The following is a 54,855-nucleotide window of genomic DNA, read 5'->3' as shown; positions in this document are numbered from 1 at the left end:
TCTAGGGCTTTTACAGTGTAAAATCAATAATATGCAAATGATGACCATGCCACAACGCCCGTCTTATAAGGGCAATCCGCACCTACGTGTACGACCGCACGTCGGGGTCATTGCGCTTGGCAATGCAATCGGGAATGCGATTGTTCAAGGTGCTATTCAATCTGATTATGAGAAGCGACTAAAACAACAAAATGAAATTAGTGCATCGTTGAATCAAGCCGGTCGAGAAATCAGTCAAAACATTCGTTTTGAGATTGATACACCAACGTTCGATTTTTCTAACCTAGTAGCACAAGGGTACAGTTACGATGGTGGTAGCGAATCTGTTCGTGACGTATCTGCACTAGTAGCTAATTCAACAGAACTATTTAACGATCTAGAATTTAAACAACTTAAACTTGATGCTAGAACGGCGAAAGTTAATTCGTTTGATTATAGCCGTTATAAGTTTGGTGGTGAAAATGGTGTTTTTGATCAATATGACTTGCCGGGAGTAGTTAACGAAGAGTTATTGAGTGCGGAGATTAATCGATACTTTGATGAACATATGGACTTTGGTTTAAGTGGTTTGAATACTCCTATGCCTGATTCAACCCATGAAAGTATGGACACTTACTATTCTAGTAAAGAGTTTCTAACTGATGCGTCTATGTTTGTTGGAGGCATGTCTTTGACTGCCAATGTATTGAGTGGCGTTGAATATCTTCCTGATAGTAGAGGGTTTAATATTGGCTTCAGAAGGCAAGCATTTGACCCATACTTCTCATTTGGTTCTCAATATATGGGAAGAACATTGGAGGTTGGCTCGCTAATGGATAAGAACTTTATTGCTTCTGCTAATGTTAGTACTGATACAATGAAACCTTTACTACTGGCTGGAGCAAAGTATCTAACCACAGGAGCTAATTTGCTTACGCCTGTCGTTGGTTTTGCGCAAGCTTATAATGAAGCTCAGATGAGTGGGTGGAATTCCGGAGAAACTTTGGCAACAGGTGGAAAGGCAATATTTGATACTTCACTAGGATTCCTTGCTTCAGCCAACCCAATTGCTGCATTTGCAGCTCCTGCATATATTTTAGGAGACATAGCTTTATCAGCCATGGGTACAGATTGGCGAGGTGCTGCGGAAATTCATTCTCAACAGACAGAACGGTTAATCAAAATGGGAATGAGGCCAGCAGAAGCTTTAAATCTTGGACCTAAATATTAAGGAGAGAATGAAAGTTGGTTAATCCATTTTTATATATATTTACGGGGATATATGACTATCAATTGAGGTGGGGGGAACCCCACTCAAGAGCTAGAAATATAGCTGCTATGACAACATGCTTGCCATTAAGCTTTCTTGTTGTATCAATGTATTTAGCTTTAGCTAAAGTACTTAAATTAAATTTTCTTGAGATTACTAAAAATATAGGTATGCATCTTAATATACCTTGGGAGGCTGTATGGGTTGCGTTTGTTATTCCGCCTTCTTTTTTAGTTGTTTATGTTGTATGCCTTAAAGGTAAACAATACTTGGATTATTATGAAAGTGATTTCAAAAGCAGTTATTTTCAAGTAAAGGGATTACTTATTACATTAGGGTGTTTGTTTTTTGGCTTTTTCTGCATGTATTTATTTGGTTAGTCTGAAAGGTTTTTAGCTAATATAAATTAACACAGACACCCATTGTTAATTGCTGAAATCTAAATTGCTGAAATCTACTGAAATCTAAGGGGTCAGAGTTAATTGATTTAATTGATTTTGCTCTGGCTCATTCTCTACTCTTTAAAACCGCCAAGCCAGTGTAGAAACCACATTAAGAGTCAGCGGCATTACAGCGGATAATATGGCGCATATTGAAGTGCCGCAAGCCGAGCTTACTTATGGTCAGCAGTATTATTTTGATACCACCACGCTGTTACCACAGTGGGGGCATTTCATTAACTTTGAAACCATGGTGATGGACACCAATGGTCATTATCAACCATTGGCCAACCATGCAGCGAACAGCTGGTTAAGTAATAATGACGGGGTATTAAGTGGCTCGCCGGGGCTAGATGATATTCCGCCAGTGCCATTAAGCCTGAGAGTGATTGCCGATGATGGCTTAGGCAATAAAGCCATTATTGAATTAAGCATCAAAATTGATGGTCCAGTGGCTATTCCTCAAAAGCCGATTGAAGCGGTCAGTGGTGAAACGCGGGTGATTCAATTAGCCAATATGTTCGGCGGTTTTGAAATATCCCGTTATGAATACCGTATTATTCCACTCGATGCCGACGGTAATGACTTACCAATAACGGCAGATACGGTATTACCTGAGGTGGTGAGCTTTAACGAACAAACTGGGCGTTTAGAGCTGCAGCTTGGTGACAAGATGGTGGGTAACTATCGTATTGATTCCACCGCCATTGGCGTGAGTGAGCCTGTGGCTACGCCATTTGCGATGGCCATGAGCTTTGGTGTTGAATCAGCGCCAATGACCTTTGGTATTGAGTCATTCTCAACCAATGAAACCATTACTCGTTCAAGTTCGGTGCTACTGAATTCAGGGCCACGAGCGACCGAAGAGCACTACGCATATCAATACGATGAAGCCGGGCGAGTCACCCGAGAGCGCCTTGACGGCATCAATTCATTTGGTGCCCCCGTTAGCGAAGATAGGGTGTATGTTTACGATGACTTAGGCCGTGTAATGCTATGTAATGTAATTGTTGGTGCTTTTTAGATATAAAGACCGTTAACCTTTTAGAAATGCTTCATGGGCAGTTGATTCCTTTATATCTGATTATAAAAGTTAATTATATTTCAACGGGCTAATAATTTAATTTAGCTATCATAAATAGTTATTCAATTTTCCTTCAAAAACTTAGTTTTATCTCAGTGCAGTTACAGTAGTGGGTAATAAACTAATAATAAATAGTAGTAAGTAGCAAATGAATTTAGTTGTATTGCATTTAAGTGACATCCATATAAAGTCTGAAACAGATCCTATTTTAAGAGAACATTCAAAAATTGCTCAAACCTTATACTCACACATTAATGATGATTCGCATGTCGTTATTTTAATTTCTGGTGATATCGCATTTTCTGGTTCGGCACCCCAATACCTTTTAGCAGAAACGTTTTTAAGAAACATAGAAAGTAATTTAAAGGAAGAAAGGGATGTTCCTGTTAAGTTTGTTTTATGTCCTGGAAATCATGACTGTGACTTCTCGAGCAATCCTATGCGAGAATTCACAATAAAAAGTTTGCAATCAGACAATATAGAAGCGGTTGATTTAGAAGTTTTATCAGGGTGTACATCTCATCAAAATGAATATTTCGAATTTTGTAGTAAATTTGAAAACTCTTACATTGAAAGAGATAGATTGTGGTCTACGCAAGAGTTAAATGTTGGTGATAAGAAGGTAGTTTTTGAAGCGGTAAACCTATCTTGGGCGTCTAACTTGAAGGAGCAGCAAGGTAACTTAATGTTTCCATTTGCAGTATATTCAGAAAAAGCTAAGTTAAGCGCTGATTTAAGGTTTTCGGTTTTGCACCATCCCTTAAATTGGCTGAACCAGTCATCATATAGAAGCTTTAGAACTAATTTACGTTCTATTTCTGACTATGTTATTACAGGCCATGAACATCTTAGTAATGCAATTAATCATGACGATGTAGAATCAGGCGAGACCATTATTATTGAGGGGGGAGTATTACAAGAAGGTAGTTCCATGCTTTCGTCGACACTTGGAATAATTACCGTTGATTTAAGAGAAAATATAAACAGTTATTTTACCTTTGAATACTGTTCTGACGATCAAATATATAAACCCATACATGAAAAGCAACTGTTACGCACTGCTAACAGTTGCCAAAATTCATTTAGATTTAATCAAAATTATAAAACAAAGCTTGAAGACTGTGGCGGTTATTTTAAACACAGTAATGTAGCTAATTTAAAATTATCTGATATTTTCATTTACCCGAATATAAAAAAAGAAACTAGGCAAAAAAATAAACCTGCTAGCATTTCATCTAAACGTCTACTCAACGTAAAAAAATTTCCAAAAGGCATTGTTTTAAGTAGCGAAGAAAAAATCGGTTCAACGAGTTTGCTTTATACATTGGTGTCAGAATATTCTGCGCAAGGATTGCTACCGGTATTAATTAGAGGAAGCAGTATTAAGCAAAAAACAGAACACAATATTAATTTACAAATAGAAAGAGCTCTCAATGCGCAGTTTGATAGTAGCGATATCATTAACAAGTTTAATCAAGAACCAACTCATAAAAAAGTTTTGCTAATTGATGATTTTCATGAAATTAAAATAAAGTCGGAAAAAGCTCGAGATGAGGTACTGGCTTACCTAATGAGTAAATTCCATAAAGTGATTATCACTGTCGATAGTATGTATGAAATTGGTGAGCTTGCTTCACAGGATGATACTTCTACATCAAAATTATTTGAACACTATAAAATTGAAAACTTTGGCTTTGTAAAACGAACAGAATTGATTCGAAAGTGGTACTCGATAGGCCAACAAGATAATGAATCTGAGGCTGAGATAATTGCAAAGTGCAATAAAGCTGAAAAATTAATGGATACGGTAATGGATAAAAGCTTAATTTCACCGCATCCTATTTATTTGCTGACATTTCTTCAAAGTATTGAAACGGGACAATCAGGTCAGCTGACAGATAGTGCTTTAGGACACTACTATAGTTATCTGTTAAATCAAGGCTTTTTAGATGTTGGTATTTCAGCAGATGCTATTGGTATTGAACTTGATTATGCCATGCATTTAGCAAGGCATTTTAACTTACAAAACACTTTTATAATAACTAAAGAAGACTTCAAAGAATTTAATCAAAACTATTCAGATACGTGGCATGAAAAAGAGTTTGCTAAACAAGAGCAAATTCTCGTTAAAGCTAAAGTGTTAATGAAGAATGGGGATGATTACGAATTTAGATATTTGTATAACTATTATTATTTGTTAGGGCGTTATTTAAGTCAGCATATACTTGAAACCCCAGTGCAAAAAGAAATAGCAAATTATATAGAGCACTTATACGTTAAGAAGTACGCAAATACTATTTTATTTTTAGCGCACCATACTGCTTCAGATAATATATTGGTATTGATGAAAGAAGCAGCAGATAAATTATTTGAAGATAACATAGCTGCGGATTTCAATGGTGGTTGTACTGTAGCAAACGATTTAATTCAACATGCTCCTAGCTTGGAGTTTAATAAGAAAACACCTCATGAAAACAGGCAAGAGCTTAGTAAAAAGAAAGAAATTGTTGAACAACGCAACCCAGATAACTTTTTAAAGGATGAGGAAGAAGATCCTTCAAATTTGAATTTGGCAACAAGACTTACCATGCTTTTTAAGACGGTTGATATATTAAGTCAAATAATTAAATCTAACCCGACTAAGTTTCAACGCCCGAAAAAAGTTGAAATATTAAAATCTATATTCTCAGCTCCCTTAAGAGCGTTACAAGATTTTTATAACTTTTTAGAAAAGCATCCTAATGCCTTAATAGAAACAATCAATTTTGATCTTGCGTCAAAGTCTAACAAGTTGTCACAAGAGGAAAGGGAAACTATTGCTAGGCAAGCTGTCTCTAGAGTTATTCAAGGAGTATCTGGTTCTTTTATAATCAAAACAGCCCAAATCGTAAATTCTGAGGTGTTACAGCCTGATGTACCAAAAGCGGTTCAGGACAATAATACTTTAGCATTTGAATTAATTGATCTAGCCATTTCACTAGATAACCATAAGCCAATTCAAAGAAGCAAAGTTAAATATCTATTTGATAAAACAGAAGAGAATATGGTTGCCAGAAAAGCGTTCGATGTGATCATCCTGAATCGCTTACATATGTTTAAACCTTACGAACAAGATATGGTATGGCTGGAAAGCGAGTTAAAGTATAACTTAGATCAACAGCATAAAATTGGTTATAGCAAGCAACATAAAGTTTCAAGGCTAACCCATAAGCGTTAAAAATTGAAATTAGATATTAACTTCCCACTTTTTTGTATTTATGTTGTGTCGCGGCCAATTAATATTGGCCGCTATTATATTCAAGACGAGATGCACATTTAAATTTGAATACTTATTTAGGTACTGTTCCATGGTATATCTAATATTCTGCTGGTGATATTTATAAGACTTCTCTTTGAATCAAATACGGTGCTAATTTCCGTAGATTTTAAGCTACAGGAAATAGCTTAACGATCTTATATCTAATACATCCAACAAGATTGTAGTGCCTACCTTATTTGATAGTTAGTTATATTTGGCTTAGCAGAATTATAGCTATTACAACAAACTAGCAACACATTTTTACGATCTCATAGGGTAATAATAACTGAACTTGTAATGTAGTGTAATGTAATTGCTTTTATAGCTTGTGATAAAAATGACTAGCTAATAAGTGCCTTTAGGTAACTTCACCTACAAACCATCTGTTTAAAAGCTGAAGTAAGACGCCTGCATTAGAGTGAGTTTTCTAACTGTAATTTAGCCATAGGTATTCATAGGTATTAATTCAACGTGTTGTTTTACAATGATTTAAATAACTTACTTGATTTTACTTAATGTGTACTCGTTAACGCCAATAAATCAGAAATGTGTGATTGATAGGAGTTGTTATGCCTGATAATAAATCAATAAAAGCGCCATTAGATGCTCAAAGAGTTAATTTAAGCCAGCCCTATGAGGTTCGAAACTGGTGTCATAAATTTAACTGTACTAAGGATGAACTTGAAAAAGCTGTAAGTGCCGTTGGTACATGGGCTGATGATGTAGAAGCTTACCTTAAGCAACAACGTTAACTCGTAAAGCCTGTTATGTAGACACTAATCCACGGTGTACATAACGGGGGAGCTTTTTAATTTAATGGTTTCCTAGCAGAGTTTTTATAGGGAAGCGACGTCTAACACTGTAATAAGAAGTGAGTATCAGTGTGGAAAATGTTTCTAAAGATCTTATTAATCCTTATCTTTCAATATTGCTTGTCAAGTGTGAAGAATCCCATGTTCATTATGATTATCATAAAGCGATACTTGCAACCTTACTTCCTAGCTTTGGAGAAATTGCACCTCAAGATATATCTGAAACAATTTCCGATGAAATTGGTGACGTGGGCACAGTGCAATATACTTGTTATAAAGAAGTTAAGGCACCCAGTTGGTTGGTAGGAGGAGAGTATTTAAATACTGAATACCATGCAATCATAACTTTTCAAGTAGATACTTATTTAGGTATCTATTTTTCTGATTCAACAAAGAAAGATGAAATACGAGCCGAGCTTGGATCGTCAAAGCTTGAACATTTACATCCGATAAATATAAAACAACTTAATTATAATTTTATAAATGAAGATGAAATAAGCATGCTTTGGCTTTCTGGTACACATGGACGAAATAATTATAAAGCCGATTCTAAAGTGTTAGGTGGAGAAAGTGTCGCGGATACTCTAGATCCTTTACTTGACCAATCATATATGATGTCAGCCGTGAGAACATATATAGCAGGGCAAGATACTACTTATGGTATTAATCCTTTCAAGTCTTCGATTTGGAGAGGGCCATGTAACTCGTGGCAAAAATTTGAAGATAGGGTTATAGAGATTTTAGATCAACTGAGAAATAACCCTCAAGAAGTTGAAAACCCTATTAGTATACTTTCTTATCCAATATCTCATGGGGAAGATTTAAAAGTTCCTTATGACTTTACGTTGCTTGATTATGAGTTTTTACAGGAAAAAGATGGTCAGTATAGGAAGGAGTTACTGAGAAAGCTAAAATATGATTATCGAGCCGAATTGAGGGATCCGTTTGCAGAATCCGGTGAGCTGTTGTTGGATGTATATTATTTAAATAACAAGGTTGGAGAGCTAACCGTAACGCCTGAAATAATTGATTATAAAGTTAAATTTACAATTAGTAATATCTTAGTCAAAAGTGGAGGAAAACGAGCTTTTGAACAATATATTAAAGTGTTTCAATACCCTGATTTAATCAAGTGTTGGTATGAGTCAGGACATGCAATTGTTAATGGCATGATATTTAAAACAGGTTATAAAGACGTAGATTACTCTAAGTTTATGTGGACCTATTTTGATAATCACGATATTACCAAGGAAAAGCCAGGAGTTACTAAAACTAATGTGGATTTAAGTAAAATTGGCTTAAATAATTCTCTTTTTTGCTGGGTAAAAAATAACTGGGATGGTTTATGGTTAGAGCAAAAGGACTTTCAAATCAATGATTCCCCGAAGGGTTGGTTGTATTGTGATGATGGTGCAGGAGAAAAGGCAGATTTCATCCATCTCGTTAACTATCAAGGCTTGGAACTAATATCACTTATACATGTAAAAGCGGCAAAGTCAGATAAAAATACTCGAGATTTATCTGTAGGTGTTCATGATATAGTTTTAAACCAAGCAATCAAAAATATTCGCTATTGCAGCCGGAAAGCTCTTCATGAAGCGCTAAATGAAAGGTTTAATAATTCTGAAAAGAAACTATGTTGGTATGATGGCACAGAAAAATCGCCAATAGAGTTTCTGGATTACTTAAAATCGATTAAAGATAATAACAATGTAAAAACCAGAGTTGTTGTTATTCAGCCTCATACACAAAGATCAAAGTATGACAATGCACAAACCAAAAATAGACGCAGACAGTTAGATGTGTTGTTAGTTAGTGCAGAAAATACAATTCAATCGACAGGGGCATCATTTCATATAATCGGAGTTCAAGATCAAGTTGAGTAGCAATTTGATAGCTTTATTCTGAAAGATTTTTGTAATGATGGGCTTTGAATCAAGTCAATACCTTGATTTTATATTTCATACCTTAAAGCAAGCCAATTCAATGACATTATTCCTAACAAGATTAGTTTCTCCTCTTATTTAAAATATTTTTATGAACGACTGCTATTTATTACGGGATATTTTAGTTAAGTAGCTGATTGCTTGTTATTTAGGTAATCATTTTAAGAAGTATGTATTTAGAGGGAAGCATGTTAAAAAATCCTAATTTTGAAATGATTGTAGGGCTGGTATCACCGATAGGTGTTGATTTAGATAAAGTTATCCAATATATCCAAGATGCAATTAGCGACTATAACTATGAAGTTCACGTTATTCAGGTAGCTGATTTGCCAAATGTGCTAATAGAAGAAAAAGAACCAATTAGTCGAGGCTTAATTGATCAACTTAGCTCCAGTATGCCAAAGCTTCGTGAAATTGCTGATAGCCAAATAGCTTCTGATGACGTTCAGGGGGATGATATATATGCTGCATTGATTGTTAATCAAATACAAAAGATTCGTGCTGCTGATCCTGATGTTACAAAACGTCTATATATTCTTGATAATTTGAAACACCCTCAAGATATTATCTCTCTTCAAAGAGTTTATAAGAAAGCTTTTTATTCTGTAGGTGTGACAGCAGATATTAAGCAGCGAATTTTATTTAAACACCCTAAAACGCTGGCGAAACTTTCGATAGAGGACATTTTGGCTGATGAACAAGGGCTCAATAAAGCCGCTACTGAAATTTATGATGATTTTTATTTTGTCGCTAATGATGACAATTTAAACAAATGGGCAAATTCAATTAGTGAAGCTTATCAACTATCTGATTATTTTATAAATTTAGGTGAGTTCCCGAAAGAGGTTGAACAAAAATTACCTTCTGTAATTCAGCGATTTGTTGATTTAATTTGCGGTGCGCCAATTATCACTCCAACAGCAAGAGAGCATAATATGTTTTTAGCGTATATGTACTCATTGCGTTCCGCAGATTTATCAAGACAAGTTGGTTCAACGATTATTAATGATTCTCAAGATATTCTGGCTTTAGGAGCTAATGAGGTACCTGTTTCTGGTGGTGGTCAATATTGGGCAAATGAACAATATTGTGCCCATACCAGCGAAAATGAACTTTTGCTTAAAGAGCAAAAAGATCAGCGAGATTTTGTTTTAGGTTATGATGCCAATGCCAAAATTAAAGAGTCTATATTTGCTGAAATTGTTAATACATTAAAAAATAACGCATTAATTACTAATGCGGACGATATTGATCAAGAAGTGATGAAAGCGCTAAAAGATACATCGCTAAATGATATTACTGAATTTGGTCGAGTAGTTCATGCTGAAATGTCCTCATTGATGGCGGCTGCAAGAAATGGTGTTTCTGTAAGAAATGCCCATATGTACTGTACTACTTACCCCTGTCACAACTGCGCAAAGCATATTATTGCATCTGGTATTCAAAGTGTTGAATACATTGAACCATACCCAAAAAGTAAAGCCACTATACTGCATAAAGACTCTATTTTTGATAGTGATGCCATTATTGATGAGACTGATTTAACAAGAGAGGAAGTGATTGAAAAGCTAGTTTTGCATATTGTTAACACTTATTTTGAAACGCCTAACAATGACTCAAAAGTTCAATTTAAACCTTATTCTGGGATTGGCCCGAAAAAGTATCTAGATCTTTTTTCAATGAAGTTAGGGGATGGCCGAGCACTAAAAAGAAAAGAAAAAGATAAGTCTAATGTTGTCTTTCTAAAGCGTTCAGCAGAGCTTATGCCCAGAGTACCTGTAATTGTATAGCAGCTTAAGTTTAACGAGTTACAGTTTTTAAATGTGATTGATGCTGTTAATGATGGTGCTCTTGAAAAAATAATATTGGAATATAAACAAGAGATTAGAGTATCAAACGCAGAAAGGTTTAATTCTTACATCAAATACTGGGAGCCAAAACACAAGTGGGGCTATATTAAGTCAAAACAACCTGGCAAAGACTATGGCTTTAATTTGTCAAACTTAAGCGAAAACAGTGATGAAGGGTTAATAGAGATAGATGCACACGTTAACTTTACGTTAAAGCAAGGAAGTGATGGTGTTTATTTTGCTGATGATATTAAATTTGTACAAGCGGAAGCTAGTGAGTTTATTCCAACTATTAAATCTTGGAATAGTGTTAAAGGCTCGGGGTTTATTAATTCAGCTGCTGGAAAAGATATAGTATTTTTTAAGGATAAAATAATTAGTGGTAATTTAGAATCAATTTCCCCCGGCGATAAAGTGGAATATAAGTTGAAGGTTAATCATAAAAAAGTACCTTATGCCGTTGATGTGAGTATTGATAACTAACTACTTATTTTTATTAATTTAACTATGTTTAAATGTATTACTTGTTAATTTACGTGATTATTAATCCGTATATTTGTAAGAATAAGGGGCTATTGCATTGTTTTAACAGCTTAGCCCTTTAAATACTACTGTTAATATTTTTTGCACATTGACCTAGTTAGTTAATTGAATTTTACCTCTAACAAAGTCTCTAGTTAAATCATACCGTTCACCCTGTTTGGGGCATTACTTTTATATCTAATTAAGTGAATTCATGGAATTTAAATCTCATAAAATTAAAGTTGATCAAAGCAATCCTTTTTATCACGATAAGTTAAACCGTAAACCACACGTCGATAACTTCTCTATCCTATTAGAGAACGTTAAAGCTCCTACTGTTTTCTCTGTCAATGCACCATGGGGGCAAGGCAAGACTACCTTTCTTGAAATGTTACACGCAAACCTTAGGAATAAAGGTAAACATTCTATTTTTTTTAGTGCTTGGGAGACTGACTTTGCTACAGATCCATTGCAAGCATTTATAGGAGAAATAAACAATCAAATAGAATTGCTTATTAATGGTGATAAAGAGAAAAACAAAGCGTGGGAGACTACCAAAAAGGCTGGTGCGCATATATTAAAAAAAGGTGTGCCGGCGTTTGTCAAAGTTGCTACCGCTGGAGTTCTAGATACTGAAAAATTAATTGAGGACGAGACGGCCAAATTATTGGAAGGCTTTACTAGTGACTTTTTAAAAGATTACACCACAAAAAAGGAAGCTATCAGTCAATTTAAAGCTGGCGTTGCCAAAGTGCTAAGTAATAAAGAAGGTGGTGCTACTCAACTATTTATTTTTATCGACGAATTGGACAGGTGTCGACCAACTTATGCAATTGAATTACTCGAGCGTGTTAAACATCTTCTTGATATTGAGGGGCTGGTTTTTGTGCTGGCGATGGATAAGCTGCAATTATCCCATAGTGTCAAAGGTGTTTACGGTAATGATTTTGAAGCGTTAGGTTACTTAAGGCGTTTTATTGATATTGAATACACATTACCTGAAGCTGATTTAGGGGCTTTTATCGAACATCAGTTTGTCAATTTCGGCTTTAATACTTTTTTTCAGGCACGCATGCAGTACAGTGAGTTTCAATACGATGGTCAAAATTTAAAGGATATATTCAAAATCTTAGCCAACGCAAAAAGGCTATCGCTGCGTGAAGTAGAGCAGCTTTTCTCGAAAGTCAATTTAGTAGTTCTAGCAACAGGTCAAGGAGTTCGCCTTTACCCTATTTTATTAGTATTTCTCCTTATCGTTAAGGAATATTATTTCGAGGACTACGATAATTATATGAACAAAGGGAATACACCAGAAAAGCTTATAGAGATATTATATTCATTAATACCAGAATCAGAATTAGTGGAATTGCACATAGGGGCACTTATAGAAGCGTTTCTAATTGCAGCGAAAAATTTGGACGACAATAGCAGACTTGGAATGTCATTATCTCGGCATCAAAATATGTTAAGCGCAGCTAACGGGTCTAAAGAACAAATACGTTACGCTAGAAAAATCATTGGCATTGTCGAAAGTATCGATAGATATAACAATACAATTAGCCTAACAAGTATTAAGCACCGTATCGACATGATCGAAGCGTTTGATTTTGCTGACTAAGTGACTAACAAGCCGTCTAGATTTTTTAATTAGTTTTGGAAGTGGCTTACAATAGGAAAGCTTTTAGTACATGAAATTTCGCGACCTTATTCACTCTGTCTATGGGAATAAAATTACGTTCAAACTGCCTATTAAGTCTGGCAACCACGTCTATATGTCCATCCAAAAGAAAGATTTTTGTAACGATAAGCGCTGTGTTGTGTTGGTTAACAGCGAAAATTTTCTTCAGCTGTGGCGAAATGAGCCTTGGAGTATTCACGATGAAGAGCGAATGGGCAATAAACATACATGGCCTAACGATAGAAAATACCCAAATGCAGTTAAAGTCTTTTCTCATGGCGAGGAAAGCCCTGTCCCTCTAGCAGAAGTAGGTGCAGACATACATGATGAGGTAAAAACAATCTACCAAAGAAAATGGCTCTTATTTAACGTTAAAATAGGGGTAGAGCGGCAGCGAACACCTTTCGTCAGTTTTAATGATGGTATCACGAGAACACTATGGTTAATGGTCAATGGCGCTGAATACTTCCTGGTTAAGTGTGATGTTCCTAGCGCTTTAGTTCTAGCGCAATATGCTGGCGTTGATACTGATGCCTATATTACTGTTGATGACTTATTTAATCGTGTGGCTCACCTTAATGTTCCTGCTCATGAAAGACCGTTAACAGATGTTGAGCTTATTGCATATGCGAACAATCCTTCGAACTTGGTAGAGTTTGGCCAATGCGATGCAAATGCATGTCGTTTTTATCGTAATTATCAGTGGCGAGGTGATATAAGCATTTATATAGGTAAGGCGCAGCGGTTTAAGGATGGTAGATTATGGGAGCCTGTCGATCATGTCTGGAACGTATTGTCTTATCGCACTGCTAACGGCGAGTTAGCAACTAAGGTCGTCGATATTATTAACTATAAAGCTGGTGTTGCTGGCGAGTACCAAAATCATCAAGGCGAAGAAATCAGTATTGAATCGTTAACAAAAAGAAAAGAATCTAAGCATTTAAACCATCTTTGATATTAAAGGTAATAAAGCAGTACATGAATGAGAACTACAATAAAAGGTTATGCCTTTTCCTCGATATTTTAGGGTTTTCAACACTCGTAAAATCAAATGAATGTAGTAAGGTGCATCAAGTCATCGGTGACATTAAGAGCACGCTAAAATCAAATAAAGAATTTATGGAAAAAATTGGAAGCGAGCCAATTGCAACCACGTTTAGCGATTGTATTGTGTTGTCTGTTGCAGCAAAAGCACCTGAAGTTGAAGAAGCTGCAAATATTTTGGCTACAGCCACGGTAAAAATGCTACAAGATACCTATCTTAACCAAAAGATTGCACTTCGTGGCGGTATGTCCTACGGAGAGTTATATCATGCAGAGGACGCAGTATTCGGTCCAGCTATGATTAAGTCTTATGAACTTGAGAGTCAGTTTGCTGATTGGCCCAGAGTTGTTTTTGATAAATCGGTTATTGATATGCTTTCTAATAAGGAAGCTTTACCTAGTGTCGGCATTAAGGATTACTCTGACGGGTTTTGCGGCGTAGATTGTTTATCGAGAATTGAAGATGTTTTACATAGCGAAGTGTCTACCTTATTTTCATCCGACGCTGGTAAAGAGGCTTTTGAACAACTTCATCAAGTAAGTAATATTACCCAGCAAAAATTGTCGGATAGTTATGGCAACCCCAAGGTGTATGCTAAGTACTTAAAGTTAAATTCTAGGGTTTATTCGGTAATGAAGACCTTTGGTCAAATACCTTGCATAGAGTAAAGGTATTTTTGCTATATAAAGAAGTAAAGAGTATTGCAACGTGAATACCAGTTTTAAGCAACAGAACCTGCAAGAAATTGAACAAAATGGGGACTGTAACGGTATGATTTAACACTGAGCTTTGAGTCGACTACTTATTGGGGAACGCGCCCACCAGGCGTCTCAAAGTCGTTTGAACGGGATAGATTTGGGGCAAAATTGGGGTGAAAAGGAAACCATAGGAGACTACCTTAAACCAAATGGAGATTTTGAAAACTCATATAAATAAATGTCTAGAGAGGTGTTTGGTGGTTTAAGTTAGATTATAGGAAGAGTTCGAATCTCTCCGTCACCGCCATTCTTTATCTAGCCCGTTAATTCTCTAGGGTTCTTTAATATCAAGGCGTGTAGCTAATCTAGTAATAAGTCGATTGGTACAAAAAGGTGGTACAAAATGCCTTTTATGACTAGTCCTTTCAAACATCTTAAAACAGGCGTTTATTTTTTCCGTCATTTTCTTCGATGCGCAGCCAAAGCAGAGTAAGCTCTGGCCGCTAGATAACAAGGAAAATAAAAGGATTATTTATAAATGCTATGCAAACTGCTATAAGTAACCTTTGTTTAAAGCGTTAGATGAACTAAGGAAGGTTTAGATGAAATTTCAAATACTTAAGTTAATGTCTATTTTTTCACTCGTATTTGCATCGTGTGCAGGTGCAAAAAACTATACTGACGTAAAGTTAACCCATATAAAACCTGAAAAAGCTAATGCTCAATGGATTAGAGCCAAACAGTTCACGCCTCGTTACCCTATGGAGCTGGCAATGAATGGTATTGCTGGTTGTGGTGTATTTAAAGTTACCGTAGATGAAAACGGTAAAACAGGTGATGTTGAATTGGTTAGCTCAATGCCAAAGAAAGTGATTTATAAACCAGCAAAAAAGGTTATAAAAAGTTGGGAGTGGAAAAATGTTTCCGGTGAGCCTAACTTGACTGAAGAAAAACTCATTCGTTTAGATTTTTGCATGGGTGGTAAAACTGAAGCGAAAGCTAAGGCAAGGTGTGCTGAACAAGCAAAATTGGAGTGTAATGCGTAAGTTTACCTAACAAGTCAATCATGGCAAGGGCGCAATCGCCTGACTTGCGCTCCTTCGTCGCTAAGTTTAACCAAGCATTATCTGCTTTTTATTGGGGCGTTAGGTGTAATCGAAAGTAAGGAGGCGCTTATGGCGGATAAATATCGAGGTTCATGCCTTTGTGGTAATGTGAAGTATGAGCTTTTAGGTGAGTTCCAGTCTTTCTTTTTATGTCATTGTACTCGTTGTCAAAAGGGTACAGGCTCAGCTCATGGTGCAAATTTGTTTGCTAAAGCTGGCACCTTAAATTGGTTAAACGGTGAAAGTGATGTCAGAACGTATAAGCATCAAAATTCATTTCATGCAAAAAGCTTTTGCTCAAAATGCGGGTCTGCACTCCCAACGTTTGCAGAAAGTATTAACAGCGTAGTAGTTCCGGCAGGCAGCCTCGATAGTCCAGTTCCAATTACGCCTACTGCTAAAATCTTTGTTGGTAGTAGCGCTAAATGGTCTATGAAATTGTGCGATGTACCTAGCTACGAAAAGCTTCCAGAATAAGCTAAGAGCTAAACACATAACAAACGATTCAAGCAAGCCCCTAACGCTTTCGGTTTGCGTTGAGTTTGGTGTTTACTACGTGATGCGGGAAGTGAGTCAGGGCGTTTCGGGCTACTTAATAGGGAGTTGCTTAGTTAGTCCGCAAAAATGTTAGAATATCGCCTTTAAAATCTTTATCTAAATAATCGGTATGTTCTGGTTTAGAAAACGTGGATACAAAACCAAGTCCAAGTAGTTTTTTCGCCAATTTGTTTTTTCTACCTCTGCCTGGATCTACGATTATCACTTCGCACTCAGGGTTTGAATGCTCCTGAATGAAACTCGTGAGTAATTCAACGTGCTCATCTTCATACAGCAGATCGCTGCCTATTATTAAGTCAAAGTGCCCTAGAGTATCATCGTTATCTGCCCAGCCGGTTCTTTCAAAAGTTATTGCGTTGTCCCCATTAAGCTTAGTGTTTCTGTTTAAAAAATGTTTTGTTTCGGGGTGATAATCAGTTGCTGTAATATCTACATTCTTTTTATTCAGCAATAAACTACTTAGAGCAGTTCCACAGCCAATTTCAAGAACTCGTTTTGTACCAATAGCATAGTTATTCATGTAATGCGCGAGTACTAAACTTGACGGCCAAATAATTCCAAAAATAGGCCAGGCTGCCGAAGAAATTCCTAGTTTATCGGCAATCCCGTCAGGGTCGTAAAACTCTTGCTTGCTACGTAGCGTGCATAGGTGAATATCTATATTTCCAAACTCAATAGTTTGGTAGCATACGCGTAGATTTGTCATTTGGCTGCCTCAAAAAGTGAGCGCTCAGCCAACTATCAAGGATAAATGACAAAACGAATGGCCTATTAGATTACAGTGATTGGCTGAGAGTGCAATGCATTTAACAAGAGATGCAACGGATCGCAAAAAACTCTCACTTGTTTTGCCAAATAAAAACGGCTAAACAACAGCAATTTTTTTGGCAGCTGAGCCGAACGTTAAGCTATTTAGAGAATTTTGTGGCTAGTTCAGAATGGTTCTATTTAACAATGACTTTCACCTCAAGTAACACTGGTTGTAATTTTGTTTGTCAAAAACTAATAAAAACAAATGGACGCATTGCTTGTGAGACTGCCTTCGTCCATCCCCTAATTCAATAACGTCTGTTGAGCCCATAACTCTGTCAAAGGCTGAATCAAGGTATTTGTTTAAAAGAAAGTGAAGTTTAGGCTCTATCTGCTTTATTCCAACTAGAAAGCTTTAATAATTACCGCCTTTGTTTCTACTGTTTCATCATGTTGTTTTTAATGTGCTGTAGCAAAGTTGTAGGTACATTGAGGTAAAACCACATATTTATATAATGTGACCTACGGTTATATCTATAGCTCTAACTTAAAATGAAACTTTTCATGGAGTTTGGTTAGCATATTAACAAAATGAGTTTTATTAATATCGTAATGGCCAAACTTTAGCGTGTATCGGCGCTCAAAATTATTTTTGCTTTTAACATCTAACCAGCAAGTATTTGCTTTTAAATCTACGTAAATGCAATCTATTTCTTTCCACAACACTACAGTAAACGCGTCGGGACGCCCAAACTTGATCGCAGTATCTGAGATAATTAATAAACGCTTCTGTACATGTTGGTCAATTAAATAAAATATAACTCCCAGCAGGGGGCCAAAAAATACAGTAAGGTAAACAACATCCGCTTTACTGGTAATGTTTTTAACTCCATTGACTTCAAATGCGTAAATCAATACTGCCGACATCAAAAACATGGGGAGTGCAATAAGGTACACCCCCCAAATAGCTCTGAAAATATTTTGGTATACTTCTTCTTTCATTGCTTAAGGCCAAATATTTCTATTCGGCTAACCTTTGGTAAGTAACTTCTCAGTCAGTGTTAATAGGTGGATATTCAACCTGTAGCTAATCAACTTACTAGATTAGTTAAAGTTACCATTGGCTAATTTGGTTATATAAGAAGTGTCGTTTAAATTGTTACCTTTTACTCGACATGAAGGGTATGGCATACACAATGGAATGATAATATCTTTTGCGGAAGCTGAAGTATTTATTACGTCTTTGCCAATTGATGCAGCTTGTGCAGAAGTCGACGTCATTGATGGTGCGTTAAATAAAACAACAGTAGTTAAGATAAGTGGTAATTTAGTATTAAATTTCATGGTTGTTAGGCCTTTTAGTTAAGTTAGTAAAACGACCTAAATAATTCAGCAAAACACGGTATCTCCGGTACCTGCTTTTACCTGCTTTTCCCTTAAATAACTGTTTTTATCGATTATTTTTGACTTTTTAAGACAACCTCAGCGATGTAAGTATCGTTCAATGCTTGTTTGCTGAAGTAAAGGTTGTTACCAGTGAAAGTTACATCATAAATCGTCTGAAAAGCTGTTATGTCTATTGGTTGATACTTTTCACCCTTATTAAGGTATAAATTACCTTCATATCGAAAAAAGACTTGGCCATGATAAATAGCCCATTCATCATTATGTATGAGGTTCACATTCTGCAATATATGCTTATCAGAAAACTCTTCATTTGAGCTTTCGACAAAAATTCCAGATTGATTTTCTTTTGTTAGGTACTTTTGGTTGGTTTGGCAGTCAAACTGTATACCAGAAACATTCTCGCGTTCTTTATTAATTACCTTGCTTTTAATGTCGAGTGATGAAAGCCCCCAGATATTATTCATTTTAGATGACAAATATAATTTATCTTGATTACACGACCAGGTTAAATTTCGGTATTTAACTGGCGTGTCTGAGGTATTCATAATGACTTTTGATTGTTCTAAGTCCACTTCTCTTATTTCAATTGCCCCATCTTTTAAGTAGGCGAGATAGTTTTCTGAAGGCGATAGTATTAGGTCTGAAATTTTTGTTTGTATCGTATAGTTACTAACTTGTATTTGTTTGCCATCATAGGCTATCCATATTTGATTTAGCCCACTTCTATTTGAAATAAAATAACTGGCTTTGTCATTTTTCATTATTGCCGGGCTGTAATCATCAAATGTAGAGTTGATAACAGTTTGGATCGAAAAGTCAGTTGGATCTAAGCGCTTAATGTCACTCTGATAGATGTTGCCATAACCAATATACATTTTACTGTCGTTTGTAGTGCTAATTGAATACGCAGCCTGTTCTAGTGTTGCTAGTTGATGCTTAGTCTTAGATTTAAACTTAAACTCTGCAATTGTATTTCGTCCGTCGATAAAAAATACTGAGTTCCCATCAGGAGCCCAACTAACGTTAAACATAAGGTGTTCATAATCAAAGTAGCGTTGTCTAGAGCCGTCTTGCAAATCCAAAATATCAAGGTGACTGATATAAGATGCATCTGTGTTTAATATCGCTAGCTTAGTAGCGTCGGGGCTAATATTAATACTGTAATCACCATAACCATCACTTTCACTTACTGTCATTGACTCGACATTACCAGTTCTTAGATGCATTCGTTTTACAATGCTTGGCGAACTGATATCACTTTTAAAGGTAAAATACAGCCAATCTTCATTGTTATCTATTTGCGGTTGACTCTCACTCGGCTCTACACCACAAGAAATAAGGTTTTCTGGAGGTAAAAATTGCTGTTCTTGAAAGAGTGCTCGGCTTATCCAACATTGCCCATTGTCAAATGATGAAAAATACAGTGCTGTGCCACGACTATTCCAATTGGGCGATGTTGAATAGTCGCTAGTGATTAAGTCTAAATATTCGTTGGTATGAAGGTTTTTTACTTTTACTGATAACCGCTCTAAACCTGTTTGAGAGTGGCTAAAGGCGAGGTATTTTCCATCTGGTGACACTGCAGGCCTTAATTCAACGCCTTCGATATAGGTTTTAGGTAACGGAGTAACTTTTATCGGTGCAAGTGTTTGTGTTTTAGATGTTATTAATGCGAGCAAGAAAGCTAAAAAAATTAAGCTTGCACTAGCAATTAGCCATTTGAAGCGCGTTCGTTCACTTTTAGTGTGGTTTTTTGGCGCAGTGCTCTTTTGTTCATTTTCTTGTTCACTTGTTTGTTCATTTACTAGAGTGGGAGCTAAATCTTGCTCAATCGCAATGATCTGTCCTCTAAGCAGGTATCCTTCACCATGCTCATTAAATAAGTATTCATCTTTGCCCCAATTTAACTTGTCTCTGAGTCGCCTAAAGGCTGATGAGTAGGTTTTTTCTTCAATCAGCTTTCCCTTCCATACGGTGTCTTTTAACGTAGCATGAGGAACAACGTTGCCAGGAGAATGAAGCAATAAGGTTAGAATTTTCGATTGGATAGGGCTTAACTTTACGGTGTTGCCATCATCAAAGGTTGCAACTTTATGCTTTAAATCAATGGTTACGTTACCTATTTTGTATAGTTCTGCCATTAAGCTACCGTAAGTGGATAATTTAAAAATCTAAAAAAGTTTAACCCGTCAATAGTAACTAGCGAATCAGTTACAGTGATGATTTAAACAACTAAATTGTAAAATAACGAAGCAGCTTTTTAAGTTAAGTATGTCTGCGACAAAATCGCTGCTTTAAGCCTGCATTCTTACACATTTTAACGCGAGGGCAAAATGAAACACCGCCGTTTGCCTAGTCTTTAATCGAAAGTATAAATTTAAAAAGTAATTGTATGATTTTTGAATTATTTTAGATTAAGACGCTAGATGTTTTGAGAACAAAATTACAGGAATTTATTTATATTGATTCTTATGAGATTAGTTTTAAACATAAAGGTTTATTTGATATAGCGGAGTGTATATGAAAATTTTTTTAGTAAGTTTACTCAGTTTTCTCATAGGTTTAGTCATGGCAGGCTATGTGGCTTTAACGTTTTTCGTCTATGGTGGCCAAAGTGTTGTGGCTACTGAAATTCAGTTTTATGCCAATACGCTGCAGTTAATTAATGTCAATAAACTTGATGAAGTGGTTAAACGCTCTTGCTTTGCATTACCGATTGCCTTAGAGAATAAAGCGCAATTGGACGGTTCGCTCTTCGCATCGAATTTTGAATACGGTATGACTGATAGTGGAGAGCCAATTGAGAGTTTGGCAGCCAAACACTTTGCAAACTCAGGGATTTGTCATCAGGATTAAAAGCGCTTTACCATATATAACTTGAAGAAATTTCTACATCTAACCATGTCAGCAGGTTCGCTCTTTGGAAAACTTTTATTTCCTGGTTAACTACTGTTTAAATAGCGTTTAGCTAATGTATTAACTGTTGCTCTACTTTAAGATTTGGCTAAATACGGTTTTGTTGTTGCTTTTCGCGACTGTCTAATTTAATAGCTCGCAGAAAAATTTCAATAATTTCGCAACTTTGCGTCAATTTTAAAGTCAATAATTAGGATAAGTTACAAATAATTGAGATAGATATGATGAAATGGCTTGTCTAGTATAACTTTGCTAACTAAATGACTTAGCTGCTTTTTCGATTTTTGAAACTTTCATTACTTTCACTACTTTTGCAATTCTTTCACCTAAAGTTTTGCAATTCTTGCACCTAAAGTTTTGCAATTCTTGCACCTAAAGAAAGGAACGCTATGAAAAAAATAATACTAATGTCTTTATTATTGGCCGGCTGTGCCAGTCAAGGGGTAAAACAAGCAGATCAAAATGTCATAATTAAAGAGTTTTACGCATCCGTAGAGTCTGTTGAGCAGGTAACCTTGTCATCCCATGTTAAAACCGGCATAGCAGGGGGCGCAGCTGTTGGTTTAATTGACGAGCTTGATGGTAACCATGAAGACATGATTGCAGGTGCATTAGCTGGTGCTATAGTCGGTGGAATAGTCACTGCCGTAGCCGAGGGTAGTGATCAGGCTTATCAGTATCAGCTAAATTCGGTTGACCAAGGTAAGTTTTCATTGATTCAAAAAGAGTTAATAGATCATCAGTCAGGTTGCGTTAAAGTGAGAGTGGCTAGCACAGCAACGTTGTTACCAGCACTTGTAAGCCAATGTCAGCTTAACTAAAGTTACTGATTTTTATGATTTTTCTAATGTGGCGAGAAGTCGCACTTTAAAAGGCAAATAAAAAGGCAAGAAAAAAGCCACCGTTAACAGGTGGCTTTTTAGTGTGTACGAACTACTCAACTCAATTCAATTCTATTTTATTCAACTCAATTAAATACTGTCAGGTTGATTGTCTGGCGCTGCATCAATAAAAGCATCAAGCTGGTTACAGTTCTGGTAAATCGCCATAATTTTCGGAAACTGAGTCATATCTACCTTAAAGCGCAAGGCATTAAATACTTGTGGAATAAGATAAACATCTGCCATGGTCACTTGCTGTCCGTTGCAATAAGGACCATCAGATAACTGCTGTTCTAAGGCACTAAAACCTACTGTCATCCAATGGTGTAACCAAGCCATTTTACCATCATCGCCAGCAGCTAAATCGTTCGCTACATAATTAATCACCCTTAAATTACAAATAGGGTGAATGTCACAAGCGATTTGATTACACCAACTTCTCACTTTAGCACGCTCGAAGGCATCAGTTGGCAATAACGATGTTTCTGGAAATGCTTCCTCTAACCATTCCAAAATCGCAGGTGATTGCGTAAGTACATGGCTGCCATCAATTTTTAAGCTTGGCACTAGCCCTTGCGGATTAACCGCAAGGTAGTCGGCTGACTTATGCTCTCCTTTGAGTAAATTCACTGGAATTTGCTCATATGGCACCACTTTATAGTTCAAGGCAATTCTTAAACGATAAGCGGCTGACGAGCGAAAGTAGCTAAAAAGTTCCATTAAGTTAACCTCAGTTATCTATTAAATATTCGCAGGCAAAATAGTGCTAGCCACTTCACCAAAACCAATGCGTTTGGCACCACCACGCTGACAATAGCCGCGCATAATCACGGTATCACCGTCTTCTAAGAAAGTACGAGTTTCGCCATTAGCTAAGGTAATTGGCTGTTTGCCACCTTTGGTTAATTCAAGTAATGAACCTGCTTCAGCTTCGTTAGGACCTGATTGCGTGCCGCTACCTAGTAAATCACCAGCCTGCATATTACAGCCGTTTACTGTGTGGTGTGCCACCATTTGCGCGACAGTCCAGTATGAGTGCTTAAAGTTTGAGGTTGATAGCTTGTTTTCAACATCTGAGTTTGGCGTTTTAATAAAACAATCTAACGTCACATCAAACTGGCCACGCTCAGAGTTCGTCGCTGATGTTAAGTAAGCCATCGGTTGTGGATCATTTTCATCGCGACTAAACGCTTGTCTAAATGGTGCTAATGCTTCAGTGGTAACAATCCAAGGTGAAACGGTTGAAGCAAAGTTTTTCGCTAAGAATGGCCCTAATGGTTGGTATTCCCATGCTTGAATATCACGTGCTGACCAGTCATTAAATAAACATAAGCCAAAGACATGCTCTTCTGCCGCTTCAATTGAAATTGGTTGACCAAGCGCGTTACCTTTACCGATAAAAATACCCATTTCTACTTCGTAATCTAGACGCTTACATGGGCCAAAACTTGGTTCTACAGCATCAGGTGCTTTGGTTTGGCCACAAGGGCGCGGGAAAGTTTGACCTGAAACATCAACACTTGATGCGCGACCGTGATAACCAATCGGTACCCATTTGTAGTTTGGTAATAACGGGTTGTCAGGCCTGAATAATGAACCTACGGCTGTTGCGTGGAAAATTGATGTGTAAAAGTCAGTGTAATCTTTAATTTGGCACGGCAATTTAAATTCAGCATCAGCCTGCGCCACTAAGCAAGTTTCAATTTGTGCTTGTTCAGTTGCACCTTCGCGTAATGCCCGAGATAAGGCTAAACGTAATGCACTAGAGGCTGCTGCGCCCATATCCATAAAGTCATTTAACTCAGCTTGTGAACAAGCAACTAAACCTTGTTGTGCTAGGCCGTCAAATAACGCTAGTTTAGCTAAAGCGGCTAAATCGACAATTTGATCGCCAATGGCGACACCACCACGAAATGATTGATCGCTCCCTTTTACGCGAAATGAAGCAAACGGTAAGTTTTGAATAGGAAAATCGGTGTCGTTAACATTGGCTGAATCAACCCAACTTGTTAAGTTAACGTCATGGGTTTCATTTAAATAGCTCATTTTTTATACCTTTAATTTCTTTATAATCTGTGTCGAGTAGATTTACGCGTTAGCGTTATAAAATTTTTGCAGGGAGTTCCAGCATTTTAAATAATCTTGTTGCTTAGCAGGGGTTTCGAGGGCGAATTTAGTCGGTGAAATTACATAACGCGACTCGAACATAAATGCTAAGGTGTTTTCATAGCGCTGCGGTGCAAGTTCTGCATTTGAAGCATGTTCAAAAACATCCGCTTCTGGCCCATGTGGCGTCATACAGTTATGCAAACTCATTCCGCCGGGTTCAAAGCCTGCTTCTTTGGCATCGTATACCCCTTCAATTAATCCCATAAATTCACTCATAATATTGCGGTGATAATAGGGCGGGCGGAACGTGTGCTCAGCCACCATCCAGCGGGCAGGGAAAATCACAAAATCAACGTTCGCTGTGCCTGCAGTATCTGAAGGTGATGTTAACACAGTAAAGATTGAAGGATCAGGATGATCATAGCTGACCGTATTCATGGTGTTAAATCGTGATAAGTCATACTTATAAGGTGCAGAATTTCCAACCCAAGCAACCACATCAAGTGGTGAATGATCGATATCGGCTTGGAATAAGTTGCCTGCAAATTTAGTTAGTAACTTAAAGTCACCTTCTAAGTCTTCAAACCAAGCAACTGGGTATTGGAAGTCGCGATCATTGGCATAACCATTAGCGCCAACTGGCCCACGCTCAGGAAGTTCGAGTGGCGCGCCATAGTTTTCGCAAATATAGCCACGCGCTTTACCATCAGGTAATTCAATGCGAAATTTAATGCCACGTGGTATCACTAAAATTTCACCGGGTTTAACGAATAATTTACCCAATTCGGTAAACGCCAATAGCGCACCTTCTTGTGGGACAATTAATAACTCGCCGTCGGCATTGTAGAAATAACGTGAATGCATATCGGTATTAGCGCAATAAACATGTATGCCGATCCCCGTTTGGCCTTTAGCATCGCCATTGGCGGCAATGGTAATTAAGCCATCGATAAAATCTTTATCAGTTTCAGGGTATGGCAGAGCATTCCAGCGCATGACATTCGGTGGCGTTACCGCTTCAGTAATTGGGCTGGTGCGCACTAAGCCATTATCCATTGGTGAAAAATCGCCCATAGCAATCGATGGACGAATACGATAGGTCCATGTGCGGCGGTTTTTATCACGCGGCGCGGTAAATGCGGTTGAGCTAAATTGCTCGGCGTATAAACCATATTTCACTTTTTGCGGGCTAAATTGGCCTATGGGTAAAGCACCCGGCAATGCTTCGGTTTCATGTTCATTACCAAAGCCTGTGAGATAAGTTAATTGATCAGTCATATTCTTTGCTCTCTAAGCAATATTTTTATCATGGGATAACTGCTGCACATGCGACAGTAATTTATTGGTTATGGTTCTAAGTTGCTGCTGCTGTTCAGTGGTTAACACAGCCAAAATTTCATGATTTGATGCCATTACGTTCGGCAAAATATCTTGATAACGCTTTACGCCATTGTTGGTTAGGCTAAACCTTGAACAACGAAGATCTTGTTGATCATGGGTACGTTCAACATAAGCTAACGCTTCCAGTTGCTTTAATGCGCGGCTAATTGGCATTTTTTCTAGTTGAGTAAACTGACAAAGCTCTTTTGCGGTCATTTTATCTTGCATAGCAAGCACCGCCATTACACACCATTGGTTGCGATTAAGTCCGCACGCTTGTTGATAATAAGCACCAACAAGGCGAGCAACGTGGCTTTGTAATATCGATAACTGATAAGGAAAAAATTGGGTTAAATCCAATAATGCCATTAATTGTGATTTCTTTGTGCTAGATCATAAAACCATATTAGTAACAAATGTTACTAATAGAAAGTAAATGCGGTTTTTGTTGAGCACTCAGCTTTTTAATACGCCGATAATTTGTAAAGCAGGAAATACAGTAATGATAAAAATTGAACAAATCCATCATGTTGCTTATCGATGTCACGATGCCAAAGCCACCGTTGCTTGGTATCAACAAATGCTAAATATGGAATTAATGGTGGCGATTTCAGAAGATAAAGTACCGTCGACCAAAGCGCCAGATCCTTATATGCATGTATTTTTAGACGCGGGTAACGGTAATATTTTAGCGTTTTTTGAATTGCCTAATTCACCCACTATGGGCAGAGACTTAAACACCCCTGACTGGGTTCAGCATATAGCGTTTCAAGTTAACGATCAGCAAGCACTGCTGGATGCCAAGCAAGAGCTGGAAGCGAAGGGGCTTGATGTGGTTGGCGTGACCAATCACGGTATTATCCATTCAATTTACTTTTTTGATCCGAACGGCCATCGCCTTGAGCTTACGTATAAAACCGGTACTGACCAGCAAATGAAACAGTTAAAAACGGTTGCTCAAGAAATGATAGATGAATGGGCCGTTACTAAACAAGCGCCAAAACACGCAGCTTGGTTACATCAACAAGAATTTAATCAATAAGTCGTTAATTTACCGCTGAAATCTGAAATTGTGTTTCATCAATATGGTGAAGTAGTGGCGATAATTCGTTTGGCGGTGAATTAAACCAGTAATCAACTTGGTTATTAGCAATAATCACTGGCATCCTATGATGTATTGCTGCACATTTTCCGTGAGGCTCAGTGGTTAGCGTGACCAATTGTGGTTGTGCGGGGTTATATAGGATGCCGGCCATAAACATAGGCTGATTAGTTGCCCTAGAAATTTCGTACTTTTGCTTTTGACCATTTTGACTTTTCCATTCAAACCAACTGTTAAAAGGGACTAAACAGCGGCTATGACTGAATGCTTGGTTGAGCGTAGGTTTGTTATTGATGGTTTCAGCCTTTGCGTTAATTAATAACTTTGGTGACCAACTTGGCTTTATTCCCCATTGCGCGTTCACTTGTTCAAAACCTGATGGCGGCTTGATAATAGTTGCCATTGATTGTGATGGACATAAGTTGTGATTGGTGACAGTGTTAAGCTTTAATCCTAAGGTCTCTGCAACAAACTGACAAACTGCATCGTCGATAACATTTAATCTTCCACACATTGCTTGCTCCTAGGTAACGATCATTTTGGCTGGTTAATTATTCGTTGGGTTAATTTCTTTTTGAGTTTAGCTAGGTTGGCAATAGCAGCCTTTTGCATCAGAAACGATGATGTTGGCGCGAAAACCCTTATTGAGGTTATTTAATACTGTTTGGGCGAAGCCTTGGCTATTATTGCAACCAATTCCCTGACCATATGGGCCAAAGTACAGTAACTCACCCGACTCAACAATTGCAACCGCTGGTGTTGATGGAATAGCACTATGGTTAGCCGAAACGGTAATTTGTTTAATGCTAAAGTGATGAGCTGCTTGATTATTCAAAGCCATTATATGGCCGCTACTCACTTGATCACATTGGCAGTTTGGTGATTGAAAGTGGACAATCATATTACCATTTTCGTTAAGCGCTTCAGCTAATAGATTGTCTTGAGCCAATGCAGTTAATAATGACTTTGGGGTGTGTTGAGCCAAGCCATACTCAGGATCGAACATCACTAATTGCTTATTGAGTAAATAAGCAAATGCCGTCATGGTAAATACCAGCCAAAGTATCACTATCAACAGGTGTTTTATACTGGCGATCGATTTAGTTGCCGAAATTACATTATTTAAAGCGGGCAATGCTTTGCTCCATATCTATTGATACTTGGCTGATCGCGGCGGTTTCCTTAGCGAGTAATTCGATTTTTTGAATATCTTGCTGGCTAGTCGCTCGTAAGTTTTCGGTGCTTTTGGCAATACCATCGGTTGTTGCTGCTTGTTGTTCAACTGCGCTGGCAACGTTGGTGGAAATATTATTGGCTTGTTCAACAATATTGGAGGCTTGTGCAATTTGTTGTTGTGCCCTTTGCGTGCGCTCAATCACCCCCTGGACAATTTCTATACTTGAGGACATTGATGCGGTGGTTGACTGTGAGTAACCTTGCAATAAGGTAAGGGTATTATTAATTTTATCTGTACTTTCTTTGGTTCGGTTAGCCAGAGCTCTTACTTCATCTGCCACTACAGCAAAGCCGCGACCTTGCTCGCCTGCACGAGCAGCTTCAATTGCCGCATTTAATGCCAGCAAATTAGTTTGTTCGGCGATACCGGTAATTTCAGACAGCACGGTCGATATCGCTGAAGTGGAATTTGCTAATTCGGTCACTTGATCACTGGTACTTTTAAGCGCCTCAGTTAACGTTTCATTTTGCTTAGTGATGGCAATAATTTCTTCGTTGGTGGCATGGGTGAAGTCATTGGCATTATGCATTTGTATGCTCAGTTGTTTTGCTTCCTCGGCGATTGCCGCAACGGTTACTGCCATTTGCTCTGCCGAGGTGGCAATAGCGTCAGTTTCAATTTGTCGCTCTTGAGTAGAGTTTTCGATGTCACTGTTTGCACTAGCTAGGTTGTTAGCGTTTGCATTAAGATTTTGCACTTGTAATTTAACGCCATCGATTACCGACTGCAGTAATGAAAGCAAGCGATTAAAGGCGATTAACGTTTCATTTGCTTCAGTGGCCCTAATTGATAAGTCTAAAGCCTGTTCATCTTGGGTTAGTACCATGGCAACTTCAGCCAATTCATCACCGGTTTTTTCTTCCTCAGCCACTGTTTTAGCCATGTAGCCAGCAATTACTGCTTCAGCAATTGCATATACTGCATGAATAATAACAGTGGTAAACGCTAAGCGATCAGCATCAAAAATATATACACCTGTATTGTTTGTTTGCAGGTAGTAAAAAGACAAATGATGCACGGCTACGGTTGCGACAGCGCTGATAAAAACGCGCCAATCTCTAAAAATTATTAAAAACGCCATCAAGATAAATATTTCAAAATGAACTTCTATTAAGCCATTGGTTTGGTGTATATGCAGCGCAGCAAAAATCATTGCTGCAATGGCAGAAACATGGCGTGTGAGCCAAAGTTCAGGCACGGTTTTAATAAAATAAAGTGGTACTAGTAAGGCGGGTAAGCCAATTACAAATGCTGCAATGAAGCTTTGATAGATAAAGGCTAACGCAATACTTTCTATAAATAAGCCGACAAACAGGTAGGTAAAAAGCTTGGTGGTATTGTGCATAAAATTCTCGCTAAAACTGTGTAAATAAACGAAAATCCATTTCATAAAGTAACTATAGTCAGAATCGAGAAATTCGGATCACAAAGTATTTATTTTTTAACGACTTTATTACACAGCTAATAGCTGCTTTTGTGCAAAATCGCTGAAGTTTTAAGCAATTAAGAACTATCTCGCGGGCTAAGTATATTAAGTGTTTCAAATGCGGTTAGGTGGTGTTATAAACGATAAGTTAAATATAAAAATAAATGCTTAAAGCGCGAAAGGGAAAAGGGAGTAACTCGGGCTTGGATATAGAATTACGCAATGCATTGGAAGATTTTAGCCAGCTTAATGTGCTAGTCATCGATGATAATACTTTGGTTCATGGTTTACTTACAAAAACCTTTTATAACCTTGGCATTCGAGAAATACGCTGTGCTCAAAATGCTTACTATGGCATAAGATTGTGCCAATCCATGCATTTTCATGTGGTTATTTGCTCTTTTAACGTCCAAAGTGATAAAGATGGTTTTCATCTGTTGGAAGAGCTGAAATTTAAAGGTTATGTTAACAAAAGTACGGTATTGATATTTTTAAGCTCTGATACCGATCAAAGCCTGGTTAACTCAATTATTGAACTACAACCCGATGATTTTTGGGCAAAACCCTTATCATCTGCAAATGTTGCTAAGCGATTAAAAGCTACTTTAGAAGTTAAGCAAAAACTTTTTAATATTTATCAAGCCATTGATAATAAAAACTTCTCAAAAGTTATCTATTATGCAGACCGTCATTTATTAGACGGTAGTTTGCGTCAATATCATTCAAATATTTTACGGATGAAAGGCGAAGCGTTAATTAGCTTATTGGAGCTTGCCGAAGCCGAGCATTTCTTTAAATCTTTGCTAAAAAGTTATCAGTATTCTTGGGTATATCTAGGTTACGTAAAAGCGCTATTAAAGCAGGGGAAGTTGCAAGAGATACAAAGCTTGCTTAGTGAACTTATTGAGCGTAAAGACACCCGATTTGCTACTCATGACATGTTGGCGCAGTACTACATAGAGCAAGAAAACTATAGCCTAGCTTATGAAGAAATCAAAAAAGCAACCGCGCTAGCGCCACGTAATATAGAACGAAATAAAAAATATTGGGATTTAGCCCGATTAAACCATGACCATAAAGGACAATATCAAGCAACAAAAACGATTGCACAAAATGCTAAAAATTCGGTGCATGACTCGCCATTATTGCTATTAAATGTGATCCGAGCAGGTATTGATTTGTCATGCACTCTCTCAGAGCAGAGTGCGCTACCTATATTAAAAGAAGCTGAGCGCTATATTGATACACTTGAGTCGAACTATGAGGATGCTCACTTATTTAAAGAGCAAATATTAGTGGCGCAAGCGCGAATTCATCATGTTCGTAATGAAACCGCGCGTGCTAAAAGTATTGTTGATAATCATCTTTCATTAAAAGCTAGTGTTGAAATAGAAGATAACCTAGATAAAGTTAAAGTATTTCACGAGTTAGGTATGCGTGAAGAAGCACTGATAATTCTAGAAGCTATTAAAAATCAAATATCTGGCGACTCATTAACTAGCCAAGTAGTTAATCGTTATGTAGAGCAAGAAATTGAAGAACGAAAGGAAATTCATTACACACCAAAACATCTTTATGAGATGGCAATTGAACACTTTCAGAAAAATCGCCTAAAACCAGCATTTGATGAGTTAACTAAAGCCTTAGTGTTAGCTCCCACCAATGCTAAGTACAGTATTAGTTTATTAAAGGTGTTGCTAGCGATGGATAAAGCGAATGAACTTTGTGAACAACATATTAGTGCCGCTGAACAGGCAATATCTGTGCTCGATAATATGCAATTTACAGGCAAGAATTTAGATACGGTAAGCCAATTAAAAGCGCAGTGGTTATTGGTACATCAGTAATTTAAATGAATGGCAATTGCTATACAGTAAATTGATTAGTCCAGCGTTTAAAAGCGCTGGCGCCTTGCTAAATAAAATAAGCAATCATTTAACGCCAGTTCAGGGTAGGAGGTTGCCATAAACAAACGCATATCCTGCTGGCAAATTAATTGATTACCGTTAAGGTAAAAATAATCTTCCAACTTGCCGTGATGCTCATCACCTTCAAGCGATAAATTAGCTAAACCATTTTCATCCAGCCAAGCAATGGTTTCACCATTAATGTTGGTTAGGTAATTTAATTGTTCAATATCACTACGCATGGTGATATTGCTTTGTTGTGCTTGATTGCTATAGGTAAGAGAACAGTTTTCCGCTACTTTAATTCGCATTGGCTGGTAAATAACTTCCACTGATTCTAAGTGCTCACCAGTGTTTAAATCTTCCCTTAATAAAAACCGAGTAAGTCCTTGGCAGGCTAATTCGTGTGAAATTTCTTGCTTGGCACCACCACACTCAACAGTGATCACCGGACAATCAAAAGACAATTCCATTAACGCGCCTAGCTTAATATGTGTGACTATCATAACGTTGCAGAACAAACTGGCTAAGGCTAAATGTTCGTGGCTTTGGTGACAACTTACGCTAAAGGCGGGGCTATCGCCGGAGGTATTGTGTAAATCGATAATCGCTTCAGGATTAACTTGGCGAATACTGCTAGCGATCATCTGTGCCCTAAGATAATAGTGACTTAAGCTGGTGCTACCGAAACATCGATTAAGATCAAAACCATCACTTGGAAAGCGCTGACTAAATTCTGGTTTGTATTTGGCCGCTTCCACTGAACCAATAATCACACGAACATTAATTGCAAGGTTTTCAAAGGCGTTGGTTTTTATTAGCTGGTGCAGCGCATAAAAGCCAGAAGGCTCATTACCATGTAATAATGTGGTTATTGCACGCCAAGGCAGTTGTTCATTGTTAACAAAGTCAATTACAGTAGTTGAAGTTAACTGGTGCAGCCATTGCAAAGGCGAATCTGGAATTTCAGCAGGTTGTGGGTTTTGCAAATAATCAAGTTTACTAAAATCAATCATGGTTATAGCTCCCACTGAGAAACAGGCATATCAATGCGACTATGTTGTTGGTAACTTTTAACGAGTTGTTGGCAGGCAGTTTGAAAATCGAATTGTTGCTCAAGCTGCGCCAGCTTATCTAATTGCCACTGCGCGCCATTTTGTTGGTTATCCAGCCGTTGCTGAATAACGGCTAAATATTGCGCACTTTCAGCGGCGTCTATACCTAAATCGGTAAGTCCTTTACTGGCGATTGGGACAAGTGTTTGCAGCACATCGCTGATTGCGACTTCTTCACAGCGATATTTATTGTTTAACGGCCATAATATATTGGCATTTAAGCCATATTGCGCCGCGCGATAAAAATTATATTCAGCATAGCGAAATGGGATCAAGCTGATCAGGCGTTCTATATTGTCAGCTAAGCCGTTGGCAAGTCCGATCGCAAATGCTGCATTTGCCACCATATCAATTGCACTTGGGCCAGCGGGAATCGCTCTAAACTCAATACGAATGTGACCATTGCCTTGATTGCTGTACACCGGACGATGCCAAGGCCATAAAGTGCCCATATGTAAATTTAGCTCATTTAGAGGCGGTAAAGTGGTACCGTCAGTATTTTCTGCTTCTTCTGTAATCGCAGGCAAAATTACCGGGTAGAGCGATACCGCTTCAGCAAAAAGTTGCCAAGGACTATGTCGTAGCCAGCCAAAGCCAAAGTTTACCCGTGTTGGCTCTTGCCAATTCACCTTATCACGGGCACGAATATCAAGTGATTGTTTAAATAGCGCAATTCGAGTTTCATGCCATAACTTTTTGCCAAGTAGAATCGGTGAATTAGCGGCGATAGCGGCGACTAACGGAGCAGTAAGTTGTGCGGCATTAAAGACGGATACAAAGCGTTCAGGCTTTACCATTAAATGCACTTGAAACGATGTGTTAGCACCTTCGGCACAAATATCATTAAAGGCTATTTTAAGCGACTCTTGGCCATTGATGTTGACTGAAAAAGCTTCGCCACGTTCTTGGTACAAATGATTGGCTAAACTCTGATAGCGAGTGAGTTTGGTCATGTACTCCACCGACAAATGGTGCTTTTCTAAGGTAGGCAAAATACCAATAGCAACAGGGGTGATATTGTGCGCTTGCGCTACTTCATGTAATTGCTCAGTTTTTTGTTTGATTTCTTGATGCAGTTGACTTAATGGTTGTTGGCTATGTAAAAATGCTGATAGGTTTAATTCAAGGTTATATTGATTAAGCTCAGGTTGAAATTGGCTATCGTTAAGTTGTTGCAGCAAAAACTGATTAGTAAAGCTAACGTTGCCACTATTACCTGTGAGGTACATTTCTAATTCAGCACCAATTTTAAGTGGTGCATCACCAAAGTTTGGACGCGCTAATATCGTGTTTAAGGTTTCTAATTGCTGGTAGAGTTTTTGTTTAAATTGTTGATAATCTTGCTTGGTAAATGTGCCTTTGTTTATCGCTGTGCCCATAATCTGTTGACGCCTTTTTTTCGTTATTTAATCGAGAGTTGTCATTATTTTTCGTTCACTGCAATTACCAGTATTGGCTATCACATCTTAAATTTCAAAGCCTTGCATCATTGGCTATCACTGTGACATGAAACGTCCGATAAATTGTTGATAGAGGTCAAAGTTTTTTGCAAAAGCGTTTTAGCGGTTTAAAATTGCTTTTACATATTTAGCAACACCTTAACTTTTTACATTTAGCTAAGTTGTTTCATAATCAATGTCGACAAGAACAACAAGGAATAGGCTATGCAAATTTTGAAAATACATCAGGTTGGAAAATGGTTATCACTGGTAATTTTATTAGTCACTAACCATGCGTTCGCAGCTGTGCCAGAACGCAGTAATGAAGATATTGCCAGAGATAAAACCAGTAAAGGCCAAGCAATCATTGAAATGGCCAAAATAACGCCAGGTATGAAGGTATTAGACTTACTGGGTGGTAGTGGTTATTACAGTGAGTTACTAGCCGCTAGTGTTGGGCACTCAGGGCTGGTTTATTTGCACAACAATAAAGCCTACATGCCTTATGTTGAAAAGCAATTAGTTGAGCGCTTGAAAGATAAACGCCTGCCAAATGTAAGACGATTTGATAAAGAGTTAGGTGATTTAGATTTTGCTGACGAAAACTTTGATGCGGTGTTTTTCGTTTTAGGCTATCACGATATTTATCATGTTACAGATGGTTGGAAAGTTGATCGAGACGCGCTGTTAAAACAACTGCAACTGGCGGTGAAAAAAGGCGGTAAATTAGTAATCATCGATCATGCCGCAAAAGCTGAAACCGGCACAAAAGACTCGCAAGATTTACATCGTATTGATAAACAATATGTGATCAATGAATTAACCAGTCTTGGCTTCGTCTTAGATACTGATAGCAACTTATTAGCTAACCCTGATGACGATCATACGCTAACACCATTTGAGCCAAGTATTCGGCGGAAAACTGATCGCTTTGTGCTGATTTTCACAAAAGCATAATCAGTTATTTTAAAAACAGTTTTATTTAAAAGAATTATTCTTTAAAAGAACGATTAAAAGCTATTTACAAACGTGCACAAGATACTAATTTTAGTATAAAAGCCCCGCAATAACGCTGGGCTTTTTTATGCCATTAACTTGTGGTTTTTTTAAGTTTTCTCAAGGTTAAAACAAGGCGAATTTAAGAACTTTTTAACGCGTTGACCTATCAACATCCCCGCTTAATATCAGCCAATAAATGTTGCTGAATATTTCACCAAGTGTGTCGAATTATGTCGAGCTATTGCAAGGCGTTTCTAGGCTGCAGTTTATCTTGATTTAACCGAGTTTCATCCTATTTTAACTAGCGAATAGTTACCTTGTTGTTACTTTTTATTCACAAACAATTACTTTGCTAAATTGCTTACTGAACGTATTTAGCTTGTTACGATTCAGGGACGGAGAATAAAATGAAACTAACGTCGACAGCACTTCGCTCACCAGCAGCTGTATCGGTTACTGTAGCGTTAATCCTATTAGTGGGGTTAATCAGCCTAGTTAAATTGCCCATTCAGCTTTTTCCAGATATTGAGCGGCCTCGTATTGCCATTCAAACTTTCTGGCGTGCAGCGTCTCCGCAAGAAGTTGAATCAGAAATTATTGAACCACAAGAGCGAGTGCTGCGTGGTATTCCTGGGCTGCATTCAATGAATGCCTTTGCCAACCGTGGCTCAGCATTTATAAATTTAGAGTTCGGCGTAGAAACCGATATGGATCAAACGCTGATTGAAGTGATCAGCCGAATGACTCGTGTGCAAAATCAGCCGCGAGATGCTTTGCCGCCAAGAGTTATGTTAGGTGGTTTTGGCGGTAATACTCCTGCATTGACTTGGTTCTTCTTACAAGCCTTACCCGGAAATAACCAGCCAGTAGATAGTTTTATCGATTTTGCCGATGATGTGATTAAGCCGCGTATTGAAGCAATTTCTGGCGTGGCTGGGGTTCAAACTTTCTCTGATCAAAATCGCGAAGAGCTACAAATTCGCTTTGATCCAGTTAAGCTTGCCGAATACGGCATTGAGATTCCCCGATTAATTTCACTGGTTACCGCTAGTAATAATATCTCTGGTGGCTTTGTCGATGTTGGTCGGCGCCAATACACCTTACGTTTCAACGGAAAATACAAGCAAGATGAACTGACCAATCTGATATTAGAGTCGAGAAATGGCAGTAATATTCGCTTAGGTGATGTTGCGAGCGTTGATGTTAGAAGACAAGATCGCCAGCAATTGGCAATTCAAAATGGCAACCCTGCATTTTCGATGCGCATTGATCGAGTTAGCGGCGCAAATGTCTTAGATACACTGAATCGGGTTAAGCAAGAAGTCGCACTGATTAACGACGAGTTACTGGCTGATAAACAACTAACTATGGTGCAATCATTTGATGCTTCAGTGTTTATCTATCGCGCCATTAACCTAGTGCGCAACAACTTGTTTGCCGGTGTCATTTTATCGATTTCGGTGTTATGGCTGTTTATTCGGCGAATACGGGCAACACTGATTGTCGCTACCGCAATTCCTATCAGTTTATTTACCACTTTTATTGTGCTGCATTTAACTGGCAGAAGTTTAAATGTTATTTCGCTCGCTGGCTTAGCCTTTGCCGTGGGGATGGTGCTAGATGCCGCCATTGTTGTATTGGAAAACATTCTGAGAATGCGTGAGCAGGGCAAAGATAATCATCAAGCCTCAGAACTTGGTGCCCAGCAAGTGTGGGGGGCGCTATTAGCATCAACGGCGACAACGGTGGCTATTTTCTTACCTGTGTTCTTTTTAAAAGATATTGAAGGGCAGTTATTTGGTGATTTAGCGTTAACCATTGCCATTGCGGTATCCGTTTCTTTGCTAGTTGCTGCGGTGTTATTGCCGGTGCTGGCGAAATACTTTTTACGTAACCAGCAAACTAGCGATCCACATCAACTGCTTTGGCAAAAGTTAACATCTACTGTGATGAGGTTGACCAATAATAAAACTAAGCGCTTAGTGATGGCTTGTGTCTTACTGCTAGTGCCAATTGCAGTGAGTTATGTCGCCATGCCCAAACTGGATTATTTACCGCCAGTTAAACGTGATGCAGTTGATGGTAATTTACAATTTCCACCGGGTGCCAATATCAACACCATTGAACGCGAAGTTGTTAGTAAAATTGTAGCGCGCTTACAACCTTATATGGATGGTGAAAAGCAACCGGCACTAAAAAATTACTACCTGTTTAGTGGGCCATTTGGCGGCAGCATTGGTGTTCGAGCGTTAGATCAATCCAGAGTGGATGAATTACTTGATATTGTTCGAAATGAAGTGCTGGCTGATTTGCCGGATACTCGCGCATTTGCCTATCAAGGCAATTTATTCGGCGGCTTCGGCGGTGGTAGACAAGTGCAAATGCAGTTGCAATCTAAAGATACCCGCGCACTGCAAGAGGCGGCAAAACAAGGATTAACCCTAGTTGATAACGCCATCGAAGGTGTAAGCGTTCAAGCCAATCCTGGTGTTGAAATGGCAGAGCCAGAGCTAAGTTTAACTCCAAATGATCGCATGATATTAGAGCAAGGTTGGGAGCGTCGTCAGCTTGGCAATGTTGTCAGAACGTTAGGTGACGGTCTTTATGTTGGTGAATATTTTAACGGCACTAAACGTATTAATATGATTTTACGTGCGGAAGGTTGGGATGATCCGGATAATTTAGGCGACGTGCCTGTGGTTACTGGCAATGGCACTATTACTCAACTTTCTGAATTAGTGCGAATCGATCGCACTGTTGGACCAACCCGATTAACTCGAGTCGATGGCAATCGCACAATTACGCTAAATATCAACCCGCCTCAAGGTTGGTCATTAGAAGAAACGATTGATGTCCTTAAAAATCAAGTTGAACCAAAGTTACGTGAACTGATGCCAGCAGACGGCCATATTTTATATGGCGGTAGTGCCGATCAGCTTGAAAAAGCCATCGGCGTGATGAGTGAGAACTTTGCTTTTGCTTTAGTCATTTTATTCTTGTTGATGGCGGCATTATTTAAGTCAATCAAAGATAGTTTACTTGTGGTTATCACTATTCCGTTGGCAACGGTTGGCGGTGTGTTGGCGTTACAACTGTTAAATCTTTTTGTCTTCCAACCATTGGATTTACTGACCATGATAGGTTTTGTCATTTTGTTAGGTTTAGTGGTTAACAATGCCATCTTGCTGGTGCACCAAACACGGTTGGCTGAGCTTACAGGTTTGAGTCGAGAGCAAGCGGTACAGCAAGCACTTTTACTACGACTAAGACCTATTTTTATGAGCACCGCCACTAGTTTCTTCGGTATGTTGCCGCTGCTGTTAATGCCTGGCACCGGCAGTGTTATTTACCGAGGTTTGGCTGCCGTGATTGTTGGCGGGCTAGCGGTAAGCACGATTTTTACCATAGTGTTATTGCCGTGTTTATTGCGCATTACCCGTCAGGATTTTTATTTAAAACACGCAAGTGCTACGCCAATGACACCTATTACTCATATTACCGAAAAGAATTAGTACCCAACAGAACTAGTACTCAACAGAATTAGGAAGATTTTATGAAAACGTCATTTTCAGTTATTGCCTTAACAGTGGCTTTTACTGTCACCAGTCATATTAACCAAGCCTTGGCAGCAGATGCGCCAAAACCGCAACTAGTTAGCGTAGAATATGCTAAAGCAGAACAAGTTAGCCCAACCATGTGGCTACCAGGCAATGTTATTAGTCGGCGCAACTCACCACTGTCGGCGGAACAAACGGGTCAATTATTGTGGGTAGAAGATGTTGGCACCAGTGTAAAAAAAGGCCAAGTGCTAGCCAAACTTGATAATCGCCATTTACAGTTGCGATTGGCTCAGCAGCAAGCAGAGCTTAAACAACATCAAGCTGGCGTTGTTTATTTAGAAAAGCAACAATCGCGGATGTCAAAGTTAAATCAAATGAATAATACCGCTTTAAGTGAATTAGAGCGCATTGTCAAAGACTTAGCAGTAGCGGTCAGCGAGGTAGATGCACTTAATTTAGCGATTGAGCAAACCCAACTAGCTATTGAAAAATCAGAAATAGTAGCGCCGTTTGCCGGCAGTATTAGCCAGCGCTTCGTTAATGAAGGGGAGTTAGTTACCTCAGGTCGCCCTGTGTTGCAATTGGTTGATACTCATCATTTAGACATCAAAGTTGCTGCACCTTTGTCAATTGCCCCTTTTATTCAAGCTAATGAAAGTGTATTGGTGAAATGGCAAGGGCAGTTGCTTGAATTGCCAGTACGCACATGGAGTCAGGCCGGCGATCAAAACTCTCGTACATTTGATGTTAGGCTTGCAGCTGATGGCAGCAATATTATGGCTGGAACTGCTGTAACAGTGTCACTGCCTAAAAGTGCTACTGCTATGGCGACTTTGGTTCCACGAGATGCATTAGTGTTGCGTGAACAAGAAACCTTTATTATGGCTGTTGAAGGTGAAGATGTTGCTAAGAAAGTTAATGTCTTAGTGGGACAAGGTATAGGCCAATGGATTTCAGTATCGGGCAATATTTCAGCTGGTGATGAAGTAATTATTCGTGGCGGCGAGCGTTTACAGTCAGGTCAAAAAATTCGCCGTGATCAAACAATCACTGAAGTGGCGGCTATCATAGACTAATCACTTATATTCTCTTGTGCTGGGCATCAACAATCGATAAGTTAGCTGTTAGTTTTTCTTAATTTGCGTGATTTTCAAACAATGAAGAAGTTGGTGGTGTTATCAGGTGCAGGGATGAGCGCAGAAAGTGGCTTAAAAACCTTTCGGGATGAAGATGGACTTTGGGAAGGGCATGATGTGATGGACGTTGCCAGTATTGATGGCTGGCACAACAATCCGGCGTTAGTGCTGGACTTTTATAATCAACGTCGACGCCAATTATTAACGGTAACCCCTAATAGTGGACATCAATTAATCGCATCACTCGAACAACATTTTGATGTCTCTGTTGTTACGCAAAATGTTGATGACTTACATGAGCGCGCTGGCAGTTCTCAGGTTATTCATTTGCACGGTGAGCTGTTAAAAGCCCGCAGTAGTGACGATGACACGCTTATTTATCCTTGTAAAACAGATATTGAACTGGGTGATAAATGCCAACTTGGTAGCCAGCTTCGGCCTTATATTGTTTGGTTTGGTGAAATGGTACCTATGCTTGATAGGGCGGTACCACTTGTAGAGCAAGCAGATATTATCATTATTGTTGGCACTTCAATGCAGGTCTATCCTGCGGCCAGTTTAGCTGGCTTTGCTAAACCTTCAGCAGATATTTATTACATTGACCCAAAACCGGCAATTAATCAGGCGATTAATAACTTACATCATGTCGAAGTGATTGCAGATATTGCCTCTATTGGTCTAAGCCAACTTGTTAAGCAGCTAACTTAATCATTCTATAGTTAAGACCTAAGTAGTGCCTTAGCAGAACCTTAGTTACGCCTTAGCAGAAAAACCTGTAAGTCTTTTTGGTTTTTTAAATAGGCGTTATAGCGCTCCGCTAGAAACGGGGCGAGTTGTTCGGTAGTTGCCATAGCAAAAGCGTTCGATTGATAAAATGAGTTAAGATATGGCTGGCTAAAACATACGATTTGGTCGAAATGTTTAGGTAGCGTTTGTTGGCTAAACGTGATCAGCTTGCTGGCAACTCCTTGGCCGCGAAAGCTGTTATCTACCACTAAAGCGTGTAGTAACAATTGCGTATTTTCCATCACTAACTGGCTATAGATACATGCCGCTATTACTTGGTCATTTTTACTAGCGGTAAACGCATGGTCAAAGCCTTTAAACTTAGCCGAGTATTGCTGAGCTTTATAAAACTGTTTTAGTACGCGTTTATCAGGCTCATGTTGGAAGGTAATAGGATAGGTAATCGATAGCGACAAATTGACTCCAGCAGTCAATAATCCGTTTATTGGTGTGGCAATTGTAGCGTATTAACGTGACATTCAAAATAATGTCAGTAACTAATGATTGTAAAACCGATTGGGGTTAAGTCGTTATTAAAAAAGCAGATATTAAAAAAGGTAGGTTAAACCTACCTTTTCAGTTAAATGTTTAGCTTGCACTAATCCCTAAATAATACCTATATGCGTAACGCTTTTTCGCCTCTAGCAATACCTACACAACCAGAGCGCACGGCTTCAATTATTTCAGTTTCGTTAGACATCGCCTCAATAAAGGCGTTAAGTTTGTCTGAATCGCCCGTAATTTGTACGGTGTAAACTTGTTTGCCAATATCGATTATTGCACCACGGAAGATATCGGTAATTCGCTTAACTTCAGTGCGAGACTTATCATTCATTGCTAATAACTTAATTAACAGCAATTCACGTTCGACATGCTTACGCTCAGTTAAGTCAGTAATTTTAATGACATCAATAAGCTTATTTACTTGCTTAATAATTTGCTCTAACACTCGGTCATCGCCAATAGTTGCAATAGTAATACGCGAGATGCTGGCATCTTCCGTCGGCGCTACTGTCAAACTTTCAATGTTAAACGCGCGTTGCGAGAACAAGCCAACAATGCGCGATAAGCTGCCAGGTTCGTTTTCTAATAAGATGGCTAAAATACGACGCATTATGCTTTTTCTCCTTTTTTGATCCACATATCATCTACCGCACCATGGCGAATTTGCATTGGGTAAACATGCTCAGTTTCATCCACTAAAATATCTAGGAAAACCAATCGATTTTTAATGGCAAATGCTTCCGCCATTTTTTGTTCTAGCTCACTTGGATGATTGATTTGCATACCAACGTGGCCATAAGATTCAGCCAGTTTGACAAAATCAGGTAGTGATTCCATATAAGATGAAGAATGGCGACCGCCATAAATCATATCTTGCCACTGTCTTACCATGCCTAGTGAACGGTTATTAAGCGACACAATGACCACTGGTAAGTTGTATTGTAAGCAAGTCGATAACTCCTGAATATTCATTTGGATCGAACCATCACCAGTGATACAAATAACATGGCTATCAGGAAACGCAATTTTAGCGCCCATGGCTGCGGGTAAACCAAAGCCCATAGTGCCTAAGCCACCTGAGTTAATCCATTGGCGCGGCTTAGCAAATGGATAATATTGCGCTGCAAACATTTGATGCTGGCCAACGTCAGAGCACACATAAGCTTCACCATTAGTTGCTTTATACATGGCTTCAACAACTTGTTGCGGCTTAATTTTTTCACTGTCGGTTTCGTAACTAACGCTATTAACTTGACGCCAACCATTAATTTGCTGCCACCAAGCATCATTAGTTGCTGGGGTGATTTGATAATTAATTGCATCCATTTCCGCCATTAATTGCTCGATTACCTTATCAACTAAACCAACTACTGGAACATGGGCGTTGATGGTTTTAGAAATAGACGTCGGATCAACATCAACATGGATTATCGTAGCATCAGGGCAGAATTTTTTAACATTATTGGTTACGCGATCATCAAATCGCGCACCCAAGGCTAAAATAACATCAGCGCCGGCCATTGCTTTATTGGCTTCTAAGCTACCGTGCATCCCTAGCATACCGATGAAATTTGGGTGTGTGCCTGAAATGCCACCTAAGCCCATCAGGGTATTAGTAATTGGCGCATTTAATCGTTCTACTAGTTGGGTTAATTGTTCTGAAGCATCGGCTAGGATAATGCCGCCACCGGTATAAACCACTAAACGTTCAGCTTTGGCAATGATTTTCACTGCTTTTTTAATTTGTTTAGGGTGACCGGTTTCTGTTGGGCTGTAAGAGCGAATTTTGACGTCGGTATCAATATGAAACTCACCTTTATTTTGTGGAATTAGCATATCTTTCGGTAGTTCAACTACAACCGGTCCTGGTCTGCCTGATTTAGCAATATAAAACGCTTTGGCAATGATATTAGGAATTTCTTCTAATTTTCGGCAATTAAAGCTGTGTTTTACGATAGGGCGAGAGCAGCCGACAATATCTGTTTCCTGAAACGCATCATCACCAATTAAGGTGGTGGCAACTTGTCCGGCTAATACCACCATAGGAATCGAATCCATATAAGCAGTAGCAATACCGGTTACACAGTTTGTTGCCCCAGGGCCTGAAGTTGCCAGTACTACACCAACTTCACCAGTTGCCCGAGTATAACCGTCTGCCATATGAGTGGCGGCTTGCTCATGTCTAACCAAAATGTGTTCAACTTCATTTTGGTTAAAGATGGCGTCGTAAATATCGAGTACTGAACCACCGGGGTAACCAAAGATGTATTTTACCTTCAATGCTGCCAATGCTTTTACTACCATTTCAGCGCCGGTATATCGCTCCGTTGTCATAATCTCGCCTTTTTCTTAAAAATAAAAAACCCCCGGTCTTTTCAGAGCGGGGGCTTTAGGTGAATTCATATTTAGATTTATTTTAAACAACACCAACCCCGCAATGATTTGACAATCACCACGACCACGAGCACTACGTTGAGGATTAAAGTTGTTTTCACTGTGTTTAATTCACATTGTTTTGATAAATCTTACCGTCTTTTTTAAGGCGTTTATTAGGGTATGTCAACCATTAATTACATTATGTTCGCAATTTATCTAAAGAATAGTTTAAGTATGCTTGACAGATATTGAATCTATTCAGATTAAAAATTTATTGGTCGGTTGATAAAAACTTACAAGTTTTTAACGTTCTTTCGATGAGGAACTGTTTGTAAAGGTTTATTATTAACTTTGTGATTTTATTTAAAATATCTTTGTTATTTTATGCCTTTCGCGTTATCGTGAATAAGCTCTATATATTTTTGGTTAACGCATTGTAACAACTTTCACTTAATTATTTTGTATACTCAATCTAGAGCGTAAATTTGCCATTACTAAAGGATGTTTATGATGAAGATAGTAAAAAAGGCAGCGTTAGTTGCATTAGTCGCCATTATGGCAGGTTGTTCTTCAACGCCAACTGCTAAAGTTAACTTTGATAGAAATGAACAAATTAGCACGGCTAATTACAAAACCTTCGCTTGGTTAACTCCATCAAAAATATTGGCTGCTCCTATTGGTATTAACTCTGTCGCTAAGGTAAGAATTGATAAAGCAATTGAAGCAGCGTTTATCGCTAAAGGTTATCAGTTAATTGAATCTGCCGATGATGCTGATTTCACCGTGTCATATACCGTAGGTAGCCGAGATAAAATTCGTGTAGATACTTACCCTGCATCATATCGCACTGGTTTTGGGTGGGGCAGAGGCTATTATGGTGGCTTTGCCATGGGTACTGAGTCTACCGTGAGAAGCTACACTGAAGGCAAATTAGCAATTGATGTTTTCGATGTTAAAACTAAACAGCCAGTTTGGCATGGTTGGGGCACAAAACGTGTGACATCCTCAGATAAAGATGACCCAACAACGACAATTAATGCTGTGGTTGATCAAATAATTATGCAGTTTAACTAGCATTGTAATACTAGTTTAGCTAAACCAAAAAAAGCGCTATTTAATAGCGCTTTTTTTGTATTTGACACTTGCTAGTTTGTTAATTTTTAATGTAATTTTAAGCAAACTGTGCCAGTGTATATTACACTGATAATAACTTTTAAAATCGATAACTATTTAGTAATGAACAAGTTTATTTTTAAGGACGAAGCGCCAGAAGAGGTTTCAACGAAAAAGCCAGAACAAAAATACTGGCGTATTTTAGTTGTTGACGATGATGAATCTGTTCACCAAGTCACTAAACTTGTTTTGGCTGATGCCGAAATAGAACATCGCAAACTTGAATTAGTCTCTGTTTACTCATCGCAAGAAGCACAAGCATTATTAAAAAAAGATAACTCTTTTGCCATGGCATTTATCGATGTGGTTATGGAAACGGATCACGCTGGTTTAGAATTGGTGCAATGGATCCGTAATGAGCTTAAAAATCAGGCTATTCGCTTAGTATTAAGAACCGGTCAGGCCGGTACTGCCCCCGAAGCTAAAGTCATTAAAGAGTTTGATATTAATGACTACAAGGAAAAAACCGATTTTACCTCTGGGAAAATGGTGACCACAGTATACGCAGGTATTCGAGCGTATCGCGATATTATGACCATTCAGCGCAGTTTAGATGCGTTTAAAAAGCTTATTGCCGCTACCCATGATTTACTAAAAGTTAAGCATATTCGTTCTTTTGGCTCGGCGGCACTGCAACATCTTTTATCTTTAATGAATGTTGAAAGTTCAGCGCTATATATTGCACGTAATCAGCTGGAAATTGACAGCCAAACCACCAATATGATTATTGCCTGCACTGGCAAGTATATTTCTGAATCTGACAGTTTAGAAAAGTCAGATATTGATGAGGACGTTAAGCAACGCATTACCGATACCTTTAAAAGAAAATCTCACTATTCAGATGAAAATTGCTTTATTGGCTATTACGAAACGTCGAGCAATGCGGCCAGTGTTTTGTATATTGAATATGAAAATGATGCCGAACACTTTAAAGCTAATTTGGCCGAATTATATGCCACTAATGTTGCATTGATATTAGAAGGTTTAACTAGACAGCATCAAGTTGAAAATACGCAGAAAGAGTTACTATACATAGTTGGTGAGGCAATAGAGGCAAAAAGCAAGGAAACTGGCGCGCATGTACAACGAGTTGCACTTATATGCGAGTTGTTTGCTCAAAAACTTGGTTTAAGTGAACAATTTATAGATGCCATTAAACTCGCTGCGCCGCTGCATGACATCGGCAAAGTGGCAATTCCTGAACGAATTTTAAATAAGCCTGGTAAATTAAACGACGAAGAGTGGGCGATAATGAAAACGCATGCCGAAGTCGGTAGCGACATGCTGGCTAAGTCAACGGCAGGCATTGCTAAACTCAGTGCGCGTTTGGCGCATTATCACCATGAAAATTGGGATGGCTCAGGTTATCCCGATGGGCTAGCGGGTGAAAATATCCCGTTGGAAGCTCGCATTATGGCGGTTGCTGATGTCTTTGATGCGTTAGGCTCTAAGCGCTGTTATACGGAAAAATGGCAAGAGCAGGATATTAAAGACTTTATTCAGGCCCAACGCGGTATTAAATTTGAACCCAAATTGGTTGATATACTTTTTGATAATTACCAAGAATTTACCGAAATTCGCAGTTTGCATCCTGATGAGTGAGCAATACTATGCAAGGTGTAATTCAAAATATTATACAAGGCATATCATACAGTTACGGTAATGCTTTTTTTCAGCGTATTACCATAGCGCTTGATAAAGCAATAGATTCTGATTACACCTTTATCGCGCGGCTAAATTTCAAACAAAAAACTTCCACAACAACTTCCTTGGTTAGCGATGGCAAGTTATTAGATAACTTCACTTATGATTTAATGCATACGCCATGTGAAAATGTTGCCAATGACTCAGTATGTATTTATCCCAAAGATGTGGTCAGTCACTTTCCTCAAGATCAGTTGCTCATTGATATGGGCATCACTGGCTATTTGGGGACGCCATTACATGATTCAAAAGGTCAGGTTATGGGGTTAGTAGTGGCGCTGTATAAAAAGCCAATTAAAGACCAAGAGTTTACCGTTTCATTATTTGAATTATTTTCTGGTCGTATAGCTGGGGAGTTTGAACGTTTAGATCATGAAAACAAGCTAATTAAGTTAAATAATCAGCTTGACCAAAAAGTGGCTCAAAGAACTCAAGCATTAGAGCAAACTGTTAATGACTTAAAGAGTGCTCACCAGCAACTGATTGAATCTGAAAAAATGGCGGCTTTAGGTAATTTAATTTCGGGGGTTGCTCATGAAGTAAATACGCCACTAGGAGTTGCGATTACGGCGACAAGTTTAGCGATGGATAAGTTTACTGACTTTCGTAAAAAATTAGATGGCGAAGGTATTTCAATTAACGATATGAATAGTTTCGTCGCACAACTGGAACAATCATTTCCGTTAATTGAAAATAACCTCATCAGAGCAAAAGAGCTAATTGATGATTTTAAATTAACCGCAAAAGAGCAGGCAGATATCAAAGAGGCCTATATCGCATTGAATCCATATTATCGCCGCGTTATTTCGACATTAACCCCATTATTAAAGCAAAAAAATGTCAGCTTTGAGTATCAGTGCTGTGATGAAACGATTAAAACGCTACCTGGTTGCCATGCGCAAATTTTAACAAATTTGGTAAAAAATAGTATTGAGCATGGGTTTACCTCAGGCAGTGATAACAAGATAAAATTGGTTATTAGTAAAGCGCCGAATGGTGGCTTTATCGCGCATTATCAAGATAATGGCAGTGGTATTGAGCAGAAAATGGTTGCTAGATTTATCGAGCCATTTGTAACCACCAAACGATACGCAGGGGCAACTGGCTTAGGCCTGTCTATTTGCCACAACTTAGCAACGAATGCTCTACATGGAAGCTTTAAAATTAATCATAGCGCCAATGGCGTAGACATTCTTTATACGTTTAAAGGGGCGGCTTAATAAGTTGGCGTTTCATTAAGCCTAACGTGTACCTTTAGTGATCATCTAACGCTAATTTATCGACACTAACAAAACAGTGCTCTTCAAATGTTTCTAAGAAAAACGCAACTTCTGGCATATCAGTTTTAAAGCTTGCTAACATATCGAGTAATCGCGTTTTAACATGGCTAAATTCACGGTTACCAAAAGAGATCTCATCGCTGGCCTTTAAATACGCAGAGATTAAATCAGCGGCTTTAACAATTTTTTTATATTCAGGGTCAACTTGAGATTGTACCAATAATGGTTTGAAATCTTCTTGTAACGCTTCAGGCAGGCTATTTAAGCATTCAAGTTCGGCCAACTCTTCTAACTTTTTAAATTCTTTAGTCAGTGCTGGGTTATGGTATTTGGTGACATGGTTAATATCTTGTAGCTTAGTTTCAGAAACTTCATGGTAGAGCGCGATTGTAGCCGCGCGCTCTGGATTGATATCACCATCAAAATACTTATTTCTAATAACCGCCAGTAAGTGGGCAATAACCGCAACTTGTTGCGAGTGTTCGGCAATATTTTCTGGCTTTACCGTATGCATAAGTGCCCAGCGTTTAATAAGCGGCATACGTAAAATCCAAGCCAGAAAAGTGCTTTTGATCATGAAAATTCTCCTTATTGCCTGTAGGTGCTGAAGAAATGCCCCATACGCTCTATAGCTAACGTGAGTTCTTCGACATGTGGCAGAAACACCAGTCGAAAATAATTATGCTCTTTGATATTAAAAGCCTTACCATGTGCAAGTAGTATTTTTTCTTGTTTTAATAAATCTAAAATCATCTTTTCATCGTCTTTGATGTTGAATTTTTTTGCATCAACTTTGACGAATAGGTACAAGGCCCCCATCGCGGGTTCGCAAGATAAACCATCTATTTCATTAATCATTTTGTGGGCTAAGTTACGCTGTTTAAGCAATCGTCCATCGCCGTTAATTAATTCATTAATACTTTGATAGCCACCTAATGCGGTTTGAATGGCGTGCTGGCAGGGGACATTGGCACAAAGGCGCATGGAAGAAAGCATATTTAAGCCTTCAATGTAATCTTCGGCCAGTAATTTGGGGCCAGTTATTACCATCCAACCAGCTCTAAAGCCAGCAATGCGATAGTTTTTCGATAAGCCGCCCATCGTAATAACCAATACATCATCGGCTAATCTCGCAGTAGGGGTGTGCTTTGCCCCATCGTAAAGAATTTTGTCGTATATTTCGTCACTAAAGACAATTAGCTGGTGTTTGCGGGCGATATCTAAAATACCACGCAACACTTCTTCCGAGTAGACAGCGCCCGTTGGATTGTTTGGGTTAATTAAGACGATGGCTCGCGTTTTTTTAGTAATTTTATTGGCAATGTCTTCTAAATTTGGGAACCAATGGTTTTCTTCGTCACATTGGTAATGCACAGGTTTACCACCTGATAACGACACCGAAGCTGTCCAAAGCGGGTAATCTGGTGCTGGAATTAACACTTCATCCTGATCTTCTAGTAGGCCCTGCATTGCCATGACAATGAGTTCACTAACGCCATTGCCAAGAAAAATATCATCAACACTAACATTGAGAATGCCTTGCTGTTGAAAATATTGCATTACAGCAACACGCGCAGAGTATATGCCTTTTGAATCGCTATAGCCCTGAGCCGTCGGTAGGTTATGAATAACATCTTTTAAGATATCGTCAGGCGCTTCAAAGCCAAAAGGTGCAGGATTGCCTATATTGAGCTTAAGTATTTTATGGCCTTCATCTTCTAAACGTCTGGCTTCGGCGGCAATTTGTCCTCGGATCTCGTAACAGACATTTTTGAGCTTTGAGGATTTTTTCACTGTTTTCATAATTGAAACGCCACCTATTAAAAAGAAAATAAAGGAATTAGAATAAAAATTCTATTGTGCCAATTTATATTAAATTTGAAATAGTTACTTGCAACTTTTTTATATCTATTTTTCTAACCCTAGCTATTCTAATAATATCAAGTCAATAAAAGCGTTGATTATTGGAGTGTTAAATGCCATTACCGTTATTTTGGTTGGGGGCTGCGGCTATCTCGGCATTAGCTGTTAAAGAGTTGGCAGATGATAGGAAAAAACAGCAACATCAAAGACGAGATTACTCGAGTGAACGGTTAAATCCATTGGATATTGATAAGTCACCTGTGGCCATTTATCCCAGTGAGTTATTTAATACTGAACAAATTGCTACGCCAACCGTTGGCAGTATTTTATGTTGTGGTATCGGCGGCTTACTCGACCATACAGGCATTTGGGTAGGTGATAATACGATTATTGAATTAGATGGTAATGGTTTAGTAAAGCCAGTTTCCAAAGAACGATTTACCAAAGAGCGTTCAGGCAAACACATATTTGTTGCCTGTGATGCGAATGCAATTCCGCTAAGTGATGAAGTAGCGGCACATCGGGCGATTCAGCAAATTTATCAATATCGAGAATATGATCTGATTAAAAATAATTGTCACCATTTTGTCTGGCAATGTTTTGAACCGGGCGCACAACGGTTAACAACATTTAGTGCGTTGAATAAAAAGATTGCCAAGCGTTTTAATCAAAAAATTTATTGGGATTTATGCCAATTTTGACAATTTAGGCTGTACAGCAGTTAAGCCACACGCTATAACATGCCTTCTAAGTTCAACTATCTCTAAAAGCGTTTGAAATACTTCATTTTATTCATCGGCTCTTTCTTCGTTATTTGCCTTATCTCCTTAAGTATCTTGGCTGTTAAAGTTATTGACTTTCAGCCCTTAGTTACCCAACAACATCAAATCAATAGTGCTCATGCTGATCATAGTAAACAGCTAGCAAAACGCTTGTATAAAGTGATACGAGGACGTTCGTCAGAAAGTAGCTTGCGACTTACTCTGCCGGAAATTAACGGGCTTAGCGCACTGCTTCACCGCGCGGTAGCTCAAATAGCAGTAGATATTAAACTATCAGAACAAGGGGCAACACTTAGTAGCACTGTTTCGTTAGCTAAGGTTATTAGCGGAGCCTATATAAATTTCAGTACAACATTATTACCGTCTGCTCATGGAATTAATCTCTCAGAAGTAAAGCTAGGCACTGTTACTTTAAGTGGTGACTTTAGTATGAGTTTAATTAAACTCATTGTTGATTACTTTACTGGCGAAGATACCGCTCAGCAGCTACTTGATACGGTCAGGGCGGTGGCGATTAAAAATGATGAACTTGAGGTTACATTAAATGTCTTAGAAGATTTATTGGCGCTAACAAGTGAGCAAAGCTTGTTTAATAGTCTTAGAGATAATTTAACCATATCGGGAGACAAAGAACTGATAAAACAGTACTACCAGTATCTTATTTCGCAATCACCAATTGTTGGTCGTAACACTAGCTTGGCCGATTTTTTTAACCTTGCCTTTAGTTATATTAATCAACTTAACCTCAAACAGCCTGCAAGTTCTTATGTCGAGCAAAATCGCGCAATGTTAGTGGCTTTAGCCTTATATTTTGGTCACGATAACTTTGCTGTGTTAATTGGTAATATCGATAAACTGACACGCACTGAAACGAATAGGCAACGAATTCATCGTCGTAGTGTTACGCTGGCAGGGCGTAATGATTTGCAAAAACATTTTATTTACTCTGTAGCCATTCAATTATTGAGTAATAATAGCGCCAGTGATGCGATAGGCGAATTTAAAGAGTTTCTTGATAGTAATAAAGGGGGCTCGGGCTTTAGTTTTGTAGACTTGCTGGCGGATAGGGCGGGTACGCGTTTGGCTAATATTGCCACGTATTCAGAGCAACAAGGGCAACAGATTCAGGCGTTGTTAGTGTCTGTTACCGATGAAGCGTTACTGCCAAGTATCGAAAATTTAGCCGAAGGGTTAGATCAGCAAACCTTTGAAAATAAATACCAAGGTGTTGACTCTAAACAATACCAACAGGTGCTAAAGCAATTAGATTCGCACCTTAAGACCTTACCGTTATATCAAATGGCATGGCGTTAACTGTCAGTATTATTGTGTTGGCCAGTAATATATCCACCGCCATAGCAGTTGATTTAGAATAAACATGAAAAAGCCAGCGTTAGCTGGCTTTATTATAAAATATCTAAACTCGTTTAGTGCGTGTATCTAACGCTAAACTGATGACTAAGCTTAAGCAAATAGGCTCATAATATTGTCAATAGCAACCATCGACTTTTCACCGGTAATACGGTTTTTCACTTCAATTTCTTTGTTGTCTAAGTTGCGCTCGCCAATAATTAATAAGTAAGGCGTACCCATTAATTCGTGATCGGCGAACATTACCCCAGGGCGCTCTTTTCGGTCATCGAATAACACTTCTACACCAGCGTCTTGAAGTTGCTGATAAATTGAATCTGCGGTTTCTTTAACACGCACAGACTTATGCATATTCATCGGCACAATTGCCGCTTGAAACGGGGCGATTGCAGTTGGCCATTTAATGCCATTTTCATCGTGGTTTTGCTCAATTGCTGCTGCAACAATACGAGAAACACCTATACCGTAACAACCCATGGTTAATGTTTCGTGCTTGCCATTTTCCATTAATACGCCACAGTTCATGGCATCGGCATACTTTTTACCTAATTGGAAGATGTGACCAACTTCAATACCACGCTTAATAACGATTTTACCTGTGCCACAAGGACTAGGATCGCCTTCAACCACGTTGCGAATATCTTCTACGCTGTAATTGGTTGCATCACGGTCCCAGTTAGCACCAGTAAAGTGGAAACCATCTTCATTCGCGCCACATACAAAGTCAGCTAAATGCGCAGCGCTACGATCAACAATTACTGGGATGGTTAAAGCAACTGGACCAATTGAACCGGCGTTGCAACCAACTGCCGCTAAAATTTGTTCATCACTGGCAAAAGTTAATGGCGCAGCAATTTGTGGTAAGTTTTCGGCTTTAACTTCATTTAACTCATGATCGCCGCGAAGCACTAAGGCAATAATTGGTTGTGTTTGACCTTCTTCCGCATGCCCTAATACTAATAAGGTTTTAACCGTTGCCTTAGCATCAACATTTAATGTTTGTGCAACAGCGGCAATGGTTTTGGCATCCGGTGTAGCTACTTTAGTTAACTCTGCTGTTGGCGCAGGGCGTTCGCCTTGTGGCGCTAATGCTTCTGCTTTTTCTACGTTGGCTGCGAAATCACTGCTGTCACTAAAGGCAATATCATCTTCACCGCTATCGGCAAGTACGTGGAATTCGTGTGAACCTTCACCACCAATTGACCCGTTATCCGCAATTACCGGGCGGTATTCTAAACCTAAACGTTCAAAAACACGGCAGTAGGCATCAAACATCACTTGATAGGTTTGTTTTAAACACTCATCGCTAGTATGGAAAGAATAAGCGTCTTTCATTAAGAATTCACGGCCACGCATTACACCAAAACGCGGGCGAATTTCATCACGGAATTTCGTTTGAATTTGGAATACGTTAATTGGCAGTTGTTTGTAACTGGCAATTTCATTGCTGATTAACTTAGTGATCACTTCTTCATGTGTCGGACCTAACACAAACGGACGTTGATGACGGTCGTTTAAACGCAGTAATTCCGGGCCGTAATCATCCCAACGTCCCGATTCTTGCCACAAATCAGCAGGCTGAACCATAGGCATTAAGGTTTCTATAGCGCCCGCGCGCTCCATTTCTTCACGGACAATTGCTTCTACTTTACGAAGTACTTTTAGGCCTGTGGGTAACCAGGTATACAAACCAGAAGCGACATTACGTACTAAACCTGCACGTAACATTAATTGATGACTAATAACCTCGGCACTTGCTGGGGTTTCTTTTAAGGTAGAAACTAAATATTGACTGGTACGCATTGATTCAAATCCGACAGGCGTGTTTAAAAATTGGCGCTATTCTAGCAGGGCAGTTTAGGAAAAAAAATGGCGATAAACGCTTTTAATGACAAATAACCGGTGAAACTGAAAGAATTGTTAGATTTGGCTGCTGGTAACACCGTGAGATCTTAGTTGCAGAACGCATTGAAATTTCGTCAGCGCGTCATTTTTTTCACAAATACCACCACGAATAGCGCAATGGTGAAGCTGCCGGTAAAGGCTTCAAAAGCGGCAATGGCACGCGATATGCCTATTGGGGTAAAATCGCCATAGCCTAATGTGGTAAAGGTTACTACTGAATAATAAAGGCAGGAAAAAAATAAACTCATGTTATCAAGCAGGCTAGCGCTGGCTTTGAACATTTGGACTTCACCACGATAATTTAACCCTGTTATGGCATAAAGCAGGGCGCATAAGATGATCATGGCAATGGATATGCCAATAATACGCAGTGGCGCTTCACCATAACCACAAAATAAATCAACAACCTTAGAGTTAAAACGCTTAACGCTGTATTTGGGTTGTTGCATACGGCGCATGGTTAGCTCTTTTTGAATTAACCATCCAGAAAGCGTAAATATGCCTTCATGCTCGGCATGTTTTCTCAAATCGCGGTAAACTTCTTCGGCTTGTTCATAGTAATCAATAGCTTGCGCTTTATGGTGCGCTTTTTCCGCTTTATTTGCGCGATGCTCTTGTAATACTTTACGACCAACTTTGATATTTTCTATTTTACTCTCTGACCAACGCACACCTAGAAGATTCGTTTCAATCAAACTGGCACAATTTAGGTTAGCTAAGCGCAGGTCGGCTTTCATTAAGCTGCCATGATTTAGCTTTATATTAAAAAGGTGCGCACCTTCAAGGTTAGCTTTATAAAAATCAGCGTAAGTAAAGTCGTATCCTTGCTTTTGATGGTGATTAACTAAATTAATATTTGCTAAGTTGGCATACTTTAAAGAAATGCCACGCAACAGCCCGCCGGATTGAGCATAAGCTTCTAGCTTTTTTTTGACATCATCACCGGATTTATCGATTTCTTGATCATGCCAATAACATAAGCCATTACCAATATCGGGCTCTTGGCAATGACAACCAGTGAAATCAGTGTATTGACATAATTTAGTCGTTTCATTCATGCTTTTAGTATAGTGTGGCAAACCTAAATTGCTAAAGGAGCAAATTGATCAATGTCGTTAATAGTGAAAGCTGTTGATTATCAGAATCAGCAACAAATGAATGAGTTATTGGAATTACTTGATGGCTATGCCAAAGATCCAATGGGAGGTGGAGAGCCACTAAACGAAGAAGTAAGGAACAAATTAGCGAGTGAAATGGCTGCTCGTGGCTTTGTTTTTAGTTTTATCGCTTATTTGGACGATGTACCTGTGGGGCTAGCGAACTGTATTGAAAGTTTTTCTACGTTTGCGGCAAAGCCTGTGATCAATATACATGATATGGCGGTCGTTAACGGCTATCGTGGTAAAGGTATCAGTCAGGCATTGTTGGCTGCAGTTGAAAACCATGCTAAAAAAGTTGGCG

General features: G+C 38.7%; 47 protein-coding genes (1 of these 47 cut by a window edge). 27 read left to right on the top strand and 20 right to left on the bottom strand.

From position 1 onward, the window contains the following. From ACOB82_RS13420 to ACOB82_RS13360, 13 genes are all read left to right on the top strand, one after another. The coding region (locus ACOB82_RS13420) for a hypothetical protein (protein ID WP_448213483.1) at positions 1 to 1,210 on the top strand (1,210 nt) is incomplete at its 5' end. 14 nt (positions 1,211 to 1,224) lie between these two features. Then, positions 1,225 to 1,629: a hypothetical protein gene (locus ACOB82_RS13415; protein WP_448213482.1), complete on the top strand. Its 405-nt coding sequence runs from the start codon at positions 1,225 to 1,227 to the stop codon at positions 1,627 to 1,629. A 202-nt stretch (positions 1,630 to 1,831) separates the two neighbouring features. Next, a complete protein-coding gene (locus ACOB82_RS13410) occupies positions 1,832 to 2,713 on the top strand; it encodes a hypothetical protein (protein ID WP_448213481.1) in 882 nt (293 codons plus the stop codon). A gap of 208 nt (positions 2,714 to 2,921) precedes the next feature. Then, positions 2,922 to 5,990, top strand: a complete 3,069-nt coding sequence (locus ACOB82_RS13405; RefSeq protein ID WP_448213480.1) for a metallophosphoesterase — start codon at positions 2,922 to 2,924, stop codon at positions 5,988 to 5,990. A gap of 650 nt (positions 5,991 to 6,640) precedes the next feature. Next, positions 6,641 to 6,823: a DUF3606 domain-containing protein gene (locus ACOB82_RS13400; protein ID WP_448213479.1), complete on the top strand. Its 183-nt coding sequence runs from the start codon at positions 6,641 to 6,643 to the stop codon at positions 6,821 to 6,823. Positions 6,824 to 6,954: 131 nt separating this feature from the next. Next, entirely contained in the window at positions 6,955 to 8,769 is a 1,815-nt protein-coding gene (locus ACOB82_RS13395) for a hypothetical protein (protein ID WP_448213478.1), read from the top strand. A 248-nt stretch (positions 8,770 to 9,017) separates the two neighbouring features. Then, positions 9,018 to 10,619 (top strand): deaminase, encoded by a 1,602-nt coding sequence (locus ACOB82_RS13390; protein WP_448213477.1) that lies wholly within the window; start codon positions 9,018 to 9,020, stop codon positions 10,617 to 10,619. 33 nt (positions 10,620 to 10,652) lie between these two features. Beyond that, positions 10,653 to 11,162: a cold-shock protein gene (locus ACOB82_RS13385; RefSeq protein WP_448213476.1), complete on the top strand. Its 510-nt coding sequence runs from the start codon at positions 10,653 to 10,655 to the stop codon at positions 11,160 to 11,162. Positions 11,163 to 11,415: 253 nt separating this feature from the next. Beyond that, complete coding sequence (locus ACOB82_RS13380) at positions 11,416 to 12,819, top strand: KAP family P-loop NTPase fold protein (RefSeq protein WP_448213475.1); 1,404 nt, start codon at positions 11,416 to 11,418, stop codon at positions 12,817 to 12,819. A 154-nt stretch (positions 12,820 to 12,973) separates the two neighbouring features. Beyond that, the gene (locus ACOB82_RS13375; RefSeq protein WP_448213474.1) at positions 12,974 to 13,834 is read left to right on the top strand and encodes a plasmid fertility inhibition factor family protein; all 861 of its coding nucleotides are present in this window, start codon (positions 12,974 to 12,976) and stop codon (positions 13,832 to 13,834) included. Positions 13,835 to 13,857: 23 nt separating this feature from the next. After that, on the top strand, positions 13,858 to 14,592 hold the full coding sequence (locus ACOB82_RS13370; RefSeq protein WP_448213473.1) for a hypothetical protein: 735 nt from the start codon (positions 13,858 to 13,860) through the stop codon (positions 14,590 to 14,592). Positions 14,593 to 15,224: 632 nt separating this feature from the next. Beyond that, positions 15,225 to 15,668, top strand: coding sequence for an energy transducer TonB (locus ACOB82_RS13365; RefSeq protein WP_448213472.1), 444 nt, complete (start codon positions 15,225 to 15,227; stop codon positions 15,666 to 15,668). A 129-nt stretch (positions 15,669 to 15,797) separates the two neighbouring features. After that, positions 15,798 to 16,205, top strand: coding sequence for a GFA family protein (locus ACOB82_RS13360; RefSeq protein ID WP_448213471.1), 408 nt, complete (start codon positions 15,798 to 15,800; stop codon positions 16,203 to 16,205). A gap of 130 nt (positions 16,206 to 16,335) precedes the next feature. Here the strand turns inward: ACOB82_RS13360 and ACOB82_RS13355 are convergent, their stop codons facing one another. From ACOB82_RS13355 to ACOB82_RS13340, 4 genes are all read right to left on the bottom strand, one after another. Then, positions 16,336 to 16,992 (bottom strand): class I SAM-dependent methyltransferase, encoded by a 657-nt coding sequence (locus tag ACOB82_RS13355; RefSeq protein WP_448213470.1) that lies wholly within the window; start codon positions 16,990 to 16,992, stop codon positions 16,336 to 16,338. 578 nt (positions 16,993 to 17,570) lie between these two features. Continuing rightward, a complete protein-coding gene (locus ACOB82_RS13350) occupies positions 17,571 to 18,038 on the bottom strand; it encodes a hypothetical protein (protein WP_448213469.1) in 468 nt (155 codons plus the stop codon). Between the two features lie 102 nt (positions 18,039 to 18,140). After that, complete coding sequence (locus ACOB82_RS13345) at positions 18,141 to 18,380, bottom strand: hypothetical protein (RefSeq protein WP_448213468.1); 240 nt, start codon at positions 18,378 to 18,380, stop codon at positions 18,141 to 18,143. 113 nt (positions 18,381 to 18,493) lie between these two features. Further along, positions 18,494 to 20,584 carry a winged helix-turn-helix domain-containing protein gene (locus tag ACOB82_RS13340; RefSeq protein ID WP_448213467.1) on the bottom strand — a complete coding sequence of 697 codons (2,091 nt, stop codon included), beginning with the start codon at positions 20,582 to 20,584 and terminating at the stop codon, positions 18,494 to 18,496. Between the two features lie 379 nt (positions 20,585 to 20,963). On the opposite strand from ACOB82_RS13340, the gene ACOB82_RS13335 reads away from it, so the two are divergent. Then, positions 20,964 to 21,299: a hypothetical protein gene (locus ACOB82_RS13335; protein WP_448213466.1), complete on the top strand. Its 336-nt coding sequence runs from the start codon at positions 20,964 to 20,966 to the stop codon at positions 21,297 to 21,299. Between the two features lie 449 nt (positions 21,300 to 21,748). Then, positions 21,749 to 22,180 (top strand): hypothetical protein, encoded by a 432-nt coding sequence (locus ACOB82_RS13330; RefSeq protein WP_448213465.1) that lies wholly within the window; start codon positions 21,749 to 21,751, stop codon positions 22,178 to 22,180. Between the two features lie 150 nt (positions 22,181 to 22,330). Here the strand turns inward: ACOB82_RS13330 and maiA are convergent, their stop codons facing one another. From maiA to ACOB82_RS13310, 4 genes are read right to left on the bottom strand one after another with little or no spacing between them, the layout of a single operon-like run. After that, complete coding sequence (maiA, locus tag ACOB82_RS13325; protein WP_448213464.1) at positions 22,331 to 22,960, bottom strand: maleylacetoacetate isomerase; 630 nt, start codon at positions 22,958 to 22,960, stop codon at positions 22,331 to 22,333. A gap of 21 nt (positions 22,961 to 22,981) precedes the next feature. Beyond that, on the bottom strand, positions 22,982 to 24,286 hold the full coding sequence (gene fahA, locus ACOB82_RS13320) for a fumarylacetoacetase (protein ID WP_448213463.1): 1,305 nt from the start codon (positions 24,284 to 24,286) through the stop codon (positions 22,982 to 22,984). 42 nt (positions 24,287 to 24,328) lie between these two features. Continuing rightward, entirely contained in the window at positions 24,329 to 25,627 is a 1,299-nt protein-coding gene (gene hmgA, locus ACOB82_RS13315; protein ID WP_448213462.1) for a homogentisate 1,2-dioxygenase, read from the bottom strand. A 12-nt stretch (positions 25,628 to 25,639) separates the two neighbouring features. Beyond that, positions 25,640 to 26,098: a MarR family winged helix-turn-helix transcriptional regulator gene (locus ACOB82_RS13310; RefSeq protein WP_448213461.1), complete on the bottom strand. Its 459-nt coding sequence runs from the start codon at positions 26,096 to 26,098 to the stop codon at positions 25,640 to 25,642. Between the two features lie 133 nt (positions 26,099 to 26,231). Here ACOB82_RS13310 and ACOB82_RS13305 point away from each other — a divergent pair, with 133 nt between their 5' ends. Beyond that, positions 26,232 to 26,771, top strand: a complete 540-nt coding sequence (locus ACOB82_RS13305; protein WP_448213460.1) for a VOC family protein — start codon at positions 26,232 to 26,234, stop codon at positions 26,769 to 26,771. A 4-nt stretch (positions 26,772 to 26,775) separates the two neighbouring features. Here ACOB82_RS13305 and ACOB82_RS13300 read toward each other — a convergent pair whose 3' ends face one another. The 3 genes from ACOB82_RS13300 to ACOB82_RS13290 all read right to left on the bottom strand — a co-directional run bounded on the left by ACOB82_RS13300 (position 26,776) and on the right by ACOB82_RS13290 (position 29,413). Then, positions 26,776 to 27,345, bottom strand: coding sequence for an SOS response-associated peptidase (locus ACOB82_RS13300; RefSeq protein WP_448213459.1), 570 nt, complete (start codon positions 27,343 to 27,345; stop codon positions 26,776 to 26,778). Between the two features lie 66 nt (positions 27,346 to 27,411). Beyond that, positions 27,412 to 27,876: a DUF6436 domain-containing protein gene (locus ACOB82_RS13295; protein ID WP_448213458.1), complete on the bottom strand. Its 465-nt coding sequence runs from the start codon at positions 27,874 to 27,876 to the stop codon at positions 27,412 to 27,414. Positions 27,877 to 27,949: 73 nt separating this feature from the next. Beyond that, the gene (locus ACOB82_RS13290) at positions 27,950 to 29,413 is read right to left on the bottom strand and encodes a methyl-accepting chemotaxis protein (protein WP_448213457.1); all 1,464 of its coding nucleotides are present in this window, start codon (positions 29,411 to 29,413) and stop codon (positions 27,950 to 27,952) included. A gap of 284 nt (positions 29,414 to 29,697) precedes the next feature. Here ACOB82_RS13290 and ACOB82_RS13285 point away from each other — a divergent pair, with 284 nt between their 5' ends. Continuing rightward, positions 29,698 to 31,341, top strand: coding sequence for a response regulator (locus ACOB82_RS13285; protein ID WP_448213456.1), 1,644 nt, complete (start codon positions 29,698 to 29,700; stop codon positions 31,339 to 31,341). A 47-nt stretch (positions 31,342 to 31,388) separates the two neighbouring features. Here the strand turns inward: ACOB82_RS13285 and ACOB82_RS13280 are convergent, their stop codons facing one another. Further along, on the bottom strand, positions 31,389 to 32,417 hold the full coding sequence (locus ACOB82_RS13280; RefSeq protein WP_448213455.1) for a hypothetical protein: 1,029 nt from the start codon (positions 32,415 to 32,417) through the stop codon (positions 31,389 to 31,391). Positions 32,418 to 32,419: 2 nt separating this feature from the next. Further along, positions 32,420 to 33,895, bottom strand: a complete 1,476-nt coding sequence (locus ACOB82_RS13275) for a glutamate-cysteine ligase family protein (RefSeq protein WP_448213454.1) — start codon at positions 33,893 to 33,895, stop codon at positions 32,420 to 32,422. Between the two features lie 285 nt (positions 33,896 to 34,180). On the opposite strand from ACOB82_RS13275, the gene ACOB82_RS13270 reads away from it, so the two are divergent. From ACOB82_RS13270 to ACOB82_RS13255, 4 genes are all read left to right on the top strand, one after another. Beyond that, the gene (locus ACOB82_RS13270) at positions 34,181 to 34,912 is read left to right on the top strand and encodes a class I SAM-dependent methyltransferase (RefSeq protein WP_448213453.1); all 732 of its coding nucleotides are present in this window, start codon (positions 34,181 to 34,183) and stop codon (positions 34,910 to 34,912) included. Positions 34,913 to 35,361: 449 nt separating this feature from the next. Further along, positions 35,362 to 38,466, top strand: a complete 3,105-nt coding sequence (locus ACOB82_RS13265; protein ID WP_448213452.1) for an efflux RND transporter permease subunit — start codon at positions 35,362 to 35,364, stop codon at positions 38,464 to 38,466. Between the two features lie 41 nt (positions 38,467 to 38,507). Further along, a complete protein-coding gene (locus ACOB82_RS13260) occupies positions 38,508 to 39,590 on the top strand; it encodes an efflux RND transporter periplasmic adaptor subunit (protein ID WP_448213451.1) in 1,083 nt (360 codons plus the stop codon). Between the two features lie 81 nt (positions 39,591 to 39,671). Then, entirely contained in the window at positions 39,672 to 40,358 is a 687-nt protein-coding gene (locus ACOB82_RS13255) for an SIR2 family NAD-dependent protein deacylase (RefSeq protein WP_448213450.1), read from the top strand. A gap of 41 nt (positions 40,359 to 40,399) precedes the next feature. Here the strand turns inward: ACOB82_RS13255 and ACOB82_RS13250 are convergent, their stop codons facing one another. The 3 genes from ACOB82_RS13250 to ACOB82_RS13240 form a co-directional block, all read right to left on the bottom strand. Further along, positions 40,400 to 40,852, bottom strand: a complete 453-nt coding sequence (locus tag ACOB82_RS13250) for a GNAT family N-acetyltransferase (protein WP_448213449.1) — start codon at positions 40,850 to 40,852, stop codon at positions 40,400 to 40,402. 200 nt (positions 40,853 to 41,052) lie between these two features. Further along, the gene (gene ilvN / locus ACOB82_RS13245; RefSeq protein ID WP_448213448.1) at positions 41,053 to 41,550 is read right to left on the bottom strand and encodes an acetolactate synthase small subunit; all 498 of its coding nucleotides are present in this window, start codon (positions 41,548 to 41,550) and stop codon (positions 41,053 to 41,055) included. Beyond that, the gene (locus ACOB82_RS13240) at positions 41,550 to 43,274 is read right to left on the bottom strand and encodes an acetolactate synthase 3 large subunit (RefSeq protein WP_448213447.1); all 1,725 of its coding nucleotides are present in this window, start codon (positions 43,272 to 43,274) and stop codon (positions 41,550 to 41,552) included. Before ACOB82_RS13240 ends, ilvN begins: the two co-directional genes overlap by 1 nt. Positions 43,275 to 43,823: 549 nt before the next feature. Here ACOB82_RS13240 and ACOB82_RS13235 point away from each other — a divergent pair. The 3 genes from ACOB82_RS13235 (at position 43,824) to ACOB82_RS13225 (ending at position 47,413) form a co-directional block, all read left to right on the top strand. Then, positions 43,824 to 44,390, top strand: a complete 567-nt coding sequence (locus tag ACOB82_RS13235) for a DUF4136 domain-containing protein (protein WP_448213446.1) — start codon at positions 43,824 to 43,826, stop codon at positions 44,388 to 44,390. Between the two features lie 162 nt (positions 44,391 to 44,552). Then, positions 44,553 to 46,091: a response regulator gene (locus ACOB82_RS13230; RefSeq protein WP_448213445.1), complete on the top strand. Its 1,539-nt coding sequence runs from the start codon at positions 44,553 to 44,555 to the stop codon at positions 46,089 to 46,091. 8 nt (positions 46,092 to 46,099) lie between these two features. Next, positions 46,100 to 47,413 carry a GAF domain-containing sensor histidine kinase gene (locus tag ACOB82_RS13225; protein WP_448213444.1) on the top strand — a complete coding sequence of 438 codons (1,314 nt, stop codon included), beginning with the start codon at positions 46,100 to 46,102 and terminating at the stop codon, positions 47,411 to 47,413. Between the two features lie 34 nt (positions 47,414 to 47,447). On the opposite strand, the gene yfbR is transcribed toward ACOB82_RS13225, so the two are convergent. Further along, positions 47,448 to 48,050, bottom strand: coding sequence for a 5'-deoxynucleotidase (yfbR, locus tag ACOB82_RS13220; protein WP_448213443.1), 603 nt, complete (start codon positions 48,048 to 48,050; stop codon positions 47,448 to 47,450). A gap of 11 nt (positions 48,051 to 48,061) precedes the next feature. Next, positions 48,062 to 49,276: a pyridoxal phosphate-dependent aminotransferase gene (locus ACOB82_RS13215; protein ID WP_448213442.1), complete on the bottom strand. Its 1,215-nt coding sequence runs from the start codon at positions 49,274 to 49,276 to the stop codon at positions 48,062 to 48,064. Between the two features lie 173 nt (positions 49,277 to 49,449). Here ACOB82_RS13215 and ACOB82_RS13210 point away from each other — a divergent pair, with 173 nt between their 5' ends. Both ACOB82_RS13210 and ACOB82_RS13205 read left to right on the top strand, forming a co-directional pair. Then, positions 49,450 to 50,037 carry a lecithin retinol acyltransferase family protein gene (locus tag ACOB82_RS13210; RefSeq protein WP_448213441.1) on the top strand — a complete coding sequence of 196 codons (588 nt, stop codon included), beginning with the start codon at positions 49,450 to 49,452 and terminating at the stop codon, positions 50,035 to 50,037. A 135-nt stretch (positions 50,038 to 50,172) separates the two neighbouring features. Beyond that, positions 50,173 to 51,432, top strand: a complete 1,260-nt coding sequence (locus tag ACOB82_RS13205) for a hypothetical protein (RefSeq protein ID WP_448213440.1) — start codon at positions 50,173 to 50,175, stop codon at positions 51,430 to 51,432. Positions 51,433 to 51,582: 150 nt separating this feature from the next. Here the strand turns inward: ACOB82_RS13205 and ACOB82_RS13200 are convergent, their stop codons facing one another. Further along, positions 51,583 to 53,292 (bottom strand): proline--tRNA ligase, encoded by a 1,710-nt coding sequence (locus ACOB82_RS13200; RefSeq protein WP_448213439.1) that lies wholly within the window; start codon positions 53,290 to 53,292, stop codon positions 51,583 to 51,585. A gap of 176 nt (positions 53,293 to 53,468) precedes the next feature. Further along, positions 53,469 to 54,452, bottom strand: a complete 984-nt coding sequence (locus ACOB82_RS13195) for an ion channel (RefSeq protein WP_448213438.1) — start codon at positions 54,450 to 54,452, stop codon at positions 53,469 to 53,471. 51 nt (positions 54,453 to 54,503) lie between these two features. On the opposite strand from ACOB82_RS13195, the gene ACOB82_RS13190 reads away from it, so the two are divergent. After that, on the top strand, positions 54,504 to 54,855 hold the 5' portion of the coding sequence (locus ACOB82_RS13190; RefSeq protein WP_448213437.1) for a GNAT family N-acetyltransferase. Its footprint extends 134 nt past the window's final position; 352 of the gene's 486 nt are visible here — the first part of the coding sequence; the start codon lies at positions 54,504 to 54,506; its stop codon lies off the right edge, out of view.

This window comes from Colwellia sp. MEBiC06753 (assembly GCF_053470325.1).
Note: the sequence above shows the minus strand (reverse complement) of the source record. Positions and strands in the feature narration are given on the sequence as shown.

Bases quoted from the DNA above. Each gene is read 5' to 3' on its own strand.
- ACOB82_RS13410 (WP_448213481.1), top strand. From the start codon at position 1,832: ATGGCGCATATTGAAGTGCCGCAAGCCGAGCTTACTTATGGTCAGCAG.
- ACOB82_RS13405 (WP_448213480.1), top strand. From the start codon at position 2,922: ATGAATTTAGTTGTATTGCATTTAAGTGACATCCATATAAAGTCTGAA.
- ACOB82_RS13400 (WP_448213479.1), top strand. From the start codon at position 6,641: ATGCCTGATAATAAATCAATAAAAGCGCCATTAGATGCTCAAAGAGTT.
- ACOB82_RS13390 (WP_448213477.1), top strand. From the start codon at position 9,018: ATGTTAAAAAATCCTAATTTTGAAATGATTGTAGGGCTGGTATCACCG.
- ACOB82_RS13380 (WP_448213475.1), top strand. From the start codon at position 11,416: ATGGAATTTAAATCTCATAAAATTAAAGTTGATCAAAGCAATCCTTTT.
- ACOB82_RS13375 (WP_448213474.1), top strand. From the start codon at position 12,974: ATGTCCATCCAAAAGAAAGATTTTTGTAACGATAAGCGCTGTGTTGTG.
- ACOB82_RS13370 (WP_448213473.1), top strand. From the start codon at position 13,858: ATGAATGAGAACTACAATAAAAGGTTATGCCTTTTCCTCGATATTTTA.
- ACOB82_RS13365 (WP_448213472.1), top strand. From the start codon at position 15,225: ATGAAATTTCAAATACTTAAGTTAATGTCTATTTTTTCACTCGTATTT.
- ACOB82_RS13360 (WP_448213471.1), top strand. From the start codon at position 15,798: ATGGCGGATAAATATCGAGGTTCATGCCTTTGTGGTAATGTGAAGTAT.
- ACOB82_RS13355 (WP_448213470.1), bottom strand. From the start codon at position 16,992: ATGACAAATCTACGCGTATGCTACCAAACTATTGAGTTTGGAAATATA.
- ACOB82_RS13350 (WP_448213469.1), bottom strand. From the start codon at position 18,038: ATGAAAGAAGAAGTATACCAAAATATTTTCAGAGCTATTTGGGGGGTG.
- ACOB82_RS13345 (WP_448213468.1), bottom strand. From the start codon at position 18,380: ATGAAATTTAATACTAAATTACCACTTATCTTAACTACTGTTGTTTTA.
- ACOB82_RS13340 (WP_448213467.1), bottom strand. From the start codon at position 20,584: ATGGCAGAACTATACAAAATAGGTAACGTAACCATTGATTTAAAGCAT.
- ACOB82_RS13335 (WP_448213466.1), top strand. From the start codon at position 20,964: ATGAAAATTTTTTTAGTAAGTTTACTCAGTTTTCTCATAGGTTTAGTC.
- ACOB82_RS13330 (WP_448213465.1), top strand. From the start codon at position 21,749: ATGAAAAAAATAATACTAATGTCTTTATTATTGGCCGGCTGTGCCAGT.
- maiA (WP_448213464.1), bottom strand. From the start codon at position 22,960: ATGGAACTTTTTAGCTACTTTCGCTCGTCAGCCGCTTATCGTTTAAGA.
- fahA (WP_448213463.1), bottom strand. From the start codon at position 24,286: ATGAGCTATTTAAATGAAACCCATGACGTTAACTTAACAAGTTGGGTT.
- hmgA (WP_448213462.1), bottom strand. From the start codon at position 25,627: ATGACTGATCAATTAACTTATCTCACAGGCTTTGGTAATGAACATGAA.
- ACOB82_RS13310 (WP_448213461.1), bottom strand. From the start codon at position 26,098: ATGGCATTATTGGATTTAACCCAATTTTTTCCTTATCAGTTATCGATA.
- ACOB82_RS13305 (WP_448213460.1), top strand. From the start codon at position 26,232: ATGATAAAAATTGAACAAATCCATCATGTTGCTTATCGATGTCACGAT.
- ACOB82_RS13300 (WP_448213459.1), bottom strand. From the start codon at position 27,345: ATGTGTGGAAGATTAAATGTTATCGACGATGCAGTTTGTCAGTTTGTT.
- ACOB82_RS13295 (WP_448213458.1), bottom strand. From the start codon at position 27,876: ATGACGGCATTTGCTTATTTACTCAATAAGCAATTAGTGATGTTCGAT.
- ACOB82_RS13290 (WP_448213457.1), bottom strand. From the start codon at position 29,413: ATGCACAATACCACCAAGCTTTTTACCTACCTGTTTGTCGGCTTATTT.
- ACOB82_RS13280 (WP_448213455.1), bottom strand. From the start codon at position 32,417: ATGATTGATTTTAGTAAACTTGATTATTTGCAAAACCCACAACCTGCT.
- ACOB82_RS13275 (WP_448213454.1), bottom strand. From the start codon at position 33,895: ATGGGCACAGCGATAAACAAAGGCACATTTACCAAGCAAGATTATCAA.
- ACOB82_RS13270 (WP_448213453.1), top strand. From the start codon at position 34,181: ATGCAAATTTTGAAAATACATCAGGTTGGAAAATGGTTATCACTGGTA.
- ACOB82_RS13265 (WP_448213452.1), top strand. From the start codon at position 35,362: ATGAAACTAACGTCGACAGCACTTCGCTCACCAGCAGCTGTATCGGTT.
- ACOB82_RS13260 (WP_448213451.1), top strand. From the start codon at position 38,508: ATGAAAACGTCATTTTCAGTTATTGCCTTAACAGTGGCTTTTACTGTC.
- ACOB82_RS13255 (WP_448213450.1), top strand. From the start codon at position 39,672: ATGAAGAAGTTGGTGGTGTTATCAGGTGCAGGGATGAGCGCAGAAAGT.
- ilvN (WP_448213448.1), bottom strand. From the start codon at position 41,550: ATGCGTCGTATTTTAGCCATCTTATTAGAAAACGAACCTGGCAGCTTA.
- ACOB82_RS13240 (WP_448213447.1), bottom strand. From the start codon at position 43,274: ATGACAACGGAGCGATATACCGGCGCTGAAATGGTAGTAAAAGCATTG.
- ACOB82_RS13235 (WP_448213446.1), top strand. From the start codon at position 43,824: ATGATGAAGATAGTAAAAAAGGCAGCGTTAGTTGCATTAGTCGCCATT.
- ACOB82_RS13230 (WP_448213445.1), top strand. From the start codon at position 44,553: ATGAACAAGTTTATTTTTAAGGACGAAGCGCCAGAAGAGGTTTCAACG.
- ACOB82_RS13225 (WP_448213444.1), top strand. From the start codon at position 46,100: ATGCAAGGTGTAATTCAAAATATTATACAAGGCATATCATACAGTTAC.
- yfbR (WP_448213443.1), bottom strand. From the start codon at position 48,050: ATGATCAAAAGCACTTTTCTGGCTTGGATTTTACGTATGCCGCTTATT.
- ACOB82_RS13215 (WP_448213442.1), bottom strand. From the start codon at position 49,276: ATGAAAACAGTGAAAAAATCCTCAAAGCTCAAAAATGTCTGTTACGAG.
- ACOB82_RS13210 (WP_448213441.1), top strand. From the start codon at position 49,450: ATGCCATTACCGTTATTTTGGTTGGGGGCTGCGGCTATCTCGGCATTA.
- ACOB82_RS13200 (WP_448213439.1), bottom strand. From the start codon at position 53,292: ATGCGTACCAGTCAATATTTAGTTTCTACCTTAAAAGAAACCCCAGCA.
- ACOB82_RS13195 (WP_448213438.1), bottom strand. From the start codon at position 54,452: ATGAATGAAACGACTAAATTATGTCAATACACTGATTTCACTGGTTGT.